Origin of the sequence: Paenirhizobium selenitireducens ATCC BAA-1503 (genome assembly GCF_000518785.1) — a bacterium.
Lineage (GTDB): Bacteria > Pseudomonadota > Alphaproteobacteria > Rhizobiales > Rhizobiaceae > Allorhizobium > Allorhizobium selenitireducens.
Genome location: NZ_JAEG01000011.1, coordinates 54,790 through 112,460, shown reverse-complemented (window position 1 = coordinate 112,460; position 57,671 = coordinate 54,790). Strand labels below are relative to the sequence as shown.

Below are 57,671 nucleotides of genomic sequence, written 5' to 3'. Positions count from 1 at the left end.
TGATCAGGAAGTCGAGGAGGATACCATGCGCCTCGCTCTGGATCAGCCCGTGCAGGTCGATGCGGGCCTCCAGCGCCAGGTGCCCGCGCGACAGTTTGCGCTTGACCGGCTTCTCCAGCGGATGATGCACGCCACCCGGCTTCTTTTGCGGCTCGGTTGGTGCAGCCTGCCCCGAAGGGTTCAAGGCCGGCAATTGCAGGCCCGGCGCCGCAACCGGTTCTGCGAACTCTTCCTCGAACTCCAGAAGATCCTCGAGACGGCCGGGCATGGGTCGGGTGGAGCGCGCGACCTTGCCCCACAAGATGCGATCTTCCGCGTTGAGTTTGCCTCTGCCCGTCAATAGCCGAACCTCGATGCCGCCTGCTTCGGGACGAGTATATAGAAATCGGCCGCATTGCGCACGGCGCCCGCCAACTCACCAGCCTCGTCGCCGGAGCCGGTGAAGATGTCGCCCCGGGCCGGGCCGACGATCGCCGAACCGGTCTCGAGCGCCAGCATGAGCCGCGCGAAGGGCTTGCCTTCATCCAGCCTGGTCAGGCTCTCCGAATGAATGAAGAAGGGATAGCCGAAGCTATGGATCAGCCGATCGACAGCCAGAGAGCGCGCCGCGATCAGCGGCACCTTTGCCGCGGCAATCGGCCCGAGGCTCGTATCCTCGACCTCGGCCTCGCGGAAAAAGATGTAGGAACGATTGTGCCAAAGCAGCTCGTCGACCTCATCCGGATGGGCGGCCAGCCAGGCGCGGATCGCCTGCATGGAAATCTCGGCCATCGGGATCTCGCCGCGATCGACCAGCAGCTTGCCGATGGCTGTGAACGGATGGCCGGCCTTCGCCGCATAGGTGATGCGCTTCAGCCGCCCGTCCGGAAACCGTAGCCGGGCCGCGCCCTGGACATGGGTAAAGAAGACATCGACCTTGGACTTCGCCCAGGCGATCTCGAGACCTCGCCCTTCGAGATAACCCTGATCGATAGCCCGGCGGTCGGGATAGGCGGCAATGCCATCCTCGGTCTTGCGGCCGAAGACATAAGTCTCGTCGAGATCCGCCGGTCGGTTGGCGTCGTTGAGATCGATCAGATCGGCCGGCCGGCGATAGAAGGGAAAGCGGTAAACCTCGTCGAGTTCAGCGGCGACCTCGACCTCCGGTTCGTAAAAGGCGGTGACGAAGCCACGCGCGCCTTCATCCGGTTCAATGAGAAATGGCCGACACTCCGCCTCGAAGAAGGCGCGGGCCGCCGCGGCATTCGTCGGCATCGCCAGCGCCGCCGCGTCCAGCAGAGGCATCAGGTCGTCAGAGGACAACCCGCTTTCGCCGGTGCGGTACGGCTTTACGCTAAGGATATGTTCGCGGCATCTGGCGAGCGCCGGGAAAAGCGGGGTGGGATCATCCTCGTCCCAGCCGGGCAGAGCATCGAAGCCGACCCGCCGGAGACGAAAACCCATGATCTCTTCCCTCACGCGTCGGCTTCGGTCGCAACCAGTTTCCAGTTGGGGTCGCGCGAGCGAACATCGCGGGCGAAGGTCCAGAGATCGTTAACCTCGGTGACCTGCTCGGCGTCGCCGTCGATCAGCGCGCCGGCCTTGTCATAGGTCGCGGTGATCAGCTGGCAGATGATGCGAACGGTGATCTGTTCCTCGTTGTCGCGCACCACGGCCTGGGTGATCTCGGCCCTCTCGATACCGACGAAGGTGGACTTCACCACTTCACCGCGCGATTCGCGGTCGGCGATCACCGTCTCGAATCCTTCGAGCACGTCGCGCGACAGCAGGCTCTTCAGCGTCTTGCGGTCACCATCTGCAAAGGCCATGACGATCATCTCGTAGGCCATGCGCGCGCCGTTGAGGAACTCCTTGGGATTGAAGCCCGGATCATACTGTATCAGTTCGCGCAGCGACGTGTTGAGCGGCGTTCCCGGCTTGGCAAAGGCGTCGATCGCGGCAAAGCGCTCCTCGCCGCCTGCCTCGTCACGCTTCGGCAGGGTCACGACCTTGCCGTCGTCACTGCCTGGACCCTTCGCCAGATCCCGCGGGCTATAAGGATCGAACGGCGGCTTTTCGTTGCCTGTCCGCCGACCCAGCACGCTGCGCAGCTGCAGGAAGATCAGGACAGCCGCGACAAGAAAGAAGAGAGTGACAAAATCGTTGGATCCCATGGCAATCGGTCGGCCTTGTTTAAATTCTCGGTCGTGTCACCCATATAGTCTGCGAATGCTGATCATTCAAATGGCCATTCGGCTTTCTTTGATATGCCGATTCATCCCTTTCCTCGTGTCTCACCCGCAGGCGCGAATTCTGACCGGAGTTTTTTCATGCGCATGCCGCTGGCGATCCTGCTCTTCCTGCCGCTCGCGGAGATCGCCGCCTTCGTCGTCGTCGGCAGATATGTCGGCGTTCTTGCGACCCTCGGCCTGACGGTCCTGGCCAGCATTGTCGGCCTTCTTCTGCTGCGCGTGCAGGGAGCCGGCGTATTGCGGCGGCTGCAAACCGAAAGCCAGAAGGGCACGGATCCGGCACGCGAGATCGTGCATGGCGCAATGATCGTCATCGCCGCCTTCCTGCTGATCATTCCCGGTTTCATCACCGACGTCGTCGGCATTCTCCTCTTCGTGCCGCTCGTTCGCGATTTTGCCTGGTCGCTGGTCAAGCCGCATGTGACCGTCATGCGCGAGAGCCGCTTCTCCTATCGATCGTCGTCAAAAGGCCCGGCTTCGCCACGCTCCACCGTCCTCGACCTTGATGAGGAGGATTACCACCACGATCAGAACCCTCAATCGCCGTGGTCGGTCGATGACGGGCGAAAGGACTGAGACACCCGCATAGGCCCTCCTGCGCGAGGGTTGTAAGGCCCGTGGTGAAATGTTAGATGGCCTCACCAAATCCAGCCGCGAGGAACGCCCTATGGCCATCGACGATCAGGGAACTGCAAGCCCCTCCCTCAATATTCTTGCTCAGTACATCAAGGATCTTTCCTTTGAAAATCCCGGCGCGCCGCGTTCGCTGCAATCGCGCGACAAGGCCCCGGCGATCAACATCAATGTGAACGTCAATGCCAATCCGCTGTCGGAAACCGATTTCGACGTCGTGCTCGCGCTCAATGCCGAAGCCAAGGAAGGCGACAAGGTTCTGTTCGCGGCCGAGCTCGTTTATGGCGGTGTGTTCCGCGTCACCGGCTTCCCGCAGGAACACATGCTGCCGGTCCTCTTCATCGAGTGCCCGCGCCTGCTCTTCCCGTTCGCCCGCCAGATCATCGCCGACGCGACCCGCAATGGCGGCTTCCCGCCGCTACTGATCGACCCGATCGACTTTGCCCAGATGTTTGCCCAGCGCGTCGCCGAAGAGCAGACCCGCGCCAAGGTCCAGGCCGTGCCGAACTGATCGCGGCATATCTTCGAGGAAATGCAAAAGGCCCGGTCAATCCGGGCCTTTTCTTTATTGCGCTTCGTACTTGGTCCAGATCGCCTTCTGGCCCAGGCGGGCAACAAGCCCGGCATGGCCCTCGATCTCCGCCGCGGAAATCCGCGGTGGCAGCGGACGCGGGCGCTCGTAGCTGATCTCGACCACCTCGCTTTCCGACCCGGCCCCGGCGCGGCTGCGCCCCTGGTCGGTGGGCATCAGGCCGAAGGCCGCCTGCCGGCCGCCGAGCATCTCGATATAGACCTCGGCCAGAAGCTCGGAGTCGAGGAGTGCACCGTGCTTGGTGCGGTGCGAATTGTCGATGCCGTATCGACGGCATAGCGCATCAAGCGAGTTCGGTCCCATCGGATGCTTGCGGCGGGCCAGCGCCAGCGTATCGATCACCAGTTCGCCCGGCACCGGCGGGCGGCCGAGCCGCTCGAACTCCGCATTGATGAAGCTCATGTCGAAGCTGGCGTTGTGCGCCACCCAGCGTGCGCCGTCGAAGAATTCCAGCAACTCGTCGACGATCCGGTCGAAGGTCGGCTTGTCCTTCAGGAAGTCGTCGGTGATTCCGTGGACGGCGAGCGCATCCGGATGGACGCGCCGGTCGCCGGGATTGATATAGACATGGAAGCTGCGCCCGGTGGGAAAATGGTTCAGGAGTTCGATGCCGCCGATTTCGATCACCCGGTCGTTCTTGAATTCGAGGCCGGTGGTTTCCGTATCGAAGATGATTTCACGCATCCCGTTTTCTCTCTTTTTCGGCCCTGAGTTCGGCGATGATTTCCGTGACGCGATTTCGCGCCGCCTCGATGCCGCTGCCGGTGTCGATGATGAAATCGGCGCGCGCCCTCTTTTCAGCATCCGGCAACTGCCGCGACAAGATCATTTCGAACTTCTCGGGCGTCATCCCCGGTCTTTCGAGCACGCGCTTGCGCTGGATGTCGGCATCGCAGCTGACGACGACGATGTGATCGACCCGCTCCTGGCCGCCAGTTTCGAACAGCAAGGGAATGTCGAGCACGACGAGGTCGGCGCCAGCCACCCGCTGCGCCTCGAGGAACTGCCGTTCACGCTTCCGGACCAACGGATGGACGATCGCCTCAAGCTCCCTGAACTTAGCCGGATTCTTTGCCAGAGTCTGCGCGAGCACCGCGCGATCAACGATGCCGTCCCGCACAGCTTCCGGAAACGCCGTTCTAATCGGCGCCACGGCCTCGCCGCTATAGAGATCATGCACGACCCGGTCCGCATCGTTGACCGGAATGCCTTGCTCGGCAAACAGTCCTGCCGTCGTCGACTTTCCCATTCCGATCGATCCGGTGAGGCCAAGCACGATCATGCATGCGCCTCCATGTCGGCGATGATCAGCGCGCGCAGGGTGTCATCGACCACAGGTCGTTTTCCGAACCACTTCTCGAATCCCGGGACCGCCTGGTGCAGGAGCATGCCGAGACCGTCAACGGTGGTCAGCCCTACCCTCTCCGCCTGTTCAAGGAAGGATGTCTTGAGCGGCACATAGACGATGTCGGTGACCACAGCGCCGGGGGCCAGGGTATCGAACGGCAGTTGCGGCGCGGGCTCGCCGCCCATGCCGAGCGACGTAGTGTTGACGAAGAAGTCCGCCTTCCTCATCACTTCGTTGAGGTCCGCCATGGCATGGGCGTGCACCTTCGGTCCAAAGCGATCAGCCAGTTCTTGCGCCCGGTCGAGGGAGCGATTGACGACATGGATCTCGGAAAAGCCGCGCTCGCGCAACGCCTGGATGATGGCCCGGCTTGCACCGCCGGCGCCGAGCACGACGGCCCTTCCGCCGCGATCCCAGCCGGGACGACAGTCGTCGAGATTGGCGGTGAAGCCGATGCCATCCGTGTTGGTCGCCTTGAGCTTGCCGTCTTCGAGCCACAGCGTATTGGCGGCACCGAGTTCATCGGTCAGTTCATCGGTGTCGTCGGCCAGCCGGTAAGCCGCTTCCTTGTGCGGGATGGTGACGTTACCGCCGCAGAAAGGTAGGTCACCGCTTTTCAGGCCTGCGATGAAATCGGCGAAGGCCTCCGGGGCGACATCGACCTTTTCGTAGCCGCCGGCAATGCCGAGCGTCTTCAGCCAGTAGCCGTGGATGAGCGGCGAGCGCGAGTGCTTGATCGGGTAGCCGACGACAAAGGCGTGATGGTTAATTGTTTCACGTGAATCAGACATCGAGCTCCCCGAGCATCCGCAACTGTCCCAGCAGCGGCAGAAGCGGCAATCCGAGAATGGTGAAATAGTCACCGGAGATGGAATTGAATAGCTGGATTCCTATCCCTTCGAGCTGGTAACAGCCGACGCTCTTCATCACGTCGTCGCGGCAGCGGACCAGGTAGTCTTCGAGGAAGGCGTCGGAAAATTTGCGCATGGAGAGATCTGCCGTCGACAGGTGCCTCCAGATCTCCCGCCCATCGCGCACCAGAACGACGCCGCTGTTCAGCCGATGGGTCTTGCCCCGCAGCAGCCGGAGATTGGCGCGGGCCGCGTCGCGATCCGCCGGCTTGTGAAAGACCTGCGATCCAAGTGACATGGTCTGGTCGCAGCCGATGACGAGCGCATGCGGAAAACGGCTACTCACCTCCAGCGCCTTGCTGGACGCCAGCTCAAGCGCGAGCTCGCCCGGTCCGAGGGCCCGATGTTCGATCTCCCGCTCCACGGCTCTTTCGTCGATCTGCGCCGCAATGGCCTGGAAGTTCAATCCGGCGTTTTCCATCAGCATGCGGCGTGATGGGCTCGCCGAGGCAAGCACGAGCGTTTCGGCCATGGCGATCGCATTCTCCGAAGCAGTGTATCCGTTGGAATCGGCTTAACGCAGCTTCACCCGAAGGGCAACGATGGCCGCGGCCGTTTCCTCGATCGAGCGGCGCGTCACATCGATGATCGGCCAGTTGTTGCGGGCACACAGCGCGCGGGCATATTTCAGCTCCTCCGCGATGGTCGCCCGGTCGGTGTAATCGCTTCGGTCGTAGCCCGGCGTCGATCCGAGCTCGCGGTTTTCCCGCACCTGGGAGATACGGTCGGTGGTGGCGATCAGGCCGACGATCAGCGGGCGCTTGGCCCGCATCAGGCTTTCGGGCAGCGGCACGCCGACGACGATCGGGATGTTCGCCGTCTTGATGCCGCGGTTCGCCAAATAGATGCTGGTCGGCGTCTTCGACGTCCGGCTGATGCCGATGATGACCACGTCGGCATCGTCATAGTCGTCCGGCGCCTGGCCGTCGTCGTGGTCCATGGTGAAGTTGAGCGCCTCTATGCGGGCGAAATATTCGGCATTGAGCACGTGCTGGGCGCCGACCCGGCCCCGCGACGGCGCGCCGAGATAGGTCTGGAATTTTTCGATCACCGGGGCGAGCACGTTGACGCTCGGCACGCCCATTTCCCGGCAGGTGGTTTCGAGCAGGTTGGCGAGATCCGGATCGACGATCGTATAGAGGACGATGCCCGGCGCCTCGTCGATCGCCTGGAGCACGGGAAGCAGCTGACGCTTCGAGCGGATCAGCGGATAGACATGCTCGATCGCGTTGGAAAACTTGAATTGCGCGGCAGCGGCCCGACCGGCGGAAATGAGAGTCTCTCCCGTCGAGTCAGAAATCAGATGGAGATGAAAGAAGTTTCTGCGGTTCTCCACGTTCTTCTCGGCCGCCTGTTGATAAATCGGGACAAGGAGAGGTAGCGGCGGCGAAGGCCTGAGGGCAAGCGGAAAAGTGCCGACTTATCCACATCGGCCTCTGTGCTGGTCCCTTTCCTGCGCGCATGTGGATTGTGGTAAGAAGCCGCAGCTCTCCGAATTTCTCCACAGTCTGTCCACAGGCAACGAGATTTTCAGGTGGCCGGTAAGCGAATGAATCGCTTCGATATTTTGAGATTTTCCACGATGTCGTCGACCGCCCCCCCGAATCCTATCCACCGTGCTGCAGACTCTCGCTGAATCGAGCGTTCGCTTGTGGATGGGGTTTAATGCTTGATAGTCACAGACTCTTAGAAATAGAAGAAGATTCAATTATCTTTTCTTTATTTAAGAGGGCTGACGCCTTGAGCGCTACCGAACGGAAAATCCTCGAAGTCCTGAGTGGCAAGACCATCACGCCGCCACCGATCTGGCTGATGCGGCAGGCAGGGCGCTATCTTCCGGAATATCGTGAGACGCGGGCCAGGGCCGGAAGCTTTCTCGATCTGTGCTACACGCCCGACTTCGCTGTCGAGGTAACGCTGCAGCCGATCCGCCGCTACGGCTTTGACGCTGCCATCCTGTTCTCGGACATTCTCGTCATTCCCGATGCGCTTCAGCGCAATGTCCGCTTCACCGAGGGGCATGGACCCCAGATGGATCCGATCGATGCGGATGGTATCCGCAAGCTCGCGTCGGATGGCTTCATGGCGCATCTGGAACCGGTGATCGAAACGGTTCGACGGCTGCGCAAGGAATTGCCGAACGAGACGACGCTGCTGGGCTTCTGTGGCGCGCCCTGGACGGTGGCCACCTACATGATCGCCGGACACGGCACGCCCGATCAGGCCCCTGCCCGGCTGTTTGCCTATCGTCATCCGGAGGCGTTCGAATATCTTCTCGATGTGCTCTCGGATATGTCGGCCACCTATCTAGTCGCCCAGATCGACGCTGGCGCCGATGCGGTGCAGATCTTCGATTCCTGGGCCGGCGTGCTCGGCGAAGTGGAGTTCGAGCGCTATTGCACAAGGCCGATGGCGCGCATCATCGCTTCGGTCAAGGCGCAGAGGCCGGCTGCAAAGGTCATCGCCTTCGCCAAGGGCGCCGGCTATCTGCTGCGCGATTATCGCCAGAAGACGGGCGCCGATGCGATCGGGCTGGACTGGGCGGTACCGCTCGATTTCGCCGTCGAGCTGCAGAAGGACGGCCCGGTACAGGGCAATCTCGATCCGATGCGCGTCGTCGCCGGCGGACGGGCGCTGGAGGAAGGCATCGACCGCATTCTGGAAAAGCTCGGCCATGGACCGCTGATCTTCAATCTCGGCCATGGCATCACGCCGCAGGCCGATCCCGCGCATGTGACGGTGCTGGTCGATCGCGTGCGAAGCTTCGGGAGATAGGGTGATGGAGCGGCAGACAAGCGCTGCGGCCGGCCGCAAGGCGGCGGTCAAGGCGGGAATGGCGGTCCTGTTCTTCGGCGCGCTTGCGCTGGCCATCGCCGTTTTCGGTGCCGATGCTGCCTATCCCTGGATCAAGGCGCTGCATGTCATCGCGGTCATCTCGTGGATGGCGGGTATGCTCTACATGCCGCGGCTGTTCATCTACCACGGGGATTGTGAACCCGATTCGGATCAGGCCCGCACCTTCAGTGTGATGGAAGAACGTCTGCTCAAGGTGATCATGGGCCCGGCCATGGTGGTTTCGTGGCTGCTCGGTCTCTACATCGCCTGGACGGTGTTCGGATTCCAGGGCGGCTGGCTGCATGCGAAGCTGGCGGCCGTGCTCGCTCTTTCCGGGGTGCACGGTTTCTTTGCCAAATCGGTGCGGTCCTTCGGGCGGGGTGACTATGTCCGCGATGCGCGCTTCTGGCGACTGATGAACGAGGTCCCGACGCTTCTGATGATCGTCATCGTCATCCTGGTGATCGTCAAGCCGTTCTGAAAACTCCCGGACGGCAGGCGCTCCGGCATTATTTTTGCCGGATTCTGCTTTTCCCTTGCGGTCGAAAGGCTGAATCGCTATTTTCGCGGCATCTCATCTTCTCGGCGTGCGTAACATTCCGTCATTTGCGACATTCGCGATCGTACTGAATTCAACCAGCACGCCTCCCCCAAAAAAATAAAGAACGTGGTCCTTCTTCATGGCTGAAATGAAGCTACAAGAACTCAAAAGCAAATCGCCGACCGATCTCCTGACATTTGCCGAATCCCTGGAAGTCGAAAACGCCAGCACGATGCGCAAGCAGGAGCTGATGTTCGCGATCCTCAAGATGCTCGCCAGCCAGGATGTCGAAATCATCGGCGAAGGCGTGGTCGAAGTTCTGCAGGACGGCTTCGGTTTCTTGCGCTCGGCCAATGCGAACTATCTTCCGGGTCCGGACGATATCTACATCTCGCCCTCGCAGCTGCGTCGCTTCTCGCTGAAGACCGGCGATACGGTCGAAGGTCCGATCCGTGGGCCGAAGGAAGGCGAACGCTACTTCGCCCTGCTCAAGGTCAACACGATCAATTTCGAGGATCCGGAAAAGATCCGTCACAAGGTGCATTTCGACAACCTGACGCCGCTCTATCCGAACGAGCGCTTCAAGATGGAACTCGACGTTCCGACGTCGAAGGATCTGTCCGCTCGCGTCATCGACCTGGTCGCGCCGCTCGGCAAGGGTCAGCGTGGCCTGATCGTCGCGCCGCCACGCACCGGTAAGACCGTTCTGCTGCAGAATATCGCCCATTCGATCACGGCGAACCATCCGGAATGTTATCTCATTGTCCTGCTGATCGACGAACGTCCGGAAGAAGTGACTGACATGCAGCGCTCCGTGCGCGGCGAAGTCGTTTCCTCGACCTTCGACGAGCCGGCCGTGCGCCACGTTCAGGTCGCCGAAATGGTAATCGAAAAGGCCAAGCGCCTCGTCGAACACGGCCGCGACGTGGTCATCCTGCTCGATTCGATCACCCGCCTCGGTCGCGCTTACAACACGGTTGTGCCGTCGTCCGGTAAGGTCCTGACCGGCGGTGTCGACGCCAACGCGCTGCAGCGCCCCAAGCGCTTCTTCGGCGCCGCGCGTAACATCGAGGAAGGCGGCTCGCTGACGATCATTGCGACGGCGCTGATCGACACCGGCAGCCGCATGGACGAAGTCATCTTCGAAGAATTCAAGGGTACCGGCAACTCGGAAATCGTGCTGGACCGCAAGGTCGCCGACAAGCGTATCTTCCCGGCGATGGATATCCTCAAGTCGGGTACCCGCAAGGAAGACCTGCTTGTTCCGCGCCAGGATCTGCAGAAGATCTTCGTGCTGCGGCGCATCCTCGCGCCGATGGGCACCACCGATGCGATTGAGTTCCTCATCGACAAGCTCAAGCAGACCAAGAACAACGGTGACTTCTTCGATTCGATGAACACCTGAGCTGCGACTTGCCGGCTGTCTATGAATTTTGATCGAGCGGCGGTTCACACCGCCGCTCGATTCGCTTCCGTATCGAACTCCGCAATCGGATATGAGGTCGATAGCCATGCGCTTGCCCGTCCGGGAAACGATCTTTGCCCTGTCGTCCGGTGCCCTGCCCTCAGGGGTCGCCATTGTGCGCGTCAGCGGTGCGTCGGCGGGCGCCATCTGCCGGGAGTTGGCGGGAGATCTGCCTGCGCCTCGCCGTGCAGCCTTGTGTTCGATTCGCTCCCGCAACGGTCTGATGCTGGACCAGGCTCTGGTGCTGTGGTTTCCAGCACCCCACTCGTTCACCGGCGAGGATTGCCTCGAGCTGCAGCTTCACGGCGGTCGGGCGCTCGTCCGCGCAGTGCTTGAGGAACTGGGTTCCTTTGACAATTGCCGCATGGCCGAAGCTGGCGAGTTTTCCAGGCGCGCCTTCGAGCACGGTAAGCTCGATCTGGTCGAGATAGAGGGTCTCTCCGACCTGCTGGTGGCGGATACGGAGATGCAGCGCCGTCTGGCCGTCGAACAGAGTTCGGGCCACCTGTCGGCCATCTATGAGGCCTGGCGCGGCAAGCTGATCGACGCCCGGGCACTGATCGAGGCTGAACTCGACTTTTCCGATGAAGGGGACATCCCCGGTGCCGTATCCGACCGTATCTGGGGCGATATGCGGGCCTTTCTTGCGGAGCTGGAGAAGGCCCTGGAGGACCTGAAGACCGGCGAGATCATCCGCGATGGCTTCAAGGTCGTCATCGCCGGCCGTCCGAATTCCGGAAAATCCAGTCTTCTCAATACTTTGGCAGGAAGAGATGTCGCCATCGTGACCGAATACGAAGGTACCACACGCGATATCCTGCATTGCGAGCTCGATATCGGAGGTTATGCGGTTCACTTCTATGACACGGCCGGCATCCGTGAGACCAGCGAGCCCATCGAGCGGGAGGGGATTCGGCGCGCGCTTGGCAAGATGGAAGAGGCGGACCTTGTTCTGTCGCTTGCCGAATCGACGTCGCCGGATGATTTTGTCGATGTGCCGGAGGGTATGGACGTCATTCAGGTCTCCACCAAGGCAGACCTGCTGACCGATTCGGATACGAAACCGAAAACGGATACGCTGATCTCCAGTGCGACGGGTTATGGGATTGCCGATCTCAAGGCTCGCGTGCTTTCTCGCGTGGAAGACAAGGTCGGAACGTTTTCCCTTGCGATTCCGAGCCGTCTGAGGCATGGACAGCAACTTCGCGACGCAATCGAGGAAGTCCGACAGGCAATTGAGCGAAATGACCTTGGCCTGGAGATCCGCGCGGAGCATCTACGCCGCGCGTCGGACGACCTCGGGCGGATCACCGGGCGGATCGATGTAGAGATGCTGCTCGGGAAGATCTTCTCGGAATTCTGCGTCGGCAAGTGATTCACGTGAAACAACGCTGCCGAAACGGACGACGCCTGCGTCGTTCCTGAACGGTGGAGGAAATGAAAATGACAGGCGAATCCTTTGACGTCGTCATCATCGGCGGTGGTCATGCCGGCTCCGAAGCCGCAAGCGCGGCAGCGCGCATGGGCGCGCACGTCGCGCTGATCACACACCGTGCCGACACCATCGGCGTCATGTCCTGCAATCCGGCGGTCGGCGGCCTTGGCAAGGGCCACCTCGTGCGCGAAATTGATGCGCTGGACGGGATCATGGGCCGCGCCGCCGATCTTGGCGGCATACAGTTCCGCATGCTCAATCGGCGCAAGGGCCCTGCGGTCTGGGGCCCCCGGACCCAGGCGGACCGCAAGCTCTATCGCAACGCAGTCCAGGCCGTGCTCGCTGAACAGCCCGGGATCTCTGTCATCGAGGGTGACGCTGTTTCGTTCGGCCGCGACGCCGCTGGAGCGTTAAGCTCCGTAGGCTTGGGCGATGGCCGGGAAATCCCATGTAGGGCGGTGGTTCTGACCAGCGGTACATTCCTTCGGGGTTTGATCCACATCGGGGACCGCAAGATTCCGGCGGGACGCGTTGGCGAGCCCCCTTCCCTTGGGTTAAGTGCGGTGCTCCGCGCGGCCGAGCTTTCCATGGGGCGGTTGAAGACCGGCACGCCCGCAAGGCTCGACGGAAAGACCATCGACTGGTCCTCGCTTGACAAGCAGGAAGCCGATTCGGATCCGATACCATTTTCCTTTATGACGGATCGCATCGAGACACCGCAGATCAGTTGCGGTATTACGCGCACGACGGATGCGACCCATAAGGTCATTCGCGACAATATTCATCGGTCGGCCATGTATTCTGGACAAATTGAAGGCGTCGGCCCTCGATATTGTCCGTCGATCGAAGACAAGATCATGCGTTTTGGCGACCGGGACGGTCATCAGATCTTCCTGGAACCTGAAGGGCTGGACGACGATACTGTCTATCCCAACGGAATTTCTACATCGCTTCCGGAAGAGGTGCAGGATGCCTATATCCGCACCATACCCGGTCTGGAAAAAGTGCGCATTTTGCAGTGCGGCTATGCCATCGAGTATGATTACGTTGATCCGCGCGAGCTGCGACCGACTCTGGAGGTGACGAAGTTGCCCGGTCTGTTCCTGGCGGGACAGATCAATGGAACCACGGGGTATGAAGAGGCGGCCGCGCAGGGGCTTGTAGCGGGGATCAACGCGGCCCGCCTGGCCGGTGGCGGTGAAGGCGTGGTGTTCAGCCGTACGCAGTCCTATATCGGCGTGATGATCGACGATCTGACAAGCTCCGGGGTGACAGAGCCCTATCGGATGTTTACCTCGAGAGCGGAATACAGGCTTACGTTGCGTGCCGACAATGCGGACATGCGGTTGACCCCTTTGGGGATGGAAATCGGCTGCGTTGGCAGCGCTCGGGCCGAGCGTTTCTCCGTCTACCAGGCGCAGCGGCTTTCGGTCTACGAACGGCTGGAATCCGTCACCGTAACCCCGAACGAGGCCGCGGGCGCTGGGATTGCCGTCAATCAGGATGGAAAGCGCCGCTCGGCACGGGAGCTGCTGTCCTATCCTGACGTCGACTGGGATCGGCTCTGCCGTTTGTGGCCGGAGTTGGGTGACGTGCCGGAACGCGTTGCCGCGGGCGTTTCTATCGATGCGCTTTATGCCGGCTACATTGAACGGCAAACTTCGGACATTGTTGATGTCCAGCGGGAGGAGGACCGGCGAATCCCGCTGGATTTCGATTACGGCGCACTTCCCGGTCTTTCCAACGAGTTGAAGCAGAAACTCGGCGCGGCGAAGCCGTGGTCCGTGGCTCAGGCCAAGAAGATCAATGGGATGACCCCTGCGGCAATCTCCCTGCTGATTGCTCATCTGCGCAAGAACGAACCATTTCGCAAGACAGGATGAGCATGAAGGCGCATGACATCGGGATAAACGTTTCACGTGAAACCCTCGAAAAACTCGAACGTTTTGCGAGTCTCTTCCAGAAATGGGCGGCGACCATCAATCTGGTGGCTCCCTCGACCAAGGCCGATCTCTGGCAGCGCCATATCGCCGACAGCGCCCAGATCTTCAAAATTGCTCCGGACCCGAAACATTGGGTCGATCTTGGCAGCGGTGGCGGCTTTCCCGGCATCATCACTGCCATTCTCCTGACGGAGAGCGGGCGAGGCTGGGTCGATCTTGTCGAAAGCAACAACAAGAAGGCGAGTTTCCTACGGATGGCGATTGCGGAAACCGGCGCACGTGCCGCCGTGCACCCGGTCCGCATCGAGGAAGCGCAAACGAAATTGCTGGATTGTGACGCGATTTCAGCGCGCGCTCTCGCGGATCTGAACCAGCTTCTGGCGTTTTCCGAGCCATGGGCGCAACGCAATCCGTCCCTGCGCTGTTTCTTCCACAAAGGTCGGGATTACCAGACGGAAATCGATAAAGCGCGTGGTGGCTGGGACTTCGATCTGTTAATACACAGAAGCGCCATCGAGACCGACTCCGTGATACTGGAGCTGGCGAATGTGCGGCGCAGAAGTCAACCAGCGCAAGGTGCGGAATGACTGTCGAGAAGAACCGGATCATTACCATTGCCAACCAGAAGGGTGGCGTCGGCAAGACGACCACCGCCATCAATCTGGCTACAGCGCTTGCGGCGATTGGAGAGCGGGTGCTGATCGTCGATCTGGACCCACAGGGCAATGCCAGCACGGGCCTGGGGATCGACCGCCGGGACCGCAAGCTGTCTTCCTATGACGTCCTGATCGGCACTCACTCGGTGGCCGAGGCGGCGCTGGAAACGGCGGTGCCCAATCTTGCCATCGTGCCGTCGACACTCGATCTGCTTGGTTTCGAGATGGAAATTTCCCAGCAGGCCGATCGTGTCTTCCGGCTGCGGAAGGCGCTCAATACGGATGAGGCGCGCCGCTTTAGCTACGTTCTCGTCGATTGCCCGCCATCCTTCAATCTGCTGACCATGAATGCCATGGCCGCGGCCCATTCCGTCCTGGTGCCGCTGCAATGCGAATTCTTCGCGCTCGAGGGCCTCAGCCAGTTGTTGGAGACCATTAGCCAGGTTCGCCAGACGGTTAATCCGACGCTCGATATTCAGGGCATCGTGCTCACCATGTTCGACGCGCGCAACAATCTCGCGCAGCAGGTTGTCAATGATGTGCGCACGCATCTGGGTGAGAAGGTCTATGCGACCCTCATTCCACGAAACGTTCGGGTTTCGGAAGCGCCCTCCTATGGCAAGCCGGCGATCCTCTACGATCTGAAATGCGCCGGCAGCCAGGCCTATTTGCAACTGGCTTCCGAGGTCATCCAGCGGGAAAGACAGCGCAAGGCAGCGTGATTGCCTGCGTTAATAAGTTATGGAGTATAATGTATGAGTGACGATCTTTCCAAGCGGCGGCTTGGCCGGGGATTGGCTGCGCTGATCGGTGAAATGGACCAGCCCTTGCCGGTCGGCGAGAGCCGGCCGAGCGTCAATCCTGACCGCACCGTGCCGATCGAGTTCGTCGCTCGCAACCCGAAAAATCCCCGCCGCTACTTCGATGAGGCGGAACTTCAGGATCTGGCCGGTTCGATCCGTCAGCATGGCATCGTCCAGCCGGTGGTCGTGCGCACGCGCGAGAAGGGTCGCTTTGAGATCATAGCCGGCGAACGACGCTGGCGGGCGGCGCAGCTTGCGGGTTTGGTCGAAATCCCGGTTATCGTCCGCGACGTGGATGACCGCACCGCGCTCGAACTGGCGATCGTCGAGAACGTCCAGCGCGCCGACCTTAATCCGCTGGAAGAAGCGCTCGGCTATGAGCAGCTGATCGCCGAACACGGTTATACGCAGAACGATCTCGGCGAGATCATCGGCAAGAGCCGCAGTCACGTCGCCAACAGCCTTCGCCTGCTGAAGCTGCCGGAACCGGTGCGCGACATGCTGGCTGAAGGAAGCCTGTCGGCGGGCCATGCGCGGGCACTGGTCTCGACGCCGGATCCCGTCACGCTCGCCAAGACGATCGCCGCCAAGGGGCTTTCTGTACGCGATGCGGAAAAGCTCGCCCAGACCCATATCAAGGCGCAGAACGCGCCTCCGGCCGAACCGCGCGAGGCCAAGGATTCCGATACTGTCGCTCTTGAGCGCAGCCTGGCGGATCGCCTGGGCCTGGCGGTTGCGATCAACCACAAGGGCAGCGGCGGGCAGATCAAGATCGCCTACAAGACCCTTGAGCAGCTGGAAGAGATCTGCCGCCTTCTCGAAGGCCGTGGCTGATGGTCGTCAGGCGCGACGGTTGCGTCGCGCCGATTGCAGTGTGGTCGAAAGCAGCGTCTGCATGGCCAGATTATCCTCCAGAGCCGCCTTCTGACGCGTCTGCAGGATGGTCGACTGGATGCGGCTCGCCTCGCGGCCCAGGTCCCTGGACGTCCAGTTGCGCAGGGCCCGTTCGATAATCGGCTTGCGGCGGAAATGAATGCCCCGTCCCAGCGTCTGCATCACCTGGCCCGCCTGCTGCTGACGCTCTTCCATCTCGATCCGCATCAGCTCGAGCTGCTGGAACTGACGCATGCACGACTGCAGGACGAGAAACACCGGCGTCTTCGAGGTGACGATCTTCTGGATCGCGTGGAGGAAGGCGTCGGGCTCGCCGCTCAGCACAGCGTCAACCACCTCGTCGGTCGAAATTGCGCTCGCATCGCCGATGATGTCCGTGACATGCTGCTCATCGATCATCGGTTCATGCAGGCAGTAGAGCAGCAGTTTGCGGATCTCGTTGCGGGAGGCGATGCGGTCGCCACCGAGCGATTCCGCCAGCAACTCGCGGGCAGCAGGGGTAATGCGTTGCCCGCCTGCCGATAGTTCCGTGTCGATCAGCGCGTTGAGCGCCTTGGCGTCGTCCTGGTAACAGGGAATGATCGCCACGGTGCGCGACGGTTCCGCCGCCTTGCGCAGCGCCGAGCCTTTCTTCAGGTCGCCGGCCTCGATGATGACCGTGCAGTTCTCCGGAGGCTTTTCAGCCATGAACTGCAGGCCGTCGACCAATGCTTTCTCGTTGGCCGCGCCGCGGATCCACACGAGCTTGTCGCCGCCAAACAGGCCAAACGAGTTGACCTCATCCATCAGCCGCCCCGGATCGCTGGTGATATCGCCGACATCGAGGCGGATCAGGGCAAAGCTGTCGGAAAGATCGATGCCGGTGGTGCCGGCAATCTGCGACGCCCGCTCGGCGACGAGGCCGCGGTCGGGGCCATAGATTACGAAGATACGGTAGAACCGCACCGACTTCTGCAGAAAGCCTTCGAATTCGTGGGATTTGACTTCCGTCATCGCTCGGGCGCCCTCAGCGCCCGAGAACCATGGCGAGATCGGCGCGGATCAGTTCGGCAAGCTCGCGGGCAGCGCGGTTCTCTGCGTCGCGCACGGCTCGGAGCTTGGCAAACTGCTGCGTCGGGAAATCGACCAGGGATACCGCCTGGCGATGTCCTGCCTTGAGCACTGTGCCGTCCGCCACCCGCTCCAGCGTATAATCCGCGGAAACGGTGATGCGGCCGGCCGTGGCTGTGTCGGAAGACTGCTCGAGCAGCACGCCGGTGACGTCGGATTCGACCTTGAGATCGACCCGGTACTGCGGCGTTGCCGGTTCCCCTGCCCCTCCGCCAGTCATGAAGACGAGCTGATTGCGCACTTCCAGTTCGACGCGATCATCAGCATCCGAATAGGCGATCGCGCCGAGATTTTCGCGCGTCGCTGCGGTGTCGTCGTAGAGCGGACGCACCTGGCATGAAGCCAGGAGCGTCGTCAGGCCGAGGCAAAGCAGCAGGCTGGTCCGGCGAACCGGTACGCGGACGGGGTCAGACGACAATGTTCACAATCCTCAACGGAACGACGATGATCTTCTTCGGAGCCTGCCCGTTCAGGGCAGCTTTCACGGTGTCGAGTGCGAGAACCGCGTTCTTCACCGCATCTTGATCCGCGTCGCGGCTGATTGTCAATTCAGCACGCTTCTTGCCGTTGACCTGAACCGGCATGATGACCTCGTCAAGCTGGACCAGATCGGCCTCGAAAATGGGCCAGGCGGCCTTTGCGACCAGGCCCTCCCGACCGATAACCCGCCAGCATTCTTCCGCCAGGTGCGGCGTCATCGGGCTGATCAACTGGATCAGGATCTCGGCGGCATTCTTGACGGCGGCGACCATTGCCGCATCGGCCTTGCCGCTGGCGACGTCCGTGAGTGGTCCGGCGAGCGCGTTGACGAGTTCATAGATGCGGGCCACAGCCTTGTTGAAGGCCAGCTTGTCGTAATCGCCCTGAACGGCGGCGAGTGTCCGATGCGCAGCCTGGGATACGGCAAGGGCAGCGCCCTCTTTAGCCGGATTCGCGGCAACCGGGGACATTGCCTCGGAGGCTTCCGAAATCAGGCGCCAGACGCGCTGGACAAAACGATGCGCTCCCTCAACGCCGGCCTCCGACCAGATAACGTCGCGATCAGGCGGCGAGTCGGACAGCACGAAGAAGCGGGCGGTGTCGGCGCCATAGGAGGCGATGATGTCATCCGGGTCGACGACGTTCTTCTTCGACTTCGACATCTTCTCGATCGAGCCGATCGTCACTTCCTCGCCGGTTTCGAGCAAGACCGCGCGCCGCGCGCCATCGACCTCGTCGATGCGAATTTCGGCCGGAGCCACCCACTGGCCGTGCGCGCCCGAGCCCAGCTTGTAGGTCTCGTGCACGACCATGCCCTGGGTGAACAGACCCTTGAAGGGTTCGCTCAGGTTCACGTGGCCGGTCTCGCGCATGGCGCGGGTGAAGAAGCGCGAATAGAGCAGGTGCAGGATCGCATGCTCGATGCCGCCGATATACTGGTCGACCGGCAGCCAGTGGTCGGCGATCGCCGGAACGGTCGGCAGATCCTCGTGCGGGGCGGTAAACCGGGCGAAGTACCAGCTCGAATCGACGAAGGTGTCCATCGTGTCCGTCTCACGACGGGCATCCTTGCCGCATTGCGGGCAGGCCACGTGGCGCCAGGTGGCATGGCGGTCGAGCGGATTGCCGGGCACGTCGAAGGTCACGTCGTCGGGCAGCTTGACCGGCAGGTCCTTCTTCGGCACGGGAACGACGCCGCAGACCTCGCAATGGATGACCGGGATCGGGCAACCCCAATAGCGCTGGCGGGAAATTCCCCAGTCGCGCAGGCGGAACTGCACCTTGCGTTCGCCCTGCGGCATATTGCCGAGGGTCTTCGCCGAGAGTTGGTCGGCGACCACCTTGAAGGCCTCTTCCGTGTCCAGGCCGTCGAGGAAGCGCGAGTTGATCATCACGCCGTCGCCGTCATAGGCCGTGTCGCCGACCGTAAAGGTCGCCTCATCGCCGTCCTTCGGCATCACCACCGGCACGACCGGCAGGTCGTATTTGCGGGCGAAATCGAGGTCGCGCTGGTCGCCCGACGGGCAGCCGAAGATCGCGCCCGTGCCGTAGTCCATCAGGACGAAATTGGCGACATAGACCGGCAGCTCCCACGACGCGTCGAAAGGATGGCGAACCTTGACGCCAGTATCCATGCCCTTCTTCTCAGCCGTCTCCAGCGCGGCCAGCGACGTGCCCGCGCGGCGGCACTCGTCGCAGAAGGCGGCGATCTCGGCATTGCCTTCGGCAACCGCCTTGGCCAGCGGATGGTCGGCGGCGATCGCCAGGAAGGAGGCGCCGAACAGCGTGTCGGGACGGGTCGTGTAGACGGTGATCTCGGAATGTCCGGCTGGGGCTTCGCCGGCAATCTCCCAACGCAGCGTCAGGCCTTCCGAGCGGCCGATCCAGTTCTTCTGCATCAGCCGCACTTTTTCCGGCCACTGGTCGAGCGTGTCGAGCGCGTCGAGCAGGTCCTGGCTGAAGTCGGTGATCCGGAAGAACCACTGGGTCAGCTCGCGCTGCTCGACGAGCGCGCCGGAGCGCCAGCCGCGGCCTTCGATGACCTGTTCGTTGGCCAACACGGTATGGTCGACCGGGTCCCAGTTGACCTTCGACTGCTTGCGGTAGACCAGGCCCTTCTCCATCATGTCGAGGAAGAGGTACTGCTGGCGGTGGTAGTATTCGACGTCGCAGGTAGCGAACTCGCGCGACCAGTCGAGCGACAGGCCCATCGACTTCAGCTGGCCCCGCATGGTGGCGATGTTCTGGTAGGTCCATTCCTTCGGGTGGACCCTGTTCTGCATGGCGGCGTTTTCCGCCGGCATGCCGAAAGCGTCCCAACCCATGGGGTGCAGCACGTTGTAGCCGCGGGCGCGCTTGTAGCGCGCGACCACGTCGCCCATCGCATAGTTGCGCACATGACCCATATGGATGCGGCCCGACGGATAGGGGAACATCTCGAGGACGTAGTACTTTTCGCGCTTGTCGTTGTTGTCGGTAACGAAGACGCCTGCTTCGGACCATTTCGCCTGCCAGCGTGGCTCGGCATCGCGCGGATTGTAACGTTCGGTGGCCATATTTCGCATTTCCGGAATAGCTAGGAAGGATGCGCCGACCTTCACCACGAAACCGGCCAAGCGTCAAGTTTTCGAGGCCATTGCGGCGATTTGCCAGTCGCTGTTAGAAGGCATGATGTAATCATCGTTTCGGACGTGCTTGCCTTGCAGCGAAGGCCCGGGCGATGATGCTCCTGATGACAGACTATGGATGGATACAGGCATGACGATCGAACAGAGACTGGCCGATGTGCGCACACGGGTGAACAAGGCTGCGGCCGAGGCGGGTCGTGAGCCGGATTCCGTCCAGCTGGTCGCGGTTTCCAAGACCTTCGACGCCGAGCATATCCGTCCCGTGATCGCCGCCGGACAGCGGATCTTCGGCGAGAACCGTGTACAGGAGGCGCAGGGCAAATGGCCTGAACTGAAGCAGGAGACAGGCGGTATCGAACTGCATTTGATCGGTCCGCTGCAATCCAACAAGGCGGCCGACGCTGTGGCCCTGTTCGATGTCATCGAGACGGTCGATCGGGAAAAGATCGCCCGGACCCTCTCGGACGAGGCAAAGCGCCAGGGCCGTACGCCGCGCTTCTATGTGCAGGTCAATACCGGGCTGGAACCGCAGAAGGCGGGGATCGCACCGGACGATGTCGCGGCCTTCCTCACGCTGTGCCGGGGCGAAATCGGCATGGCCGTCGAAGGCCTGATGTGCATCCCGCCGGCAGACGAAAATCCCGGCCCGCATTTCGCGCTGCTGGCCAGGCTCGCGGCGGAGAACGGCGTGGACAAGCTGTCGATGGGCATGTCCGGCGATTTCGAGACGGCCATCGGCTTTGGCGCGACCAGCGTCCGGGTGGGTTCGGCGATCTTCGGTTCGCGCTGATCGCACGCGTTCATAGGATTTGCGCTGTCCCTGCCCGCCACCTCGGCGGGCATACCGCTTTCGTCTCACTTTCCTAATGCCCGCCCGGTCCTTAGTATTGCGACAAAACTGTCAATAGTCTCGCGTCGCATCGGGAGGAATTCATGCAAGGCAAGTATCTGGAAACCTATCAATCGTGGATGGGTGATCCCGAGGCATTCTGGACCGCTCAGGCGGAAAAGCTGGACTGGTTCAAGCCCGCCGACAAGGTGTTCGATGGAGAGGCCGGCGTCTATGGGCGCTGGTTCGCGGGCGCAGAGACCAATACCTGCCACAACTGTCTCGACCGCCATTCGGCCTCCGGCCGCGGCACGCAGAAGGCCATCATCTACGACAGCCCGATGACCGGGGCGAAGCAGAGCTTCACCTATGACGAGGTGCTGATCGAGGTCAAAGCGATCGCCGCGGTGCTGAAGAACCATGGCATCAGCAAGGGCGACCGCGTCATCATCTACATGCCGATGATTCCGGAAGCCGTTTTCTCCATGCTGGCCTGCGCCCGCATCGGCGCTATCCATTCCGTGGTTTTCGGCGGCTTCGCGGCCCACGAGCTGGCCACCCGCATCGACGACTGCAATGCCAAGGCCGTCATCAGCGCCAGCTGCGGGCTGGAGCCGGGCCGGGTCGTTCCCTACAAGCCGCTTCTCGACCACGCCATCGACATGGCCCAGGTCAAGCCGCAATATTCCTTCGTCCTGCAGCGCGACCAGCTGCATGCGCCGCTTCGCTACGAACATGGCGACGTCGATCTGGCGAAGGCCGTGGAAGTCGAGAAGGTCAACGGCACCGAGGTCGCCTGCGAACCCGTCGCCGCAACCGATCCGCTCTACATCCTCTACACATCGGGCACGACCGGCCAGCCGAAGGGCGTGGTTCGCGACAATGGCGGCCATATGGTGGCGCTCGCCTGGACGATGGAAAACATCTACGGCGTGAAGCCGGGTGAGGTCTTCTGGGCCGCGTCCGACATCGGCTGGGTCGTCGGTCATTCCTACATCGTCTATGGCCCGCTGCTGACCGGCAATACAACCATCCTGTTCGAGGGCAAGCCGGTCGGAACGCCGGATGCCGGCACGTTCTGGCGTGTCGTGGCTGATCACGACGTCAAGACGCTGTTCACCGCCCCGACCGCCTTCCGCGCCATTCGCCGGGACGATCCGGACGGCGAGTTCGCGCGCAAGCACGATACCTCCGGCCTGCGCGCCCTCTTCCTCGCCGGCGAGCGTGCCGACACGGAAACCATCAAATGGGCCGAGAAGATCCTCAATGTCCCGGTCATTGACCACTGGTGGCAGACGGAAACCGGCTGGCCGGTCGCCGCGAACCCAGCCGGTCTCGGCCTGCTTCCGGTGAAATACGGTTCGCCGGCCGTGGCCATGCCGGGCTATGCGATCGAGGTGCTGGACGATGCGGGTCATCCGGTGCCGCGCGGCACGCTCGGCAACATCGTCGTCAAGCTGCCGCTTCCGCCCGGCTGCCTCGTCACCTTCTGGAATGCCGACGAGCGGTTTCGCTCGTCCTGCCTCGAGGAGTTCCCGGGCTACTACAAGACCGCCGATGCCGGCATCGTTGATGAGGACGGCTATGTCTATGTCATGGCGCGCACCGATGACATCATCAACTGTGCCGGCCATCGCCTGTCGACCGGCGCCATGGAGGAAGTCTGCGCCATGCATCCCGATGTCGCCGAATGCGCGGTCATCGGCATTGCCGACGAACTCAAGGGGCAGATTCCCTGCGGTTTCCTGGTGCTGAAGCACAATGTGAATCGCGATTTCAAGGTGATCGAGCGGGAGATCGTCCAACTGGTGCGCGACGAGATCGGCCCGGTCGCCGCCTTCAAGAACGTGATGAAGGTCGAACGCCTGCCCAAGACCCGTTCGGGCAAGATCCTGCGCGGCACGATGCAGAAGATCGCCGACGGCATGCCGTGGAAAATGCCGGCGACCATCGATGATCCGGCGATCCTCGAAGAGATCACCGACGTGCTGAAGCAGCACGGCATGGCCAAGTAACGCTAAACAAAGAAAAGCCCCGGTCAGGCGACTGACCGGGGCTTTTTTCATGTCGTTCGGCGAGGATCAGAAGCGATCGTCGTCCTCGTCATCCGCGCGATCCGACTTCAGCGATTTCAGCTTGGCGAAGACGGCATTCGCGTCGATTTCCTTCTCTTCCTCGTCGCGGTAGCCGAGGTTGAGATGTTCGGTGTCGCTCGCTGCCTGCAGGGTGGCGCCGAGTTCGGCGGCGGTCGGCAGCGGACGGCCCTTGGAGGCCTTTTCCACTTCCATGTCGAGATCGATCTGGCTGCAGAGGCCGAGCGTGACCGGGTCCATCGGCGTCAGGTTCGTCGAGTTCCAGTGGGTGCGATCGCGAATCTGCTCGATGGTCGACTTGGTGGTGCCGACGAGGCGCGAGATCTGCGCATCCTTTAGTTCCGGGTGGTTGCGGACCAGCCAGAGAATGGCGTTCGGACGGTCCTGGCGCTTGGAGACCGGGGTATAGCGCGGGCCGCGGCGCTTGCTGTCGGGAACGCGCACCTTCGGCTCGGAGAGCTTCAGCTTGTGGTTGACATCCTTCTCGGCCCTGGCGATCTCGTCGCGCGACAGCTGGCCGGTGGCGATCGGATCGAGACCCTTGATGCCCTGCGCTGCTTCGCCGTCTGCGATCGCCTTCACCTCCAGCGGGTGAAGCTTGCAGAACTGCGCAATCTGGTCGAATGACAGCGCGGTGTTGTCGACAAGCCATACGGCCGTCGCCTTCGGCATGAGCAATGTCTGAGCCATGGAAACAATCCTTCTCTGCGTCCGCGCCGGGAGCCGCGGGCCGTGGGTCTCAACCACAATTTCCGGAAATCAAGCGCTATATAGCTCCAAAAGGGGAGGAATGCAATTCGTCTGCTTGAGAATGACCTTTGTCTAATTGCTGTAGCGTCTTTAGCTGCTATGAATGAGGCACAGAGGTCTCGGGAGGAGTGCCTGCGGCCTGTAGAATAGTTGGCGCGTCAACATGAGGAGGTGTTCATGTCAGCCAAGAAGTATCCGGTGCTCAAGTCGGCGAAGAGCCGTGCCCTGATCGACAAGGACAAGTACCTGAGATGGTACGAGGAAAGCATCGAAAACCCGGACAAGTTCTGGGACAAGCATGGCAAGCGGATCGACTGGTTCAAGCCCTATACCAAGGTGAAGAACACCAGTTTCAAGGGCAAGGTGTCGATCAAGTGGTATGAGGACGGCCTCACCAACGTCTCTTACAATTGCATCGACCGTCACCTGAAAACCCACGGCGAACGCACCGCGATCATCTGGGAAGGCGACAACCCCTATATCGACAAGAAGATCACCTACAACCAGCTGTATGACAATGTCTGCCGCCTGGCGAACGTGCTGAAGGACCAGGGCGTCAAGAAGGGCGACCGCGTCACCATCTACATGCCGATGATCCCGGAAGCTGCCTATGCGATGCTGGCCTGCGCCCGTATCGGCGCGATCCACTCTGTGGTGTTCGGCGGCTTCTCTCCGGACGCGCTTGCCGGCCGTATCGTCGACTGTGAATCGACCTTCGTCATCACCTGCGACGAGGGCCTGCGCGGCGGCAAGCCGGTTCCGCTCAAGGAAAACACCGACACCGCGATCGACATCGCCGCCAAGCAGTACGTGATCGTCAACAAGGTTCTCGTCGTGCGCCGCACCGGCGGCAAGATCGGCTGGGCGCCGGGCCGCGACCTCTGGTATCACGAGGAAACCGCCAAGGCGAAGCCGGACTGCCCGCCGGTCAAGATGAAGGCGGAAGATCCGCTGTTCATCCTCTACACCTCCGGCTCGACCGGCAAGCCGAAGGGCGTCGTGCACACCACCGGCGGCTATCTCGTCTATGCCTCGATGACGCATGAATACGTCTTCGACTACAAGGACGGCGAAATCTACTGGTGCACCGCGGACGTGGGTTGGGTCACCGGCCATTCCTACATCGTCTACGGCCCGCTCGCGAATTGCGCGACCACGCTGATGTTCGAAGGCGTCCCGAACTTCCCCGATCAGGGTCGTTTCTGGGAAGTGATCGACAAGCACAAGGTCAATATCTTCTACACCGCGCCGACCGCGATCCGTTCGCTGATGGGTGCCGGCGACCAGTTCGTCAAGCGCTCCTCGCGCTCGTCGCTGCGTCTGCTCGGCTCGGTCGGCGAGCCGATCAATCCGGAAGCCTGGGAATGGTATTACAACGTCGTCGGCGAGCAGAAGTCGCCGATCGTCGATACTTGGTGGCAGACGGAAACGGGCGGCATCCTGATTTCGCCGTTGCCGGGCGCGACCGACCTGAAGCCGGGTTCGGCCACGTTGCCGTTCTTCGGCATCAAGCCGCAGCTGGTCGACAACGAGGGCAACGTGCTCGAAGGTGCGACCGACGGCAATCTCTGCATCACCGACAGCTGGCCGGGCCAGGCCCGCTCGATCTACGGCGATCACCATCGCTTTGCCGAGACGTATTTCTCCACCTACAAGGGCAAATACTTCACCGGTGACGGCTGCCGCCGCGACGAGGACGGCTACTACTGGATCACCGGCCGCGTCGATGACGTGCTCAACGTGTCGGGCCATCGTCTGGGCACGGCCGAAGTGGAATCGGCACTCGTGTCGCACCATTTCGTCTCGGAAGCCGCGGTCGTCGGCTATCCGCATCCGGTCAAGGGCCAGGGCATCTACTGCTATGTCACGCTGATGGCGGAGCATGACGGTGACGACGCCCTGCGCCAGGAGCTGGTGAAGCACGTGCGCATGGAAATCGGACCGATCGCGACGCCGGACAAGATCCAGTTCGCCCCCGGCCTGCCCAAGACCCGCTCCGGCAAGATCATGCGCCGCATCCTGCGCAAGATTGCCGAGGACGATTTCGGCGCGCTGGGCGATACCTCGACGCTGGCCGATCCGGGCGTCGTCGACGACCTGATCGCCAACCGGCAGAACAAGATCGCCTGATCGGTCCTGCCACTGCAATCCGCAAGGCCTCTCCGCTCATCCGGAGGGGCCTTTTGCGTTCAGACCCTCAACAGCCGACCGCGCTGCGGATCTGGTCGACTTCGGCGCGCGAGTGGCAGATGTTTTCGCAAGGAATGCCGTCGCCGTCGGCATCAGCGCGGCGGTAGCCGCTGCACCACAGCTCCACCGCCTCGGCGCAGCTCGCCACCTGCTTGCAGGTGCGCCCTGCCGCAAGGCTGAGCGGAAAGTCCGACGCTGCCGCCTCGGCTTCGGCGGCCTCGGGCGGAAGGAGCAGGAGAGACAGAATCAGCAGCTTGGCAAGCGGGTTCGCGATGGGGCTCTCGACGGTTAATTCGGCAGAAGCGCGATTGAAGACGATGTGGTCATCCCTGTCCACCAACCATCGACAGCCGGCGCTTGTGCATGGCAGCTGCTCAGGAGCAAGCGGCGGCCTTCTTTCGTCCGCCCCGGTAGGGATCGACCAGACCGGCGGAGAGCAATGCCTCGGCCGGATCGCTGCCGTCGGCAAGCATGAGCGCCGCGACGACGCGGCCGTAATACTTGTCACCGGAAATGTCGGTGAGCGCGACGACGGGGGAGGCGTTCAGCAGGTTTGTGAGCGTCGACTGGGCCTGCTCCGCCGCACTGCGGATTGCCGGACAGCGCGATTTCAGTTCCGGCGCATCGATGCCGCGCAGCCGCACATAGGTCGTCACGTGATGGTCCGGCCACGGCATGGCGCTGACCAGCACCGTGTCTCCGTCGATCACCCGGATCAGTTCGGCTGCCACCGGGCCGGCGATCTTTTCGGCGGCGACGCTGGTCGGGCCAGCCAGGAGCGTGCCCAGCAGGGCCAGCAGAATGAAAGTCGTGGTGTGGGAAGGGTGATTGCGCATGAAGGGAACATATTCCTATCATGTGCGCGGATCAATAGGCTTTTATTCAGATCAGAAGTCGATCGCCCGACCCTTGATCTCCCAGTCGCCGAAGCGGGCCGGATCGGCGCCGCCTCGTCCGCCGATCTCGGGCGCAGGTTCGGCCTTCTGCTCGGCCCTCCGGCGTTCCTCCGCCTCGGCCAGGGCACGCTTCGCCGCCTCGGTCAGCGGCTTGCGGGGCAGCTGTTCGGCGGACGCCTGGTCCGGTGCGGTCTGCAGATTGTCGTTGTCAGCGTTTGCGCTCATGTCCGATTCATTCCGGCGATCATTGAAACTTGGCTTGGACAATTTACATCTAGTGCAGTCCGGCGCGCCAACCAAGCGGCGATCCGCCATTTGCGCCCAACGACGGAGACAAGCGATGAATTTCATGCGCACCGCCATGCTGCTCGCCTTCATGACGGCGTTGTTCATGGGGGTCGGCTACCTGATCGGTGGCCAGACGGGCATGCTGATCGCCTTCGTCGCCGCCGCCGGCATGAACTTCTTCTCCTACTGGAATTCCGACCGCATGGTGCTGTCCGCCTACCATGCCCAGGAGGTCAACGAGAGCACCGCGCCCGAATTCTACCGCATGGTGCGCGATTTGTCGGCCAATGCCGGCCTGCCCATGCCGCGTGTCTACGTCTTCGACAATCCGCAGCCGAATGCCTTCGCCACCGGACGCAACCCACAGAATGCGGCCGTTGCCGCCTCGACCGGCCTACTGCGGCGCCTGACGCCCGAGGAAGTCGCCGGCGTCATGGCCCATGAACTCGCCCATGTTGAAAACCGCGACACCCTGACCATGACCGTGACGGCGACGCTCGCGGGCGCCATCTCCATGCTGTCGAATTTTGCCTTTCTCTTCGGCGGCAATCGCGACGACCGCAACAATCCGCTGGGCTTCGTCGGCGTTCTGATCGCCATGATCGTCGCGCCGCTCGCCGCCATGCTGGTGCAGATGGCGATCAGCCGGACCCGCGAATACGCCGCCGACCGGCGCGGCGCGGAAATCTGCGGCAGCCCGCGTTCCCTTGCCTCCGCGCTTGAGAAGATCGCCGATGACGCCTCGCATATCGAAAACGACGATGCCGAGCGAAACCCGGCGACGGCGCATATGTTCATCATCAATCCCCTGTCCGGCCAGCGCATGGACAACCTGTTTTCCACCCATCCCAATACCGAAAACCGCATCGCTGCACTGCTCGATATGCCGGAAACCGGAGTTGGGGGATCGACGCGGCCCGAACGCACTGCTAATCCGCCCCGTAAATCGCGTTCCGTGCCGAATACCGGGTGGGGCCGCGGTGGCTCCGAACCACCTAAGGGACCATGGTCTTGAACGACGAAAAATCGCGCGGAAAATCCAGAAATGCGAAGCCGACCCGACCGGCCGGCGGCAGTTACAGGCCCGTCCCGGAACCGAAAGCAGGTCTGGATGCGCGAATTGCGGCGACCAAGATCCTCGGCGCCGTCGTCGACAAGAAGACGCCGCTTGACGGCATGCTGGACGCCGAGCATGGCAATCCGGCCATTCGCGAGCTTTCCGAGGCCGATCGCTCCCTGGTTCGCGCCATTCTTCATAGCGCGCTTCGCCATCTGCCGCGCATCGAGGCGATCCTCGACAGCCTGCTCGACACACCGCTGCCCGATGGCGCCCGTTCGCTCAAGCACCTGCTGATCGTCGCCGCCGCGCAGATGCTCTATCTCGACGTTCCGGACCATTCCGCCGTTGACCTTGCGGTGGAACAGTCCAACCGCGACCCGCGCAATCGCCGTTTTGCCAAGCTCGTCAACGCCCTTCTGCGCCGCATCGGCCGCGAGAAGGAAGCGCTGCTCGAATCGGTCGGCGCCCTGCCCTGCCTGCCGGGCTGGTTCCTCGACCGGCTGACGACCGTCTACGGCCGCGACGCGGCGCACGCCATTGCCGAAGCGCAGTTGCAACCGGCGGCGATCGACCTGACCGTCAAGCAGGAGGCCCAGGTCTGGGCCGACAAGCTGAACGGCAAGGTCCTGCCTACCGGCAGCGTGCGGCTGGAAAAATTCCGCGGTGCCATCCCCACGCTCGAAGGCTTCGACGACGGCGCCTGGTGGGTACAGGATGCCGCAGCCGCCATCCCGGCCCGACTTTTCGGCGATATCAACGGCAAGCGCGCGGCGGATCTTTGCGCCGCGCCGGGTGGCAAGACCGCGCAGCTGATCGCCATGGGCGCCGAGGTGACCGCCGTCGAGCAATCCCAGTCGCGCCTGAAGAGGCTCGAAGGCAATCTGGCCCGCCTTGGCCTGAAGGCAGACTGCGTGCTCGCCAGCCTGCTCGATTTCCACCCCGAAAAACCCTTCGACGCCATCCTGCTCGATGCGCCCTGCTCGTCGACCGGCACCATGCGCCGCCATCCGGACGTGCCGTGGACCAAGGGCCCGGCGGACATCGCCAAGCTTGCCGAGCTCCAGGAAAAATTGCTGCGCCACGCCCTGACGCTGGTCGGACCGGGCGGCGTTGTGGTATTCTCCAACTGCTCGCTCGATCCGCTCGAGGGCGAGGACATGGTCGCGCGCGTGCTAGCCGACAACCCCGATTGTCGGCGCGTGGCGATCGTTGCCGCGGACTGGCCGGGTCTGGAGGAAGCGATCACGCCGCTCGGCGAATTCCGCACCACCCCGGCCATGCTTGCCGACGAAGGTGGACTTGACGGCTTTTATGCCTGCGTCATTGCTAAAATTTAACGGAAATTTCACTAGAATTGTTAGACTTTGAAGGAATGCACACTCGCCGGCTCATCGAACGGGTGTTGCGGCGACGTGTTGACGGGCCCGGCCCGGTCATCGAGGCAGACGACGGAACGGATCAAGGCAGGGCAGCCGCAAGCGGCGTCCGCGCTGGACGGGATCCAGTGCCACGGCTTGGGAAGATGATGCGACTGACGCAACGCCAGAGGCTGGCCTATCTCTATATTGCCGAAACCTGGCGACGGATCGTCCGAGGTCTGGCGCAGCCGCGTGCCATGGCGATCGGCCTTCCCGGTTCGGCCGCCGGCCGGCTGATCGTCGCGCCGACCGATCTGCGCGCCATCGATCCTTTTGTCGCCGAAGAAATCTATGAGGGACGCTTTCCCCTGGCCGGCCGGGTCCTTGATGCCGGCAACCAGTCGCCGTTCCTCCTGGAATTGCCCACCTATCATTTCGCTGTCCGGCTCCACGCCTTCTCCTGGCTGCGCCATATCCGTTCCGACAAGAGCCCGCAGGCCTGTGCCAATGCCCGCGCCATCGTCGATGACTGGATCGAGCTGCACGGATCGCGGATCGGCGGCGTGGCCTGGGAAGCCGACGTCATTGCCCAGCGCATCATCGCCTGGCTTTCGCACTCGACCGTGGTGCTGCAGGATGCCGACAGCGGCTTCTACAAGCGTTTCCTGTCGAGCCTGTCTTTCCAGGTGCGCTATCTGAGGCGTTGCGCCCGGCACGCCCCGGCCGGCCTGCCGCGGCTGAGACTGCGCATCGCGCTCGCCATGGCGTCGATTTCGATGGAAACGCGCGCGTCGAGGATCCGGCGCGCGGCGCGCGAGCTCAATCGGGAGATCGATCGCCAGATCCTGCCGGATGGCGGCCATGTGTCGCGCAACCCTCAGGCCGCCGTCGAATTGCTGTTCGATCTTCTGCCGCTCAGGCAGACCTATATCAATCTCGGCCATGACGTGCCGGTGAAGCTGATTCCGGCGATCGACCGCATGTATCCGGCCATCCGCTTCTTCCGCCACCAGAGCGGAGATCTCGGCCTGTTCAACGGGGCGAGCTCGACCCTTGCCAATGATCTCATGTCGGTGCTGCGCTATGATGAGACGGCCGGTCAACCGTTCAAGGCCCTGCCCCATTCGCAATATCACCGGATGACGGCGGGCGGCACCGTGCTGCTGGTCGATACCGGCCTGCCGATCTCGTCGGATCTGTCCCGCGCGGCCCATGCCGGTTGCCTGTCCTTCGAACTGTCGTCCGGTCGCCACCGGTTCATCATCAACAGCGGGTCGCCGCGCTTTGCCGGCGAAAAGCTGAGGCAACTGGCACGCACGACCGCCGCGCATTCGACCGTCTGCATCGGAACGGCCTCGTCGGCGCGCTTCTCCGAATCCGATTATCTCGGCCCGGTCATGGTGGCCGGCGTCAGCAAGGTGGACGTATCGCGCCAGACCGGCCCGGACGCGAGTGACCGTCTCTGCGTCAGCCATGACGGATACCTGGCGAAGTTCGGCGTGCTTCACGAGCGCGAGATCCGCGTCAACGAGGCGGGCAACAAGATCGCCGGGCGCGACCGCTTCCTCAAGGCCGACGGCACGCCCTCGACCGAGCCGCCGCCGGAGCCTGCGGTCGCCCGCTTCCATATCCATCCGGCCATCACGCTCGAGCGGGTCGATGAACGCAAGGTCCGCATGCTGGCGCCGGATGGAGAGAGCTGGACCTTTTCCATCCCCTCCGGCGAACTGGCGATCGGCGACGATGTGTTCTTCGCCGACGCCTCGGGCGTGCGGCCGTCGAACCAGCTGGAGATCGCCTTCCAGGGGCCGGAAATACGCTGGTTTCTCGCCCATCACGCATAGAACTGTTCCATCGGCCGGGAAGCTGTGCTAGGCGGCGGCATCGCGCTCGCGATCTCCCATCTCAAGCGGCGCGGCAGATCAGATCGGAGCAGAACCATGGCCGTCGCATCCAAGAAAATCCCCGTTCCCGACCGCGTGAAAATCCGCACCGCCCTGCTGTCGGTCTCCGACAAGAGCGGCATCGTGGAACTGGCAGCCGCGCTGAGCGCCATGGGCGTCCGCCTGCTGTCCACCGGCGGCACGCATAAGGCGATCGCTGCGGCCGGACTGTCGGTCACCGACGTATCCGACGTCACGGGCTTCCCGGAAATCATGGACGGCCGCGTCAAGACGCTGCATCCCAACGTACACGGCGGCCTGCTGGCGATCCGTGACGACGCCGAGCATGCGGAAGCCATGCGTGCGCACGGCATCGAGGCGATCGACCTCTCCGTCATCAACCTCTACCCGTTCGAGGAAGTCCGCGCCGCCGGCGGCGATTATCCGACCACCGTCGAGAATATCGATATCGGCGGCCCGGCGATGATCCGCGCCTCGGCCAAGAACCATGCCTACGTTACCGTGCTGACCGATCCCTCGGACTACCCGGCCCTGCTCGAAGCTCTGAAAGCCGACGATTGCCAGACGACTTACGCGCTGCGCCAGCAGTTCGCCGCCAAGGCCTTCGCCCGCACAGCGGCCTATGACGCGGTGATCTCCAACTGGTTCGCCGAGGCCCTGTCGATCGACATGCCGCAGTATCGCGCCATCGGCGGTTCGCTGAAGGAGGCCATGCGCTACGGCGAGAACCCGCACCAGAGTGCCGGTTTCTATGTCACCGGCGATCAACGTCCGGGGGTCGCCACTGCGACCCTGCTGCAGGGCAAGCAGCTTTCCTACAACAATATCAACGACACCGACGCGGCCTTCGAGCTCGTTGCCGAGTTCCCGGCCGAAAACGGCCCGGCCTGCGCCATCATCAAGCATGCCAACCCTTGCGGCGTGGCCACCGGACCGAGCCTGGTGGAGGCCTACAAGCGGGCGCTCGCCTGTGATTCCACCTCGGCCTTCGGCGGCATCATCGCGCTCAACCAGATGCTCGACGCCGCAACCGCCGAGGAAATCGTCAAGCTGTTCACCGAAGTGATCATCGCACCCTCGGTCACCGACGAGGCCAAGGCGATCATCGCCGCCAAGCCGAACCTGCGCCTTCTGACGACCGGTGCGCTTCCCGATCCGCGGGCTCGCGGCATCGTTGCCAAGACGGTTTCCGGCGGTCTTCTCGTCCAGTCGCGCGACAATGTGATGGTCGAGGATCTCGAGCTCAAGGTCGTCACCAAGCGTGCCCCGACCCCGACCGAGCTGGAAGACATGAAGTTCGCCTTCAAGATCGCCAAGCACGTCAAGTCGAATGCAGTGATCTATGCCAAGGACGGCCAGACGGCCGGTATCGGAGCCGGTCAGATGAGCCGCGTCGATTCCGCCCGCATCGCAGCCCTGAAGGCCGAGGATGCCGCGAAGGCGCTCGGCCTGGCCGAACCGCTGACCAAGGGCTCGGCGGTCGCGTCGGAAGCCTTCTATCCCTTCGCAGACGGCCTGCTTGCAGCCATCGCCGCCGGTGCCACGGCCGTCATCCAGCCCGGTGGATCGATGCGGGATGCCGAAGTCATCGCCGCTGCCGACGAGCATAATGTGGCGATGGTCTTCACCGGCATCCGCCATTTCCGCCACTGACCGCGGATCGTTTCGTTGAGCGAGCAGAAGGCCCGGGAAACCGGGCCTTTTTTCATGCCTCGAGCGGCTTGGCCAAATGGGCAGCGGGGTAGGGCGTCTTCAGTAGGATCAGCAGGCCGCCCGCCAGGAAGATGATCAGGCTTGCCATGCCGATGCGCGCCGATCCCGTCCAATAGGTCAAAAGCGAGAAGGAAAGGGTCGCCATGAAGCTCGTGGCGCGGCCGGACAGCGCATAGATGCCGAAATAGCGCCCCGCCTCGGCCGGGCTGACGCTGCGGGCCAGGTAGGAGCGCGAGGAGGCCTGCACCGGTCCGAAGGAAATGCCGATCAGCAGGCCGTAGAGGATATAGGCCTTTTCCGCTGGGGTCGAAAACAGGCCGTCGGTCGTTCCTATCGGCAGGCTGACCAGCCCGAACAGGGTGAAGTCCGGTCCCGTCGAGATCATTCCGAACGTCGCGGCCAAGAGCAGCAGCAGCGCCAGCACCACGACGAATTTCGACCCGAGCCACCGGTCGAGCGAACTTGCCGCCACGCAGCCAAAGATGGCGATAACGTTGAGGATGATGCCGTAGATGCCGATTTCCATCGTATGCCAGCCGAACATCGCTGCGGCGAAGATGCCGCCGAGCGTGAGCAGGCCATTGACGCCGTCCTGGTAGATCATGCGTCCGACGAGGAACCGGAAGACGCCCGGCTTGTGCTTGAGTTCCCGGATCGTGCTGCCGAGTTCTCCAAGGCCGGAGCGCACCGCCGCGGCGAGCGGCTTGCCGCGGCTGGCATCGGGCGTGAAGAAGAACATGGGCAGGATGAAGACCAGGTACCACAGAGCCGAGATCGGCCCGGTGACGCGGGCATCCTCGCCAGTTGCCGGATCGAGCCCGAACAGCGGCGTGGTGCCGAGGATGGTCTTGCCGGTTTCCGGGCTCGCGGCGATGAACAGCACAACGCTGATCAGCACGATCATTCCGCCGAGATAGCCCATGCCCCAGCCGATGTTGGACACGCGTCCCACATCCTTCTGGCCGATGAGCCGGGTCATCATCGAGTCGTTGAAGACGATCGAGAATTCTGCGGATGTTGTGGCAAGGACCATCAGGAGGACGATGAAGGCGACCGATGAGCCGGGTGCTGCGGTCCACAGCAGGCAGAGGGCGGCGATCTTGATCGTCGCGAAAAAGGCGATCCAGGGCTTTCGTGAGCCGGATTCGTCGGCAATCGACCCGAGGATCGGCGACAACACGGCGATGATGATCGAGGAGATCGTCGCCATGTTGCTCCAGGTGGCCTGGGCGGCGATCGGATCGCTGGTCATACGCGAGACGAAGTAGGGGCCGAAGATGAAGGTGGTGATCACCGTGAAGAAGGGTTGGGCTGCCCAGTCGAAGAGCATCCAGCCCACCACGCCGCGGCTATAAATACCGCCGCGGCGTTCCCCCGTCGCATCCGCCATGTTCGTCACGCAAGGTCCCTTCCCCGATCGATCGAGGCGGAGACTGTCACTTTGTCCCGTTGTTCGCAAGATCGCTGAGCAGGCCGGCGGCAACCGCGATCTTCGCCAGGCTGGTCTCGCCGGTTTCGCTCAGCGTGGCCAGTTCGCTGCCGAGCCGCTCGGCCCGATGCTGCTGGGCCGACAGCCAGGCATGGACCGGCTGTTTCTCGCGGCCGTGATGGGAAAAGGCCGATACAACGATGTTGCGCCGTGCGGCAGCGATCTGGTCGATGCTGCGGGCGAGCGCCAGGCTTTCATAGTGGTCGCCGCTGACGATGCGGCTGCCGGCGGCCAGAATGCGGTCGACCCGGAAGGCGTCGGACACGGCGAAGTAGCCCTCGATGACCCGCGCAAGCGGCGCCTCGGTGCGGGCGGCGATCTGCATCACCTCCGGCACCAGCAGCAGCGCCAGGAGACCGACCACTTCCTCGGCGATGTCGGCCGGCGATCCGGCCTCGACGAGGTCTGCGACCTCGTGCTGGAACATGACCCGGAGGTTGGCAGGAAGGGTTGCCCCGAAGGCCTGTTTCGAAGCCTTGACCGCGCCCTTGAGGCGGGCCAGCGCCTCGGAGAGGTCACCTGTCGCCATGCCGGTCTCGACCAGCAGGCGGGTAACGCCGGCATAGACGCGGGCGACGATCGCATGCAGCCGGTTCTGCGTCTCGCCGGGGATCCGGGCGTCGAGCGCGTCGATCTTCTCCCATATCGCCGGAAGCTGCAGCCCGTCGCGGGTGATCAATGCCGCCTTGACGATCTTCTCCGGGGTAGCCCCCGTCGCGTCACCGACCGTGGCGATGAAGGCCGGGCCGCCGCGGTTTATGACGTGGTTCGCCAGCACGGTCGCGATGATCTCGCGATGGAGGCGATGCCCGGCAATGTCCGCGGCATAGGTCTTGCGCATGCGGGCGGGGAAGTAGTTGGTGAGCGCGCTTTCGCAATAGGGATCATCCGGCAGGTCGGAGGCGACCAACTGGTCGAACAGCACGATCTTGGCATAGGAGAGCAGAACGCCTATCTCCGGGCGCGTCAGCGCCTTGCCCGCGGCATAGCGGTCGGCAAGCGCCGTGTTGTCCGGCAGGACTTCCACCTTGCGGTTCAGTCGGCCAAGTTCTTCCAGATAGTTCATCAACCGGCCGAGCTCTTCGCGGTTGACGGCGCCCTTGCGCTCCGTCAGCGAGATCGACAGCGACTGGAGGTAGTTGTTGCGCAGCACAAGCGCCGCCACCTCGTCGGTCATCTCGGCAAGCAGCTTGTCACGCTTGTCGCGGGTCAGCCGCTGGTCGGCGAGTGCCGGGGAAAGGGCGATCTTGATGTTGACCTCGACGTCGGAGGAATTGACGCCGGCGGAGTTGTCGATCGCGTCGGAGTTCAACCGGCCGCCGCTCAAGGCATAGGCGATGCGGCCCTTCTGGGTGACGCCGAGATTGGCGCCCTCGCCGATCACCTTGGCGCGCACTTCCGGGCCGGTGACGCGGATGGCGTCGTTGGCGCGGTCGCCGACATCGGCGTCAGCCTCCTCGGCCGCCTTGATATAGGTGCCGATGCCGCCGAACCACAGAAGATCGACCGGGGCCTTCAGGATGGCGTTCATGATGTCGAACGGCGTCGCCAACGTCCTGTCGAGACCGATCGCTGCGGCAGCCTCGGGCGTCAACGTCACGGATTTCTCCGCGCGTGAGATGATCATGCCGCCCTTCGACAAGAGTTTCCTGTCGTAGTCCTGCCAGCTGGAGCGCGGCAGGGCGAACATGCGCTTGCGCTCGCGGAAGGAGGCGGCCATGTCGGGGTCCGGATCGATGAAGATGTCGCGGTGGTCGAAGGCGGCGATCAGGCGGATCTTCTCCGACAGCAGCATGCCGTTACCGAACACGTCGCCCGACATGTCGCCGACGCCGGCGACAGTGAACGGCGTCGTCTGGATGTCGATGTTCATCTCGCGGAAGTGGCGCTTGACCGCTTCCCAGGCGCCACGCGCCGTGATGCCCATCTTCTTGTGGTCGTAGCCGGCCGAGCCGCCGGAGGCAAAGGCGTCATCGAGCCAGAAGCCCGCCGCCTGGGCAAGGCCGTTGGCGGTGTCGGAGAAGGTCGCCGTGCCCTTGTCGGCGGCGACGACGAAGTAGGGATCGTCCTCGTCGAGGCGCACGGTATGAGTCGGCGGTACGATCTTGCCGCCGACGATATTGTCGGTGATCGACAGCATCGTCGTGACATAGGTCTTGTAGGCCTCGGTACCGGCGGAGAGCCAGGCATCGCGGCTGCCGCCAACCGGCAGCTGCTTGGGGAAGAAGCCACCCTTGGCGCCGACCGGCACGATGACGGCGTTCTTCACCTGCTGTGCCTTGACGAGGCCGAGCACTTCGGTGCGGTAATCCTGGGCACGGTCCGACCAGCGCAGGCCGCCGCGGGCGACCTTGCCGAAGCGCAGGTGAACACCCTCGACCTCGACGCCGTAAACGAAGATCTCGCGGAACGGCCGCGGCTCCGGCAGGCCCTCGAGGTGTTGCGGATCGAACTTGAAGGCCAGCATCGGACGGTTGCCGGCCGCATAGGTCGGCTGGAAATAATTGGTGCGCAGTGTCGCTTCGACCGAATTGAGATAGCGGCGCAGGATCCGATCCTCGTCGAGGCTCGGTACCGAAGCGAGTGCTGTTTCGAGCTCGCTGCGGGCTTCCGCCTGCTTGCGCTGGCGCACCTTGTCGGAAAGCTTCGGATCGAAGGTCAGTTCGAACAGCGAAAGGATCGCGGCCGTGATGGCGGGATGCTTGTAGAGCGTATCGGCGATGTGGCGGGGCGAGTAGACGAACCCGCACTGGCGCAGATGGGCGGCATAGGCGCGCAGAACGTTGGCCTGGCGTGCCGTCAGGCCGGCGGTCATGACGAGGCGGTTGAAGGCGTCGTTGTCGAGCGTGCCGGCAAAGGCAAGAACGAAGGTTTCCTCCAGCATCCGGCCCTGCGCGGCGATATCGAAGCCGCGGCCGCCCTGAACCTGCAGTTCCATGTCGTGCAGCACGACGAGGCCCTCGTGCTCGCTGCCCTCGTTGATGCCGATGTCGAAGGTGCGCTCGCTGATGACGTTGAAGCCGAGGTTCTCGAGCAGCGGAACGCGGCGCGACAGCGGCAGGTGCGCGCCGGCGTGGAAGATCTTCAGATAAAGCAGCGGACCGTCTTCGCCCTCGACCTGATGAAAGGCAATGGAGATCGGCGCGCCGTCGAGGCAGGCCTCGATATGGCGCAGGTCCTCGACCGCGTCTTCCGCGGTGAAGGCCTCCTGGAAGGCCTGGGTGACGGAAAGGCGGGGCGCCTCGCCGCCTGCCAGCGTGGCGAAGCGGTCGTCCCAGCGCGCCGTGATCTCGCGCACGGCTTCCTCGAGCCTGGCCTGGGCGATGCGCGGCGTCTTGCCTTCCGATCGGCCGATGATGATGTGGACGCGCGCCACGCCGCCCTCGGGGAAGGCCGGATAATAGGCCGAGACATGGCCCTCGTAGACGGTCTTGAAATAGGTGCCGATCTTCTCGCGGACCGAGGAATTATAGTCCTCGCGCGGCACATAGACGATCAGCGACACGAAGCGGTCGAACTGGTCTATGCGCGGCAGCACGCGCACGCGCGGACGCTCGGCGAGGTCGTTGATCTGCTCGCAGAACTTGGCCAGCAGCTCGGTGTCGATCTGGAACAGGTCGTCGCGCGGATAGGATTCCAGCGTGTTTTCGAGAATGCGGCCCGAATGGCTCTGCGGGTCGAAGCCGAAATGGCTGATCACCTTTTCGACCTTGGCGCGTAAGAGCGGAATCTGGTTGACCGAGGGCGTATAGGCGGTGGCCGTGAACAGGCCGACGATGCGCAGTTCGCCGATCACCTTGCCGTCGGGTCCGAAGCGCTTCACCCCGACATAGTCCATGTAGGCGCGGCGATGCACGACCGATTTCACATTGGCCTTGGTGACGATGAGGAAGTCCGGTCCCTGCAGGAAGGCGAGAATTTCCGGCGTGGTGGTGACCGCATGCTTGCCCTGCCTCAACACCAGCACGTCCGGATCGGACAGGATGCCAAGCCCCTGGCCGAGGCTGCGCTCCACCTTGGCGTCGGCGCCTTCGCCGGAATAGGTGTATTCGCGCATGCCGAGGAAGGTGAAATTGTCCTTGCGCAACCAGTCGAGGAAGGCGAGCGCCTCGTCGCGGTCGGCCTTGCGGCGCCCGGCGACGGTGGTCGACAGTTCCTGCATCGCCGCGTCGAGCAGCGAGAGCATCGGCTTCCAGTCGGTGAAGGCCATTTTCACCTTGGCCAGAACGCTGGCGAGGTTCTCCTCGAGCGCTCGCGCCTGTTCGGCGCTGAGCGGTGCAAGATGGATCTGCATGTAGCTGACGCGGATCGCTCCTTCCGCCTCCTGCTCCGGCACGGACAGGCTGATCTCGCCGCCCGGTGCCAGCGACAGGATCGGATGGATCGCCATGGTGATGTCGCGGTGGAGGCTGGTCACCTCGCCCATGACCGAATCATAGAGAAATGCCTTGTTGCGATCGACGATCGACAGGATGCTGACGGGCACGCCGTTCGGCGTCACGCCATCCGCCGCCGCGATCGTGATGCGCGGCGTTTCGCCGTCCCATGCCGCCAGGTCCGCGGCCGCCCGAACGGCCGAAAGGGCAAGCATTTCAGGTGTGTAGATGTCGAGGTCGTCATTGCTGGCGCGGCCGAACAGGATTCCCGGATCGATGAAAGTCTCGTCGTTTGCCACCGCGATGCGACGGGCGCTTTCGAACTGCTGCTCTCTCCGGGTTTTCTTGCTCGCGACCATTGTTCACTCCCTCCAACGTCATTCGCATGTTGCACACATGTACAATAAAAATTGTTGCCGAAACATGAGTGAACGCTGCTTTGTATATGGAAATTTGCGGCATTCCGATATCCGATTACTAGGACACGGATATTGACAGTTTGAGGCGAAAAGGCCGATCAACGGCGCAACCAGATGGATCATCAGTCATGACAGAGCAGTCGCAGGGCGCGGTCATCGTCATCTCGAGCCACGTCGTGCGCGGCTCGGTCGGCAACCGTGCGGCAGTTTTCGCCCTCGAAAGCCTGGGCTTCCCGGTCTGGGCCCTGCCGACGGTGGTGCTTCCGTGGCATCCCGGCCACGGTCCATCGACCCGGCTTACCTTCGCAGAGGACGCCTTCGACCACGCCATCGACGATCTCATTCGATCCCCCTGGCTGTCCGAGGTGAAGGCCGTATTGACGGGCTATTTCGGCAATGCCGCCCAGCCGCGTTCGGTCGCCAGGCTGGTCAAGGCGCTGCGCGAGCGCAACCCCGACCTTCTTTACGTCTGCGATCCGGTCATGGGCGATGTCGGTGGTCTCTACATCCGCGAGGAGACCGCGGTCGCGATCCGCGACGAACTCATCCCGCTCGCTTCCGTCGCCACCCCCAACCGCTACGAGCTGGAATGGCTGGTCGGCGGCAAGCTGTCGTCCAATGCGGAAATCATCGAAGCGGCGCTGTCGCTCGGCCCGTCGCGCATGCTCGTCACATCCGCGGTGCCGATGATGGCCGGCGGAACCGGCAATCTCTATCTCAGCGGAAAACACGCCCTGCTCGCCGAACACCGGCTGATCGACAATCCGCCCAATGGGCTGGGCGACCTCACCTCGGCGCTGTTCCTGGCGCGGCTGCTGGCGGGCGTGCCGGACGAGCGCGCCCTGCAATTGACGACGGCGAGCGTCTTCGAGGTGCTGGCGCGTACCGCCAAACGCGGCGGTGACGAGCTGACCCTCGAAAGCGATGCCTCCAGCCTCTCCACGCCGATGGCGCTTGTCCAGATGCGCCACCTCATGCATCCCGCCCAGCGCCCGAAGCGCAGCTAGGCGCGATTCGCTTTGCTGCTTTGCGTTCGAAGCTTGTGCGAAACTGTTGCCATCAAGGCCGGCGCACGTTAATCGGAAAGACATGAAGCGCTTCCCAACCACTCTTCTCAATGGCTATCGCAACTTCATGAGCGGCCGTTATGTCGACGAGCGAGAACGCTATCGCGTTTTGGCGGATCAGGGCCAGAAGCCGCATACGCTGGTCGTCGCCTGTTGTGACAGCCGCGCCGCACCCGAGACCATCTTCGATGCGGGCCCCGGTGAACTGTTCGTCGTGCGCAACGTGGCGAACATGGTCCCGCCCTACGAGCCGGACGGCCAGTATCACTCCACCTCGGCGGCGCTCGAATTCGCCGTCCAGGCCTTGAGGGTCCGCGATATCATCGTCATGGGCCATGGCCGGTGCGGCGGCATCCGCGCTGCGCTCGATCCGAATGCGGAGCCGCTTTCGCCGGGCGATTTCATCGGCAAGTGGATGGGGCTCGTCAGCACCGCCGCCGAGCAGCTGCAGAATAATTCCGTAATGACGGCCACCGAACGCCAGACGGCGCTCGAACGCATCTCGATCCGCAACTCGATCTCCAATCTGCGCAGCTTCCCTTGCGTGAAGATCCTCGAGGAGCGCGGCAAGCTGCAGATCCATGGTGCCTGGTTCGACATTGCCAACGGCGAATTGTGGATCATGGATCCCGAGACCCGCGATTTCGTCCGCCTCGAGCCGTGACGGGCCGCGCCGCCGCGTTTCCACTTTTTTGATGCTAATTTAGAGAATGTTTATGCCGAGCCGGTAATGATATCCGGCTCGTTACCGGCATGCGCCCATGGTTTCGAGCGGCCCCTGGGGTCGATGGGACAGCATGCAGGTGGGTGGATGGAACTGAAAGCTACGAAAAAGGTCGTCATGGCGGCCCTCCTTCTGCCGGGCCTAGTCATGGGAGCCGAGGCTGTCCTGCTGATCAACGGCGCTCTCGCGAGATTGCGGATCCTCGAGGCGGACAAGAATTATGCCTATGTCACCTCCGATGCTGGCCGGCTTGGCTCCTCGACCATCCCGACGGAGGCCCATGAAACCATCCGCCACCTGTCCGAACCGGGTGACGCGCGCCCTGACCGCCTGCGTCAGGCTCGAAATGCCGTCGACCGGGATCTTGCCCGGCTGATGACCGAATTGGAGGAATTCGACGACAAGCGGTCGGTGCTCCGGTCCTATGGCGAAAGACTGCGTATCGCGGTCGACGGGATCCGCCGTTACCGCATCCGGGTGGACTACGGCAACGCGGTGACCGAAGAGATCATCGGCCGATACAAGCCGGCATCCGATATCAACGTCGATCTCGTCGATGTTCTTCGCTTCGAAATTGCCGATCCGGTGCTGTCCCTCAAGCTTCACCTGTTCGTCAGTCTGCTCAAGGCAAACGAGTCGGGCCTGGTGGCCGGCTTTTACGGGACCGAGTACCTGCGCGGTCGCACCCTGTCGGCCGGTGATCTGGACACATTCGTCAGGGCGGCGGCGATGAAGCAAGAATCGCTGCATCAGCTCGTCGTGCATCTCTCCAGTGCCAGCCTGAAACAAATGCTCGATTTCGAAGAGACGTCGTCCGGGCAGTGGCTACAGCAGACCACCCGAGAAATTCTGGCCGGCACCGCAGAACCGTCGCGCCCGCTGCTACAGCGCTGGACGCGGGAAAACCAGGCCAGGGTCGCCTTCTGGCAACGGGGCATTGCCCAGATGATCGGCGAGATCCGCCAGTCCGGCGATACGCTCGCCGCTGAGGCGCGGCGCCAGCTTCTGGTTCTCGTCGGCGCCATCGGCGTTCTGTCGCTGCTGCTCGGGCTGGTGATCGTGTTGGCGATCAAGGGTGTCGCACTGGCGTCCCGCTTGCTGCGCGAGCGCGAGCTGTTGGTCGAGGAACTGCGCAATGCGGCGCAGACCGATCACCTGACCGGCCTGCACAATCGCCGGGGCTTCGACGGCATGGCGCGGATTCTCCTGGAGGGGAGGAGCATGCAGGCCGTCTCGGTCGTCATCTTTGACCTCGACCGCTTCAAGCAGGTCAACGACATCTATGGCCACCAGGCCGGCGATGTCGTGCTTCAACGCATCGGCGAGATCGCCCAGTCCATGTTCCGGTCGGACGATCTGCTGGCGCGTCACGGCGGCGAGGAATTTCTCGCGCTGCTGCCGGAGTGTCATCTGGAGGCTGCTGCGGAGGTCGCCGAGCGGGTGCGGCAGGCGATCGAAAGCACGGAATTCGAACTGGACGATGGAACGGTGCTGCGGGTGACGGCGAGCTTCGGTTGCGCCAGCGGCGAGGCGCCGATCGGCACGCACCTTGTACCCGAGCTGATCAGGCGAGCGGATCTCGCGCTCTACACGGCCAAATTCGCCGGCCGCAACCGTGTTGCGCTCGACGGCGAAAGCGATGTGCTGACGGTAGAAAGACGGGCCATGAGGCAGGCCTGAGCAGCCTGCCCCCCTGTCTTGCCTATTCGCCGTCGATCCTGGCGCCAATGTGGGCGATCGCCTGCTGGTAGACGGTGGCCGCATTCCACTGCTGCAAGGCGCCGTAGTTGGCCTGCCCGGGCTGATAACCGCCACCGGCCTGCCAGCCGTTCCCGCGCAGGAAGTTGGCGGTCGAGGCCAGCGCATCGGCGCGCGACCGGACGAGGTCGATCCTGCCGTCGCCATCGCCGTCAACACCGAACTTCACGACGCTGCGCGGAAGGAACTGCGTCTGGCCGATTTCTCCATGGGCCGCGCCCCGTGCCGTCATTGCCAGGGTACCGCTTCCGGCGAGCTGGAGCGCGGCATAGAACTGGTCGGTGAAATATTCCGTGCGCCGGCAATCATAGGCGAGCGTCGCTACCGCCGAGAGGATGTGCTCGTTGCCCATGTAGGAGCCGAAGCCGGTTTCCATGCCCCAGATCGCGATCAGCGGGCCGGCCGGCACGCCGTAGCGCTGCTCGATCCTGGCGAACAGCGAGGCATTGTTCTTCTTCATGCCCTTGCCGCGCGAGATGATCGCCGCGCCGCCGCGTTTCTGCATGAATTGATCGAAGGACAGCTTGAAGCTTTTCTGGCCGCGGTCGGCGCGGATCGTCGCATTGTTGTAGTTGACGCCGGCGAAGACCTTGTCGAGGAGCTTGGGGCTGATGCCCCTTGCGCTTGCTTCCGACTTGAACTCCTGCTTCCAGGCGTCGAATCCGGCCGAAGTCTTGCCGCATTGAGCCGCAGCGGCCACGCCCGTGACGGTTGAAAACACGGCCGCCGTGAGAAGCGCTGCCGACAGGAACTTGTTCAGTCGCATCTATGCCTCGTATTCTGAGATTTGGACTTTGACCGCAACATGCCAGCGAGCGCTGATTCTGTCACGCGGTGTGAAGCTGTTTCGGCGTTGCTTTCGCTCTCTTGGTGATCACGAAAAGCGGAGATTTGTCCGGCCCCTGGCCCGGTTGGACCGAGGGGCCGGTATTTCGGATCAGGCAGCAGCCTTCTTCGGCTTGATCAGGCCGCGGTTGATCAGCAGTTCGGCAATCTGCACGGCATTGAGAGCCGCGCCCTTGCGCAGGTTGTCGGAGACGATCCACATGTTCAGGCCGTTCTCGACCGTCGCGTCCTCGCGGATGCGCGAAATGAAGGTGGCGTCCTCGCCGGCGCATTCGAGCGGGGTGATGTAGCCGCCGTTCTCATGCTTGTCGATGACCAGGCAACCCGGGGCTTCGCGCAGGATGTCCCGCGCCTGGTCGGCGGTGATCTCGTTTTCGAATTCGATGTTGACCGATTCCGAGTGGCCGATGAAGACCGGCACGCGCACCGCTGTGCAGGTCACCTTGATCTTCGGGTCGAGCATCTTCTTGGTCTCGGCGAGAACCTTCCACTCTTCCTTCGTGTAGCCGTCTTCCATGAACGCATCGATGTGCGGAATGACGTTGAAGGCGATGCGCTTGGTGAACTTCTTCGCTTCGATCGGATCGGCGACGAAGACGGCGCGGGTCTGGGTGAACAGCTCGTCCATGCCTTCCTTGCCGGCGCCGGACACCGACTGGTAGGTCGACACGACGATGCGCTTGATCTTGGCGAAGTCATGCAGCGGCTTCAGAGCGACGACGAGCTGGGCGGTCGAGCAATTCGGGTTGGCGATGATGTTGCGCTTCCTGAAATCCACGATCGCGTCCGGGTTCACTTCCGGAACGATCAGCGGAACGTCGGCGTCGTAGCGCCAGGCCGAGGAGTTGTCGATCACGACGCAACCCTGGGCGCCGATCTTCGGCGACCACTTCTGCGAGATCGTGCCGCCGGCGGACATCAGGCAGATGTCGGTGCCGGTGAAGTCGTAGTTCTCGAGGTTCTGAACCTTCAGCACCTTGTCGCCGAAGGAGACTTCCGTGCCCTGGGAGCGTGCGGAGGCGAGCGCCACCACTTCGTCGGCCGGAAAGCCGCGCTCGGAAAGGATATTGAGCATTTCGCGCCCGACATTGCCGGTGGCGCCTACGATAGCGATCTTGAAACCCATTTATATGCTCTCTTTCTGTCTCTCCTCGGATGGTGAGGGGGGAGCCGCGCTTCAAGCGCGCCTTCCTTGTCCCCGGCCGTGCCGGGGAGAGAGCGGGGGCCAGAGACGTCAGACGGTTTTGGTCGTCGTTTTGGCCTTGGTCGTGAATGAAACGGAAAAACGCATGTCCATCCCGGCGCCGTGCGCCAGGTTCGATCTGTCTGCATTGTGCGAGCAGAAAGAATACATGAGCGAATCCCTATTCGCGCCGAGCTATTAAAAGGTTTTGGCCGAGAGTCAAGCAAAAGCGCGGTCCGCGCTATGCTGAAGCCTCAGGCGCCAACCCCCACCCTGCAGCGCGCCATTCGGCACCCGATCTGGCGTCATGAGGATCTCATGCCGCAAATTGACCTGAGACGGGGCCGCGCTAGCGCAAATGCGACCGGATCGAACGGACGTCTTAGACTTAAGTCATAAGCCCAAAGCATCTCTCTTGATTTCTCCCGTTTTCTGCCAGTTTGTAAACAACCCGTAACCGCGACATAGCGACCCGGAGGAGTGGTGGGTCGGCGGTCGGCGGGGAACGTAATCTTGTGGAGGAATAACAATGGCAAATGTCGCAGCCGCTAGCGGCTCGCCTCGTGGCATGACAGCCGAAGAGCGCAAGGTCATCTTTGCGTCGTCTCTCGGTACGATTTTCGAGTGGTACGACTTCTATCTTTACGGTTCGCTGGCCATCTACATTGGCGCGACCTTCTTCTCGCAGTATCCGGAAGCGACCCGGAACATCTTCACCCTGCTCGCCTTTGCCGCGGGCTTCCTCGTCCGTCCGTTCGGCGCGCTGGTCTTCGGCCGTCTCGGCGACATGGTCGGCCGCAAGTATACCTTCCTTGTCACAATCCTGATCATGGGCGCCTCGACCTTCCTGGTCGGCCTGCTGCCCGGCTCGGCCACCATCGGCATCGCCGCTCCGATCATCCTGATCGGGCTGCGCATGCTGCAGGGCCTGGCACTCGGCGGTGAATATGGCGGTGCTGCAACCCACGTTGCGGAACATGCGCCGCATGGCCGTCGTGGTTTCTACACGTCGTGGATCCAGACCACCGCAACCCTCGGCCTCTTCCTCTCGCTGCTGATCATTCTGGGCATCCAGACAGCCATGGGCAAGGAAGCCTTCGCCGACTGGGGCTGGCGCATCCCGTTCCTTCTCTCCGCGCTGCTCCTCGCCGTTTCGGTCTGGATTCGCCTGAAGATGAACGAATCCCCGGCCTTCACGAAGATGAAGGAAGAAGGCACCCGTTCGAAGGCGCCGATCTCCGAAGCCTTCGGTCAGTGGAAGAACGCCAAGGTCGCCATCCTCGCCCTGCTCGGTGCCGTCGCCGGTCAGGCCGTGGTCTGGTACTCCGGCCAGTTCTATGCGCTGTTCTTCCTTCAGAACGTGCTCAAGGTCGACCCGCAGGCCGCCAACATCATGGTTGCCATCGCGCTCGCCATCGGCACCCTGTTCTTCGTCGTGTTCGGCTGGCTGTCCGACAAGATCGGCCGCAAGCCGATCATCATGGCCGGCCTGCTTCTCGCAGTTCTCACCTATTTCCCGCTCTTCAAGGCCATGACCCAGTTCGGTAACCCTGCCCTGTTCGCGGCGCAGGAAAGCATCCGTGCAACGGTCACCGCCGATCCGGCAGACTGCACCTTCCAGTTCAACCCGACGGGTACTGCGAAGTTCACCACCTCGTGCGATATTGCGACCTCGACGCTGACCAAGAATTCGGTTCCGTACGATGTCGTTGCCGGCCCGGCCGGTTCGGTCGCCACGATCAAGATCGGTGAAGCCACCATCGAGAGCTATGACGCAGCCAAGGCCGCAGACCAGGCCAAGGCTCTGGATGCCAAGATGCAGAAGGGCATGAACCTCGCCCTGCAGACCAACGGCTACCCGCTGGTTCGCGCTGCCGCCAAGGTTCCGGATTCGAAGCTTGATGCCTTCGTCGCCGGCAACCCGGAACTCGCTCTCGACGCCGCTGCCATCCGTGCAGGCGAAAAGGCCACCGTTCCGACCGCCGGCCTGGTCAAGGAAAAGCTTCTGACGGCCGAAGAAGCCGCCGCTGCTCCTGAAATGGCCGTCTACACCATCGCCAACGGCGGTGCGTTCAAGATGGTCGCCGACCCGGCCAAGGTCAGCTGGACCGGCGTCATCGCCGTCCTGACCGTGCTGATGATTTACGTCACCATGGTTTACGGCCCGATCGCCGCGATGCTCGTCGAGATGTTCCCGACCCGCATCCGCTATACCGGCATGTCGCTGCCCTACCATATCGGTAACGGCTGGTTCGGCGGTCTTCTCCCGGCAACGGCCTTCGCCATGAGCGCCGCCAAGGGTGATATCTATTACGGCCTCTGGTACCCGGTCATCATCGCTGGCGCGACCTTCGTCATCGGCATGATCTTCCTGAAGGAAACCAAGGACAACGACATCAACGCCTGAGGCTGACGATGTCCTGAATTCCGGGAGTTCTGCTCCCGGGGAAGCCCGGCGCCGACGCGCCGGGCTTTTTTCGTTTTGAGGCGGGGCGGGCGCGCTTGAAAGGCCGATGGCGCTATGGAACACTGCGTCATCCTTGCCCAAGCCTCCCGGTGACTTCCATGACAGTGACGCTCAGAAACGCCAGTGCGGCCGACATCGCCGCGATCACCGGCATCTACGCCGATGCGGTCATGACGGGCACTGCGAGCTACGAGCTGGTGGCCCCCGATGAAAACGAGATGACGTCTCGCTTCGAAGCGATCACCCGCCAGGGCTATCCCTATATCGTCGCTGTGGATCGGTCGGGCGAGGTGCTCGGCTATGCCTACGCCTCGGCCTTCCGCACGCGCCCGGCCTATCGCTGGCTGGTGGAGGATTCGATCTATCTGGCGCCTCAGGCGCAGGGCAGGGGGATCGGTCGCCTCCTGCTCGAGGAGCTTGTGCGGCGCGCGACCGATCTCGGATTCCGGCAGATGGTCGCCGTCATCGGCGGAGCGAGCCTCGCCTCCATTGCCGTTCACCGCTCCTGCGGTTTCCGCATGGTCGGTACCTTCAACGGCACGGGGTTCAAGCTCGGCCAGTGGCTCGATACGGTGTTCATGCAGATCGCGTTGGGCGAGGGGGACACCTCCGACCCCGATCCGTCGCATTATCCCGGAACGCTCTTTGCCGGATAAGTTCTATTCGACGAGCTTCAGCGACTTGTCGAACACCTTCAGCACCTGCTTCAGCTCGTGGCCGCGCTTCAGGATGCGGCCATCCGCGCCGATGACGGAGAAGGCGCCCTGCTTGCCGGCGAGCTTCGGATTCTTCTCGATCCGGTAGAGCGGAAATTCGCCCGAGCGCTTGAATACGGAAAACACAGCCCTGTCCTTGAGGTGGTCGATCGCATAGTCGCGCCATGCGCCTTCGCCGACCATGCGGCCGTAGATCCACAATATTGCGTCCAGTTCGCGGCGATGGAAGGTGACGGGCAGAGGATCGCGGGCCTGGCGATATTCGCGGATATCGACGACGGATGCAGGGCTCGGCTCCTGGCTTCCGAACTCCTCGGGCCCCGTATCCGATTGATCGCTCATCAATGCTTCAAAACCTCGCCTTCGTGACGGATGAATGACAGTCTGCCTCAAGAGGGTGAAATTGCAAGTCTCTGGCGCGCGGAGCCGGCATGGACCGGCTCGCCTGTCGCGGATGCAGAGGGCCGATGCCGCAATCCCGGTCGGCGTGAGCCGAGGTCGACGCCCTGCCGTCCGCTCAGCCGCGTCGGCGGCTGTCGAACTCGCGGGCCACCAGATCACGCATGCGCGTGGCGACCGGGCTCATCCGCTTCCCCGCAAGGCTGATCAGGTGATAGGGGGCGACCGAGATCTCCTGGCGGACATCAAGCCGCGTGACGCCCGAGCCCGTCGTGTGCCGGCACAGCAGTTCCGAGAGTTCGCGCGACATCGGCGCAATCGCGTTCGACGCGGCGAGCATGGCGATCATCACCAGCAGTGACGTGGTATTGACGATGTTGGACGGGATCGGCGCGCCCTGAGCGACGAACACGCCTTCCAGCGCCTGGCGCATCGGCGCGCCCGGCGCCTGCATGACCCAGGGGAAATGCACGAGGTCGGACATGGTCAACCGCTCGGCATTGGCCAGCGGATGGCTCTGATGCACGAGCAGGTCCACCTCCTCGCTCAGCATGCCGGTGATCGAGAACTGCCGGGCATCGACGCCTGCGGGAATGCGCCCGAGGACGAAATCCAGCTGTCCGGCCAGAAGGTCGGCAATCAGCGAGCCGCTGGCCGCCACATCGACGTGGATGTCGACCGTCTCGGTCTCCGCCTTCAGGGCCTGGATCGCCGGCACGACATAGCCGACGGCACCGCCGGTGACGGCGCCGACCCGCACGGTGCCCGTCAGGCCGCGGCGGATCGCCTCCACCTCGCGGGCCGCTTCGCGGATCTCCTCCAGCAGGTTTTCGGCCCGCCGCGCGAGCGCGCTGCCGATGGCCGTCGGCTCCATGCCTTTCGGTGTGCGCAGGAAGACCGGCGCGTCGACATGGCGCTCGATGTCGGCCAGCATGCGCGACGCGGCGGGCTGTGTCATTGCCAGTGCATTGGCGGCAAGGCTCAGCTGGCCGTATTCGGCCACGGCGCGGATCAGGCTGAAGTGCTTCGGCAGAAGGCGGTTTGCGAGGATGTCAGACATGTTTCACATATCAATCACGGTATGCAGAAAGTCAAATTTTTCATTTGATCGGTATATACGAGGCGCTAAGACTCGCCTCGGATCAGGCGAGGCTCATGCAGTCGCCGGTTCTTGCAGTGTGCGGTTGCCGGAAGGAGCTGGGACCGCACGATCAGCCAAGGGAGGAATTCCGTGAAGAAAATCACCACTCTTATTGCGTCTGTCGCGCTGGGCATTTCGGTGTTCGCGTCGCAGGCAATTGCGGAAACGAAGGGCGTAGTCGGTATTTCGATGCCGACCAAGACGTCGACGCGCTGGATCTCGGACGGCGAGACCATGGAAAAGCTGTTCAAGGATGCCGGCTATGAGCCGGACCTGCAGTTCGCTGACGACGACATTCCGAACCAGCTTGCCCAGATCGAGAACATGGTGACCAAGGGTGCCAAGGTCCTCGTGATCGGCGCCATCGACGGCACCACGCTTTCGGACATCCTGCAGAAGGCTGCCGATGCGGGCGTCAAGGTCATCGCCTATGACCGACTGATCCGTGACAGCGGCAATGTCGACTACTATGCCACCTTCGACAACTTCCAGGTCGGCGTCCTGCAGGCAACCAGCCTGGTTGACGGCCTGAAGGCGAAGTTCGCCGATACCAAGCCGTGGAACGTCGAACTGTTCGGCGGTTCGCCGGACGACAACAACGCCTTCTTCTTCTACGATGGCGCCATGTCTGTCCTGCAGCCGATGATCGACAGCGGCGAAATCGTCGTGAAGTCGGGCCAGCAGGGCATGGAACAGGTCGGTACGCTCCGTTGGGACGGCACCGTCGCCCAGGCACGCATGGAAAACCTGCTGTCCTCGACCTACACCGATGCCAAGGTCAACGGCGTTCTGTCGCCCTATGACGGCCTGTCGATCGGTATCCTCTCGGCCCTGAAGGGCGTCGGCTACGGCTCGGGCGACATGGTCATGCCGGTCGTCACCGGTCAGGACGCCGAGCTTCCCTCGGTCAAGTCGATCCTCGCCGACGAGCAGTATTCGACCGTGTTCAAGGACACCCGCGAACTCGCCAAGGTCGCCGTCTCGATGGTCGAAGCCGTCATGGAAGGCAAGGAGCCGGAAGTGAACGACACCAAGACCTACAACAATGGCGTCAAGGTCGTTCCGTCCTACCTGCTCAAGCCGGTTGCCGTGGACAAGGCCAACATCAAGGATGTCATGGTCTCCTCCGGCTACTACACCGCCGAGCAGATCGACAACTGATCCTCAACGATCGACGGGGGTCCGCGAACAGTCGCGGACCCTCTTTCCAGAGCGTATAGGGAGCTTGCGCCTTCGGCTTGACGTCACCGTCGTCGAACGCGCGCCGGAATTCTGCACATGGACAACATCATTCTCGAGATGCGCGGCATCACCAAGACGTTTCCGGGCGTGAAGGCCCTGGACAATGTCAGCTTCAAGGTGCGCGAGGGCGAGATCCACGCGCTGGTCGGCGAAAACGGCGCCGGCAAGTCGACGCTGATGAAGGTGCTTTCGGGCGTCTATCCGGCCGGCACCTATGACGGCGAGATTCATTTCGACGGCGAAGTGCGCCGCTTTTCGACCATTTCCGACAGCGAAGAACTCGGCATCATCATCATCCATCAGGAGCTGGCGCTGGTGCCGCTTCTGTCGATCGCCGAAAACATCTTCCTCGGCAACGAGATCGCCAACAACGGCGTCATCAACTGGCCCGCGACCTTCGCCCGCACCCAGGAGCTGCTCGCCAAGGTCGGCCTCAAGGATTCGCCCTCGACCCGCATCACCGATATCGGCGTCGGCAAGCAGCAGCTGGTGGAAATCGCCAAGGCGCTGTCGAAGAAGGTGCGCCTGCTCATCCTCGACGAACCGACCGCCTCGCTCAACGAGACCGATTCCGACGCGCTGCTCACCCTGCTGATGGAGTTCCGCAAGCAGGGCATGACCTCGATCATCATCTCCCACAAACTGAACGAGATCCGCAAGGTCGCCGACCAGATCACCATCCTGCGCGACGGCGGCACGGTCGAGACGCTCGACTGTCACGGCGCCGATATCAGCGAAGACCGCATCATCCGCGGCATGGTCGGCCGCGCCATGGAAGACCGCTACCCGCCGCGCCAGCCGAAGATCGGCGAGACGCTGCTCGAGGTGAAGAACTGGAACGTCTTCCACCAGAACCACCGCGACCGCCAGTTCCTGCATGACGTCAATTTCACCGTGCGCGCCGGCGAGGTCGTCGGCATTGCCGGCCTGATGGGCGCCGGACGCACCGAAACGGCGATGAGCATCTTCGGCAGGTCCTGGGGCCACAAGATCACCGGCGAAGTCGCCATGCATGGCAAGCCGGTGGATGTCAGCACGATCCCGAAGGCGATCGACGCGGGCCTCGCCTACGTCACCGAGGACCGCAAGCACCTCGGTCTCGTGCTCAACAACAACATCATGCACAATACGACGCTCGCCAATCTCGGCGCAGTGTCGGCGCGGGGCTTCATCGACGAGCGCAAGGAGGCGCGGGTCGCCTCCGACTACCGCTCGAAGCTGCGCATCCGCTCGCACTCGATCTACCAGGAAACCGTCAACCTGTCCGGCGGCAACCAGCAGAAGGTCGTGCTGTCGAAGTGGCTGTTCACCGATCCGCAGGTCCTCATCCTCGACGAGCCGACACGCGGCATCGATGTCGGGGCGAAATTCGAAATCTACACCATCATCAACCAGCTTGCCGCTGAAGGTAAGGGCATCCTGATGATCTCGTCGGAAATGCCCGAACTGCTCGGAACCTGCGACCGCATCTACGTGATGAACGAGGGCCGGATCGTCGCCGAGCTGTCCAAGGACGAGGCAAGCCAGGAATCCATCATGCGTGCCATCATGCGCTCGGGGGAGAAACACTAATGGCTATCGAAACCCGTACTGAAACCCCCAACGTTTCCGTCAGCGACTACCTGCGGAAGAACATCCGCGAATACGGCCTGCTTCTGGCGCTCGTCGTCATCATGCTGCTGTTCCAGTTCCTCACCGGCGGCGTTCTGTTCAAGCCGGTCAACATCACCAATCTGGTGTTGCAGAACTCGTTCATCATCATCATGGCACTCGGCATGCTGCTGATCATCGTGGCTGGGCATATCGACCTGTCGGTCGGCTCGATCGTCGCCTTCATCGGCGGCATATCGGCGATCATGCTGGTCAAATGGGGCTGGCATTTCTCGATCGTCGTGCCGCTCTGCCTGATTCTCGGTGCGGCCATGGGCGCCGCCCAGGGTTACTGGGTCGCCTACCAGAAGATTCCGTCCTTCATCGTCACGCTGGCCGGCATGCTGGTCTTCCGTGGCCTGACCTATGTCGTTCTTGAAGGCCGCCCGATCGGGCCGTTCCCCAAGGAATTCCAGCTGCTGTCGACCGGCTTCATCCCGGACTTCCTGTCCTTCACCGATCCGGCCACCAGCATCGTCAAGAATTACGTGGCGCTGATCACGGTGCTGGCACTGGTCGGCTGGGCGATCTATTCGGGCATGAAGAACCGCCGCCTGAACGAGCAGCACGGCACGCCGAACGAACCCGTCGTCTTCTTCGCCGGGCAGATGGCGGTCATCAGCGTCGTTGCCATCTTCCTCGGCTTCCAGCTGTCCACCTATCGCGGCTTGCCGAACGTGCTCGTCGTCATGGGCGTGCTGATCGCCTTCTACACCTTCGTCACGACCCGTTCGACCATCGGCCGGCGCATCTACGCCATGGGTGGCAACGAGAAGGCCACCAAGCTTTCGGGCATCAACACCGAGCGGCTGACCTTCTACACCTTCGTCAACATGGGCGTGCTCGCGGCGCTTGCCGGCATGATCATCGCGGCCCGCCTCAATTCGGCGACGCCGAAGGCCGGCGTCGGCTTCGAACTCGACGTCATCGCGGCCTGCTTCATCGGCGGCGCCTCGGCATCGGGCGGTGTCGGCAAGATCATCGGCGCGGTGATCGGCGCCTTCATCATGGGTGTGATGAACAACGGCATGTCGATCATGGGCATCGGCATCGATTACCAGCAGCTCATCAAGGGCCTGGTGCTGCTCGCGGCCGTGTTCTTCGACGTCTACAACAAGAACAAAGCAGTCTGAGGTAAGACAAATGCATCTCTCGCAATTGAAGGATGGTGGCGTCATCTGCCGCCAGGGGGAATCTGCGCGCCTCGTGCCGGGCTTCTCCTCGACTTACGACCTTGCCAAGGCTGCGATCGCGGCGGGCATGTCGCTCGCCGACTGCATCGCCAAGCGCGGCGAAGGACAGGTCGTCGATCTGATGGCCCTGGCGGCCGCCGGCAAGCTCGATTGCCCGGTCCGTCATCCGGATCCGGCCCATATGTTCTTGACCGGCACCGGCCTTACCCACACCGGCTCGGCCTCGGCGCGCGACAGCATGCATGCCGATACCGTCGGCATGAGCGATTCGATGAAGATGTTCCGCATGGGCATCGAGGGCGGCAAGCCCAAGGTCGGCGAAACGGGCGTCCAGCCGGAATGGTTCTACAAGGGCACCGGCGTCAACGCGGTTGCTCCCGGCGATCCGCTGGTTTCCCCGTCCTTCGCGCTCGACGGCGGCGAAGAGCCCGAGATTGCCGGCTTCTACCTGATCGGCAAGGACGGCACGCCGTTCCGCATCGGCTTTTCGCTGGCCAATGAATTCTCCGACCACGTCACCGAGAAGATCAACTATCTGTATCTCGCCCATTCGAAGCTCCGCCCCGCCTCCTTCGGGCCCGAGCTTCTGGTCGGTGCGCTGCCCTCGCATGTCGACGGCACGTCGCGCATCCTGCGTGGGGGTAACGTGGTCTGGGAGAAGCCTTTCCTTTCGGGCGAGGACAACATGTCCCACACGATCGCCAACCTCGAATACCACCACTTCAAGTACGACCTCTTCCGCCAGCCGGGAGACCTGCACGTTCACATGTTCGGCACTGCGACGCTGTCCTTTGCCGACGGCATCAAGGCCGAGGATGGCGACGTGTTCGAAGTCCAGGCAGCCCAGTTCGGCCTTCCGCTCGCGAATGCCCTGGCCCGCGCCAACACCGAAGCCATCGACGTAACCACGCTCTGAACGCCAGCGCCCAAATCCGGCGACGCCTTCAGGTAAAGAGACAGAGAACAGCCATGAGCGCTTTCAAACCGGCAGTTTGGCCCCGCAAGCTGAGATCCCAGGAATGGTTCGGCGGCAATACCCGCGACAACATCTACCATCGCGGCTGGCTGAAGAACCAGGGACACCCGCACGACCTGTTCGACGGTCGCCCGGTGATCGGCATCATGAACACCTGGTCAGATCTGACCCCGTGCAACGGACACCTGCGCGAACTCGCCGAGAAGGTGAAGGCGGGCGTGTGGGAAGCCGGCGGCTTCCCGGTCGAGGTGCCGGTCTTCTCGGCGTCGGAAAACACCTATCGCCCGACCGCGATGATGTACCGTAACCTCGCCGCGCTCGCGGTCGAGGAAGCGATCCGCGGCCAGCCGATCGACGGCGTCGTGCTGCTGGTGGGCTGTGACAAGACCACGCCGTCGCTGCTGATGGGGGCCGCGTCGGTCGACCTGCCGGCGATCATGGTGTCCGGCGGACCGATGCTGAACGGCTATTTCCGCGGCGAACGCGTCGGCTCGGGCACCCATCTGTGGAAGTTCTCGGAAGCCGTGAAGGCCGGAGAGATGACCCAGGAAGAATTCCTCGAGGCCGAGGCCTCGATGTCGCGCTCGACGGGCACCTGCAACACCATGGGCACGGCTTCGACCATGGCCTCCATGGTCGAATCGCTCGGCATGACCCTCTCCGGCAATGCCGCGATCCCCGCCGTCGACAGCCGCCGCCGCGTCATGGCGCAGTTGACCGGCCGTCGCATCGTGCAGATGGTCAAGGACGACCTCAAGCCCTCCGACATCCTGACCAAGGCGGCGTTCGAAAACGCCATCCGCACCAATGGCGCGATCGGCGGCTCGACCAATGCCGTCGTGCACCTGCTGGCGATTGCCGGCCGCGTCGGTATCGATCTGTCGCTGTCCGACTGGGACCGCTGTGGCCGCGACGTGCCGACGATCGTCAACCTGATGCCGTCGGGCGAATACCTGATGGAAGAGTTCTTCTACGCCGGCGGTCTGCCGGTGGTGCTGAAAATGCTCGGCGAAGCCGGCAAGCTGACCAAGGATGCGCTCACCGTCTCCGGCGGAACGATCTGGGACGAGGTCAAGGACGTCCGCAACTGGAACGACGACGTCATCCGTCCGGTCGAGCGCGCGCTCACCCAGCAGGGCGGCATCGCCGTGCTCAAGGGCAATCTGGCGCCCAAGGGCTGCGTCCTGAAGCCGTCGGCTGCCTCGCCGCACCTGATGCAGCACCGCGGCCGCGCCGTGGTGTTCGAGGACATCGACGACTACAAGGCGAAGATCAACGACGAAAATCTCGACATCGACGAGAACTGCGTCATGGTCATGAAATATTGCGGCCCCAAGGGTTATCCGGGCATGGCCGAGGTCGGCAATATGGGCCTGCCGCCCAAGGTCCTGCGCAAGGGCATCACCGACATGGTCCGTATCTCGGATGCGCGCATGTCGGGTACGGCCTATGGCACTGTGCTGCTGCATACCTCGCCGGAAGCCGCCGTCGGCGGTCCGCTGGCCGTGGTGCGCAATGGCGACATGATCGAGGTCGACGTCGCCAACCGCCGCATTCATCTCGACATTCCGGATGAGGAACTGCAGCGCCGTCTCGCCGCCTGGCGCCCGGCCGCCGAACCGCCGGCCAGCGGCTATGCGCGCATGTTCCACGAGCATGTCGAGGGTGCCGATACCGGCGCCGACTTCGACTTCCTCAAGGGTTGCCGCGGCTCCGCCGTCGGCAAGGACTCGCACTGAGAGGCAGACGATGACCGCCCAGACCCGTATCCCGCTTGCGCTTGCCGGCGTCGGCAAGATCGCCCGCGACCAGCATATCCCGTCGGTCGCGGCAGGCAGCGATTTCGAGCTGAAGGCGGCGATCAGCCGTCACGGCAAGATCGAGGGCATCGAGAACTTCGAGGATTTCGATGCCTTCCTCGCCAAGCGGCCGGACATCAAGGCGGTGTCGCTCTGCACGCCGCCGGAAGTCCGCTTCGCCATGGCGCGCAAGGCGATCGCCGCCGGCCATGACGTGCTGATGGAAAAGCCTCCGGCCACCACGCTGGGCGAAGCCGAAACGCTGGCGGCTCTCGCCCGCGAAGCCGGCGTCACGCTGTTTGCCACCTGGCACTCGCGTTTCGCGCTCGGCGTCGAGCCGGCCCGCGTCTGGCTCGCCGACAAGGCGATCCGCTCCATCTCCATCGTCTGGAAGGAAGACGTCCGCCGCTGGCATCCGGGCCAGGCCTGGATCTGGGAACCGGGCGGCTTCGGCGTCTTCGATCCGGGCATCAATGCCCTGTCGATCCTGACCGCGATCGTGCCGGGCTCAATCCTCGTCGAGACGGCAAGCCTGTCCTTCCCGTCGAACCGCAAGCAGCCGATCGCCGCCGACATCGCCATGCGCACCGTCTCGGGCGCACCGGTCTCGGCCGCCTTCGACTGGCGCCAGGAAGGCCCGC

The 57,671-nt window shown here is 62.9% G+C and carries 49 protein-coding genes (2 of these 49 only partly in view); 28 read left to right on the top strand and 21 right to left on the bottom strand.

Annotated elements, in window-relative coordinates; all coding sequences use genetic code 11:
* The 3 genes in view from L867_RS0116350 to L867_RS0116340 are tightly spaced (at most 11 nt apart) and all read right to left on the bottom strand, a layout consistent with a single transcriptional unit that may run on beyond the window.
* Positions 1 to 340 carry the 5' portion of a Smr/MutS family protein gene (locus L867_RS0116350; RefSeq protein WP_028737879.1) on the bottom strand. Its footprint begins 215 nt before the window's first position, so 340 of the gene's 555 nt are visible here — the first part of the coding sequence; its start codon is at positions 338 to 340; its stop codon lies beyond the left edge, outside the window.
* Entirely contained in the window at positions 337 to 1,443 is a 1,107-nt protein-coding gene (gene mltA / locus L867_RS0116345; RefSeq protein ID WP_037173641.1) for a murein transglycosylase A, read from the bottom strand. The genes L867_RS0116350 and mltA overlap by 4 nt, the downstream gene beginning before the upstream one ends.
* 11 nt (positions 1,444 to 1,454) lie before the next feature.
* On the bottom strand, positions 1,455 to 2,153 hold the full coding sequence (locus L867_RS0116340) for a Tim44/TimA family putative adaptor protein (RefSeq protein ID WP_028737877.1): 699 nt from the start codon (positions 2,151 to 2,153) through the stop codon (positions 1,455 to 1,457).
* A gap of 156 nt (positions 2,154 to 2,309) precedes the next feature.
* On the opposite strand from L867_RS0116340, the gene L867_RS0116335 reads away from it, so the two are divergent.
* Complete coding sequence (locus L867_RS0116335; RefSeq protein WP_028737876.1) at positions 2,310 to 2,807, top strand: FxsA family protein; 498 nt, start codon at positions 2,310 to 2,312, stop codon at positions 2,805 to 2,807.
* A gap of 91 nt (positions 2,808 to 2,898) precedes the next feature.
* Positions 2,899 to 3,375 carry a protein-export chaperone SecB gene (gene secB, locus L867_RS0116330; RefSeq protein WP_028737875.1) on the top strand — a complete coding sequence of 159 codons (477 nt, stop codon included), beginning with the start codon at positions 2,899 to 2,901 and terminating at the stop codon, positions 3,373 to 3,375.
* Positions 3,376 to 3,429: 54 nt separating this feature from the next.
* On the opposite strand, the gene dnaQ is transcribed toward secB, so the two are convergent.
* The 5 genes from dnaQ to L867_RS0116305 are packed head-to-tail and all read right to left on the bottom strand — an operon-like array spanning position 3,430 to position 7,051.
* Positions 3,430 to 4,140 carry a DNA polymerase III subunit epsilon gene (gene dnaQ / locus L867_RS0116325; protein WP_028737874.1) on the bottom strand — a complete coding sequence of 237 codons (711 nt, stop codon included), beginning with the start codon at positions 4,138 to 4,140 and terminating at the stop codon, positions 3,430 to 3,432.
* On the bottom strand, positions 4,133 to 4,738 hold the full coding sequence (gene coaE, locus L867_RS0116320) for a dephospho-CoA kinase (RefSeq protein ID WP_028737873.1): 606 nt from the start codon (positions 4,736 to 4,738) through the stop codon (positions 4,133 to 4,135). Before coaE ends, dnaQ begins: the two co-directional genes overlap by 8 nt.
* A complete protein-coding gene (locus L867_RS0116315) occupies positions 4,735 to 5,595 on the bottom strand; it encodes a shikimate dehydrogenase (protein WP_028737872.1) in 861 nt (286 codons plus the stop codon). The genes coaE and L867_RS0116315 overlap by 4 nt, the downstream gene beginning before the upstream one ends.
* Positions 5,588 to 6,187: a Maf-like protein gene (locus tag L867_RS0116310; protein WP_028737871.1), complete on the bottom strand. Its 600-nt coding sequence runs from the start codon at positions 6,185 to 6,187 to the stop codon at positions 5,588 to 5,590. The genes L867_RS0116315 and L867_RS0116310 overlap by 8 nt, the downstream gene beginning before the upstream one ends.
* 42 nt (positions 6,188 to 6,229) lie before the next feature.
* Positions 6,230 to 7,051 (bottom strand): pyruvate, water dikinase regulatory protein, encoded by an 822-nt coding sequence (locus L867_RS0116305; RefSeq protein WP_028737870.1) that lies wholly within the window; start codon positions 7,049 to 7,051, stop codon positions 6,230 to 6,232.
* Positions 7,052 to 7,455: 404 nt separating this feature from the next.
* Here L867_RS0116305 and hemE point away from each other — a divergent pair, with 404 nt between their 5' ends.
* The 8 genes from hemE to L867_RS0116265 all read left to right on the top strand — a co-directional run bounded on the left by hemE (position 7,456) and on the right by L867_RS0116265 (position 16,227).
* Complete coding sequence (hemE, locus tag L867_RS0116300; RefSeq protein ID WP_028737869.1) at positions 7,456 to 8,490, top strand: uroporphyrinogen decarboxylase; 1,035 nt, start codon at positions 7,456 to 7,458, stop codon at positions 8,488 to 8,490.
* A 4-nt stretch (positions 8,491 to 8,494) separates the two neighbouring features.
* On the top strand, positions 8,495 to 9,031 hold the full coding sequence (gene hemJ, locus L867_RS0116295; protein WP_028737868.1) for a protoporphyrinogen oxidase HemJ: 537 nt from the start codon (positions 8,495 to 8,497) through the stop codon (positions 9,029 to 9,031).
* Between the two features lie 199 nt (positions 9,032 to 9,230).
* A complete protein-coding gene (gene rho / locus L867_RS0116290) occupies positions 9,231 to 10,496 on the top strand; it encodes a transcription termination factor Rho (RefSeq protein ID WP_028737867.1) in 1,266 nt (421 codons plus the stop codon).
* Between the two features lie 106 nt (positions 10,497 to 10,602).
* On the top strand, positions 10,603 to 11,931 hold the full coding sequence (mnmE, locus tag L867_RS0116285; protein ID WP_028737866.1) for a tRNA uridine-5-carboxymethylaminomethyl(34) synthesis GTPase MnmE: 1,329 nt from the start codon (positions 10,603 to 10,605) through the stop codon (positions 11,929 to 11,931).
* A 68-nt stretch (positions 11,932 to 11,999) separates the two neighbouring features.
* A complete protein-coding gene (gene mnmG, locus L867_RS0116280) occupies positions 12,000 to 13,874 on the top strand; it encodes a tRNA uridine-5-carboxymethylaminomethyl(34) synthesis enzyme MnmG (protein WP_028737865.1) in 1,875 nt (624 codons plus the stop codon).
* A 2-nt stretch (positions 13,875 to 13,876) separates the two neighbouring features.
* Positions 13,877 to 14,521 (top strand): 16S rRNA (guanine(527)-N(7))-methyltransferase RsmG, encoded by a 645-nt coding sequence (gene rsmG / locus L867_RS0116275; RefSeq protein ID WP_028737864.1) that lies wholly within the window; start codon positions 13,877 to 13,879, stop codon positions 14,519 to 14,521.
* On the top strand, positions 14,518 to 15,312 hold the full coding sequence (locus tag L867_RS0116270) for a ParA family protein (protein WP_028737863.1): 795 nt from the start codon (positions 14,518 to 14,520) through the stop codon (positions 15,310 to 15,312). Before rsmG ends, L867_RS0116270 begins: the two co-directional genes overlap by 4 nt.
* A gap of 33 nt (positions 15,313 to 15,345) precedes the next feature.
* On the top strand, positions 15,346 to 16,227 hold the full coding sequence (locus L867_RS0116265) for a ParB/RepB/Spo0J family partition protein (RefSeq protein ID WP_028737862.1): 882 nt from the start codon (positions 15,346 to 15,348) through the stop codon (positions 16,225 to 16,227).
* Between the two features lie 6 nt (positions 16,228 to 16,233).
* Here L867_RS0116265 and holA read toward each other — a convergent pair whose 3' ends face one another.
* From holA to leuS, 3 genes are read right to left on the bottom strand one after another with little or no spacing between them, the layout of a single operon-like run.
* Positions 16,234 to 17,280, bottom strand: a complete 1,047-nt coding sequence (holA, locus tag L867_RS0116260) for a DNA polymerase III subunit delta (protein WP_028737861.1) — start codon at positions 17,278 to 17,280, stop codon at positions 16,234 to 16,236.
* Between the two features lie 13 nt (positions 17,281 to 17,293).
* The gene (gene lptE, locus L867_RS0116255) at positions 17,294 to 17,815 is read right to left on the bottom strand and encodes an LPS assembly lipoprotein LptE (RefSeq protein ID WP_028737860.1); all 522 of its coding nucleotides are present in this window, start codon (positions 17,813 to 17,815) and stop codon (positions 17,294 to 17,296) included.
* On the bottom strand, positions 17,805 to 20,432 hold the full coding sequence (gene leuS, locus L867_RS0116250; protein ID WP_028737859.1) for a leucine--tRNA ligase: 2,628 nt from the start codon (positions 20,430 to 20,432) through the stop codon (positions 17,805 to 17,807). Before leuS ends, lptE begins: the two co-directional genes overlap by 11 nt.
* Positions 20,433 to 20,634: 202 nt before the next feature.
* On the opposite strand from leuS, the gene L867_RS0116245 reads away from it, so the two are divergent.
* Positions 20,635 to 21,294: a YggS family pyridoxal phosphate-dependent enzyme gene (locus tag L867_RS0116245; RefSeq protein WP_028737858.1), complete on the top strand. Its 660-nt coding sequence runs from the start codon at positions 20,635 to 20,637 to the stop codon at positions 21,292 to 21,294.
* A gap of 143 nt (positions 21,295 to 21,437) precedes the next feature.
* Complete coding sequence (locus L867_RS0116240; RefSeq protein WP_028737857.1) at positions 21,438 to 23,348, top strand: propionyl-CoA synthetase; 1,911 nt, start codon at positions 21,438 to 21,440, stop codon at positions 23,346 to 23,348.
* 66 nt (positions 23,349 to 23,414) lie between these two features.
* Here the strand turns inward: L867_RS0116240 and L867_RS0116235 are convergent, their stop codons facing one another.
* Positions 23,415 to 24,116, bottom strand: coding sequence for a DUF1013 domain-containing protein (locus L867_RS0116235; protein WP_028737856.1), 702 nt, complete (start codon positions 24,114 to 24,116; stop codon positions 23,415 to 23,417).
* Positions 24,117 to 24,353: 237 nt separating this feature from the next.
* Between L867_RS0116235 and acs the strand changes: the two genes are divergently transcribed.
* The gene (acs, locus tag L867_RS0116230; protein WP_028737855.1) at positions 24,354 to 26,306 is read left to right on the top strand and encodes an acetate--CoA ligase; all 1,953 of its coding nucleotides are present in this window, start codon (positions 24,354 to 24,356) and stop codon (positions 26,304 to 26,306) included.
* Positions 26,307 to 26,373: 67 nt separating this feature from the next.
* On the opposite strand, the gene L867_RS0116225 is transcribed toward acs, so the two are convergent.
* The 3 genes from L867_RS0116225 to L867_RS0116215 are packed head-to-tail and all read right to left on the bottom strand — an operon-like array spanning position 26,374 to position 27,487.
* On the bottom strand, positions 26,374 to 26,703 hold the full coding sequence (locus tag L867_RS0116225; protein WP_232363951.1) for an excalibur calcium-binding domain-containing protein: 330 nt from the start codon (positions 26,701 to 26,703) through the stop codon (positions 26,374 to 26,376).
* A 37-nt stretch (positions 26,704 to 26,740) separates the two neighbouring features.
* A complete protein-coding gene (locus tag L867_RS0116220; RefSeq protein ID WP_028737853.1) occupies positions 26,741 to 27,202 on the bottom strand; it encodes a thermonuclease family protein in 462 nt (153 codons plus the stop codon).
* Positions 27,203 to 27,253: 51 nt separating this feature from the next.
* Entirely contained in the window at positions 27,254 to 27,487 is a 234-nt protein-coding gene (locus tag L867_RS0116215; protein WP_037173638.1) for a DUF1674 domain-containing protein, read from the bottom strand.
* Between the two features lie 115 nt (positions 27,488 to 27,602).
* Here L867_RS0116215 and htpX point away from each other — a divergent pair, with 115 nt between their 5' ends.
* The 4 genes from htpX (at position 27,603) to purH (ending at position 33,525) form a co-directional block, all read left to right on the top strand.
* Complete coding sequence (gene htpX, locus L867_RS0116210) at positions 27,603 to 28,565, top strand: zinc metalloprotease HtpX (protein ID WP_028737851.1); 963 nt, start codon at positions 27,603 to 27,605, stop codon at positions 28,563 to 28,565.
* Entirely contained in the window at positions 28,556 to 29,947 is a 1,392-nt protein-coding gene (locus tag L867_RS0116205; protein WP_028737850.1) for an RsmB/NOP family class I SAM-dependent RNA methyltransferase, read from the top strand. The genes htpX and L867_RS0116205 overlap by 10 nt, the downstream gene beginning before the upstream one ends.
* A 188-nt stretch (positions 29,948 to 30,135) precedes the next feature.
* A complete protein-coding gene (locus L867_RS0116200; RefSeq protein ID WP_028737849.1) occupies positions 30,136 to 31,812 on the top strand; it encodes a heparinase II/III family protein in 1,677 nt (558 codons plus the stop codon).
* Between the two features lie 96 nt (positions 31,813 to 31,908).
* The gene (purH, locus tag L867_RS0116195) at positions 31,909 to 33,525 is read left to right on the top strand and encodes a bifunctional phosphoribosylaminoimidazolecarboxamide formyltransferase/IMP cyclohydrolase (RefSeq protein ID WP_028737848.1); all 1,617 of its coding nucleotides are present in this window, start codon (positions 31,909 to 31,911) and stop codon (positions 33,523 to 33,525) included.
* A gap of 52 nt (positions 33,526 to 33,577) precedes the next feature.
* Here the strand turns inward: purH and L867_RS0116190 are convergent, their stop codons facing one another.
* On the bottom strand, positions 33,578 to 34,984 hold the full coding sequence (locus L867_RS0116190) for an MFS transporter (RefSeq protein ID WP_408605988.1): 1,407 nt from the start codon (positions 34,982 to 34,984) through the stop codon (positions 33,578 to 33,580).
* A 37-nt stretch (positions 34,985 to 35,021) separates the two neighbouring features.
* The gene (locus L867_RS0116185) at positions 35,022 to 39,809 is read right to left on the bottom strand and encodes an NAD-glutamate dehydrogenase (protein WP_028737846.1); all 4,788 of its coding nucleotides are present in this window, start codon (positions 39,807 to 39,809) and stop codon (positions 35,022 to 35,024) included.
* A 188-nt stretch (positions 39,810 to 39,997) separates the two neighbouring features.
* On the opposite strand from L867_RS0116185, the gene pdxY reads away from it, so the two are divergent.
* From pdxY to L867_RS25540, 3 genes are all read left to right on the top strand, one after another.
* Positions 39,998 to 40,876 carry a pyridoxal kinase PdxY gene (gene pdxY, locus L867_RS0116180; RefSeq protein WP_028737845.1) on the top strand — a complete coding sequence of 293 codons (879 nt, stop codon included), beginning with the start codon at positions 39,998 to 40,000 and terminating at the stop codon, positions 40,874 to 40,876.
* An 82-nt stretch (positions 40,877 to 40,958) separates the two neighbouring features.
* Positions 40,959 to 41,600 carry a carbonic anhydrase gene (locus L867_RS0116175; RefSeq protein ID WP_028737844.1) on the top strand — a complete coding sequence of 214 codons (642 nt, stop codon included), beginning with the start codon at positions 40,959 to 40,961 and terminating at the stop codon, positions 41,598 to 41,600.
* A 66-nt stretch (positions 41,601 to 41,666) separates the two neighbouring features.
* On the top strand, positions 41,667 to 43,340 hold the full coding sequence (locus L867_RS25540) for a GGDEF domain-containing protein (protein ID WP_084638593.1): 1,674 nt from the start codon (positions 41,667 to 41,669) through the stop codon (positions 43,338 to 43,340).
* Positions 43,341 to 43,362: 22 nt separating this feature from the next.
* Here L867_RS25540 and L867_RS0116165 read toward each other — a convergent pair whose 3' ends face one another.
* The gene (locus L867_RS0116165) at positions 43,363 to 44,184 is read right to left on the bottom strand and encodes a lytic murein transglycosylase (protein ID WP_028737843.1); all 822 of its coding nucleotides are present in this window, start codon (positions 44,182 to 44,184) and stop codon (positions 43,363 to 43,365) included.
* 171 nt (positions 44,185 to 44,355) lie between these two features.
* Positions 44,356 to 45,390 (bottom strand): aspartate-semialdehyde dehydrogenase, encoded by a 1,035-nt coding sequence (locus L867_RS0116160; protein WP_028737842.1) that lies wholly within the window; start codon positions 45,388 to 45,390, stop codon positions 44,356 to 44,358.
* A 586-nt stretch (positions 45,391 to 45,976) separates the two neighbouring features.
* Between L867_RS0116160 and L867_RS0116150 the strand changes: the two genes are divergently transcribed.
* The gene (locus tag L867_RS0116150; protein WP_028737841.1) at positions 45,977 to 47,854 is read left to right on the top strand and encodes an MFS transporter; all 1,878 of its coding nucleotides are present in this window, start codon (positions 45,977 to 45,979) and stop codon (positions 47,852 to 47,854) included.
* A gap of 158 nt (positions 47,855 to 48,012) precedes the next feature.
* Complete coding sequence (locus L867_RS0116145) at positions 48,013 to 48,570, top strand: GNAT family N-acetyltransferase (protein ID WP_028737840.1); 558 nt, start codon at positions 48,013 to 48,015, stop codon at positions 48,568 to 48,570.
* A 3-nt stretch (positions 48,571 to 48,573) separates the two neighbouring features.
* Here the strand turns inward: L867_RS0116145 and L867_RS0116140 are convergent, their stop codons facing one another.
* Complete coding sequence (locus tag L867_RS0116140; protein ID WP_028737839.1) at positions 48,574 to 48,972, bottom strand: DUF2794 domain-containing protein; 399 nt, start codon at positions 48,970 to 48,972, stop codon at positions 48,574 to 48,576.
* A 175-nt stretch (positions 48,973 to 49,147) separates the two neighbouring features.
* The gene (locus tag L867_RS0116135) at positions 49,148 to 50,089 is read right to left on the bottom strand and encodes a LysR family transcriptional regulator (RefSeq protein ID WP_028737838.1); all 942 of its coding nucleotides are present in this window, start codon (positions 50,087 to 50,089) and stop codon (positions 49,148 to 49,150) included.
* A gap of 171 nt (positions 50,090 to 50,260) precedes the next feature.
* On the opposite strand from L867_RS0116135, the gene chvE reads away from it, so the two are divergent.
* The 6 genes from chvE to L867_RS0116105 form a co-directional block, all read left to right on the top strand.
* On the top strand, positions 50,261 to 51,331 hold the full coding sequence (gene chvE, locus L867_RS0116130) for a multiple monosaccharide ABC transporter substrate-binding protein (protein WP_028737837.1): 1,071 nt from the start codon (positions 50,261 to 50,263) through the stop codon (positions 51,329 to 51,331).
* A gap of 117 nt (positions 51,332 to 51,448) precedes the next feature.
* On the top strand, positions 51,449 to 52,984 hold the full coding sequence (mmsA, locus tag L867_RS0116125) for a multiple monosaccharide ABC transporter ATP-binding protein (protein ID WP_028737836.1): 1,536 nt from the start codon (positions 51,449 to 51,451) through the stop codon (positions 52,982 to 52,984).
* A complete protein-coding gene (mmsB, locus tag L867_RS0116120) occupies positions 52,984 to 54,195 on the top strand; it encodes a multiple monosaccharide ABC transporter permease (RefSeq protein ID WP_028737835.1) in 1,212 nt (403 codons plus the stop codon). Before mmsA ends, mmsB begins: the two co-directional genes overlap by 1 nt.
* 10 nt (positions 54,196 to 54,205) lie before the next feature.
* Positions 54,206 to 55,171: an AraD1 family protein gene (gene araD1 / locus L867_RS0116115; RefSeq protein WP_028737834.1), complete on the top strand. Its 966-nt coding sequence runs from the start codon at positions 54,206 to 54,208 to the stop codon at positions 55,169 to 55,171.
* 53 nt (positions 55,172 to 55,224) lie between these two features.
* Positions 55,225 to 56,970: an L-arabinonate dehydratase gene (gene araD / locus L867_RS0116110; protein ID WP_028737833.1), complete on the top strand. Its 1,746-nt coding sequence runs from the start codon at positions 55,225 to 55,227 to the stop codon at positions 56,968 to 56,970.
* Between the two features lie 10 nt (positions 56,971 to 56,980).
* Positions 56,981 to 57,671 carry the 5' portion of a Gfo/Idh/MocA family protein gene (locus tag L867_RS0116105; RefSeq protein ID WP_028737832.1) on the top strand. Its footprint extends 245 nt past the window's final position, so only the first 691 of its 936 coding nucleotides appear in the window; the start codon lies at positions 56,981 to 56,983; the stop codon falls past the right edge of the window.

Excerpts from the sequence above, each read along its gene's own strand:
- mnmG (WP_028737865.1), top strand. The coding sequence starts at position 12,000 with ATGACAGGCGAATCCTTTGACGTCGTCATCATCGGCGGTGGTCATGCC.
- L867_RS0116235 (WP_028737856.1), bottom strand. The coding sequence starts at position 24,116 with ATGGCTCAGACATTGCTCATGCCGAAGGCGACGGCCGTATGGCTTGTC.
- L867_RS0116335 (WP_028737876.1), top strand. The coding sequence starts at position 2,310 with ATGCGCATGCCGCTGGCGATCCTGCTCTTCCTGCCGCTCGCGGAGATC.
- L867_RS0116185 (WP_028737846.1), bottom strand. The coding sequence starts at position 39,809 with ATGGTCGCGAGCAAGAAAACCCGGAGAGAGCAGCAGTTCGAAAGCGCC.
- L867_RS0116270 (WP_028737863.1), top strand. The coding sequence starts at position 14,518 with ATGACTGTCGAGAAGAACCGGATCATTACCATTGCCAACCAGAAGGGT.
- L867_RS25540 (WP_084638593.1), top strand. The coding sequence starts at position 41,667 with ATGATATCCGGCTCGTTACCGGCATGCGCCCATGGTTTCGAGCGGCCC.
- leuS (WP_028737859.1), bottom strand. The coding sequence starts at position 20,432 with ATGGCCACCGAACGTTACAATCCGCGCGATGCCGAGCCACGCTGGCAG.
- araD1 (WP_028737834.1), top strand. The coding sequence starts at position 54,206 with ATGCATCTCTCGCAATTGAAGGATGGTGGCGTCATCTGCCGCCAGGGG.
- L867_RS0116340 (WP_028737877.1), bottom strand. The coding sequence starts at position 2,153 with ATGGGATCCAACGATTTTGTCACTCTCTTCTTTCTTGTCGCGGCTGTC.
- L867_RS0116160 (WP_028737842.1), bottom strand. The coding sequence starts at position 45,390 with ATGGGTTTCAAGATCGCTATCGTAGGCGCCACCGGCAATGTCGGGCGC.
- mmsA (WP_028737836.1), top strand. The coding sequence starts at position 51,449 with ATGGACAACATCATTCTCGAGATGCGCGGCATCACCAAGACGTTTCCG.
- L867_RS0116145 (WP_028737840.1), top strand. The coding sequence starts at position 48,013 with ATGACAGTGACGCTCAGAAACGCCAGTGCGGCCGACATCGCCGCGATC.
- L867_RS0116165 (WP_028737843.1), bottom strand. The coding sequence starts at position 44,184 with ATGCGACTGAACAAGTTCCTGTCGGCAGCGCTTCTCACGGCGGCCGTG.
- L867_RS0116200 (WP_028737849.1), top strand. The coding sequence starts at position 30,136 with ATGCGACTGACGCAACGCCAGAGGCTGGCCTATCTCTATATTGCCGAA.
- mmsB (WP_028737835.1), top strand. The coding sequence starts at position 52,984 with ATGGCTATCGAAACCCGTACTGAAACCCCCAACGTTTCCGTCAGCGAC.
- L867_RS0116265 (WP_028737862.1), top strand. The coding sequence starts at position 15,346 with ATGAGTGACGATCTTTCCAAGCGGCGGCTTGGCCGGGGATTGGCTGCG.
- L867_RS0116315 (WP_028737872.1), bottom strand. The coding sequence starts at position 5,595 with ATGTCTGATTCACGTGAAACAATTAACCATCACGCCTTTGTCGTCGGC.
- L867_RS0116240 (WP_028737857.1), top strand. The coding sequence starts at position 21,438 with ATGCAAGGCAAGTATCTGGAAACCTATCAATCGTGGATGGGTGATCCC.
- acs (WP_028737855.1), top strand. The coding sequence starts at position 24,354 with ATGTCAGCCAAGAAGTATCCGGTGCTCAAGTCGGCGAAGAGCCGTGCC.
- pdxY (WP_028737845.1), top strand. The coding sequence starts at position 39,998 with ATGACAGAGCAGTCGCAGGGCGCGGTCATCGTCATCTCGAGCCACGTC.
- mltA (WP_037173641.1), bottom strand. The coding sequence starts at position 1,443 with ATGGGTTTTCGTCTCCGGCGGGTCGGCTTCGATGCTCTGCCCGGCTGG.
- purH (WP_028737848.1), top strand. The coding sequence starts at position 31,909 with ATGGCCGTCGCATCCAAGAAAATCCCCGTTCCCGACCGCGTGAAAATC.
- hemJ (WP_028737868.1), top strand. The coding sequence starts at position 8,495 with ATGGAGCGGCAGACAAGCGCTGCGGCCGGCCGCAAGGCGGCGGTCAAG.
- dnaQ (WP_028737874.1), bottom strand. The coding sequence starts at position 4,140 with ATGCGTGAAATCATCTTCGATACGGAAACCACCGGCCTCGAATTCAAG.
- L867_RS0116205 (WP_028737850.1), top strand. The coding sequence starts at position 28,556 with ATGGTCTTGAACGACGAAAAATCGCGCGGAAAATCCAGAAATGCGAAG.
- araD (WP_028737833.1), top strand. The coding sequence starts at position 55,225 with ATGAGCGCTTTCAAACCGGCAGTTTGGCCCCGCAAGCTGAGATCCCAG.
- coaE (WP_028737873.1), bottom strand. The coding sequence starts at position 4,738 with ATGATCGTGCTTGGCCTCACCGGATCGATCGGAATGGGAAAGTCGACG.
- L867_RS0116215 (WP_037173638.1), bottom strand. The coding sequence starts at position 27,487 with ATGAGCGCAAACGCTGACAACGACAATCTGCAGACCGCACCGGACCAG.
- L867_RS0116175 (WP_028737844.1), top strand. The coding sequence starts at position 40,959 with ATGAAGCGCTTCCCAACCACTCTTCTCAATGGCTATCGCAACTTCATG.
- L867_RS0116245 (WP_028737858.1), top strand. The coding sequence starts at position 20,635 with ATGACGATCGAACAGAGACTGGCCGATGTGCGCACACGGGTGAACAAG.
- htpX (WP_028737851.1), top strand. The coding sequence starts at position 27,603 with ATGAATTTCATGCGCACCGCCATGCTGCTCGCCTTCATGACGGCGTTG.
- rho (WP_028737867.1), top strand. The coding sequence starts at position 9,231 with ATGGCTGAAATGAAGCTACAAGAACTCAAAAGCAAATCGCCGACCGAT.
- holA (WP_028737861.1), bottom strand. The coding sequence starts at position 17,280 with ATGACGGAAGTCAAATCCCACGAATTCGAAGGCTTTCTGCAGAAGTCG.
- L867_RS0116150 (WP_028737841.1), top strand. The coding sequence starts at position 45,977 with ATGGCAAATGTCGCAGCCGCTAGCGGCTCGCCTCGTGGCATGACAGCC.
- L867_RS0116140 (WP_028737839.1), bottom strand. The coding sequence starts at position 48,972 with ATGAGCGATCAATCGGATACGGGGCCCGAGGAGTTCGGAAGCCAGGAG.
- L867_RS0116135 (WP_028737838.1), bottom strand. The coding sequence starts at position 50,089 with ATGTCTGACATCCTCGCAAACCGCCTTCTGCCGAAGCACTTCAGCCTG.
- L867_RS0116310 (WP_028737871.1), bottom strand. The coding sequence starts at position 6,187 with ATGGCCGAAACGCTCGTGCTTGCCTCGGCGAGCCCATCACGCCGCATG.
- rsmG (WP_028737864.1), top strand. The coding sequence starts at position 13,877 with ATGAAGGCGCATGACATCGGGATAAACGTTTCACGTGAAACCCTCGAA.
- secB (WP_028737875.1), top strand. The coding sequence starts at position 2,899 with ATGGCCATCGACGATCAGGGAACTGCAAGCCCCTCCCTCAATATTCTT.
- mnmE (WP_028737866.1), top strand. The coding sequence starts at position 10,603 with ATGCGCTTGCCCGTCCGGGAAACGATCTTTGCCCTGTCGTCCGGTGCC.
- L867_RS0116220 (WP_028737853.1), bottom strand. The coding sequence starts at position 27,202 with ATGCGCAATCACCCTTCCCACACCACGACTTTCATTCTGCTGGCCCTG.